This window comes from Polynucleobacter asymbioticus (assembly GCF_018687575.1).
Classification (GTDB): Bacteria; Pseudomonadota; Gammaproteobacteria; order Burkholderiales; family Burkholderiaceae; genus Polynucleobacter; species Polynucleobacter asymbioticus_C.
Map to the genome: position 1 here is coordinate 1,085,543 of NZ_CP061297.1, position 55,595 is coordinate 1,141,137.

At 46.7% G+C, this 55,595-nt stretch carries 62 protein-coding genes and 1 other RNA gene (2 of these 63 running past the window's edge); 25 read left to right on the top strand and 38 right to left on the bottom strand.

The window, feature by feature from the left end; translation table 11 throughout:
• The 7 genes from AOC19_RS05345 to dnaX form a co-directional block, all read right to left on the bottom strand.
• A protein-coding gene (locus tag AOC19_RS05345) for an efflux RND transporter periplasmic adaptor subunit (RefSeq protein ID WP_251367988.1) crosses the window boundary here: on the bottom strand, nt 1-1,036 show its 5' portion. It extends 236 nt beyond the left edge of the window; the window shows 1,036 of its 1,272 coding nt (coding positions 1-1,036); it begins with the start codon at nt 1,034-1,036; its stop codon lies off the left edge, out of view.
• A 9-nt stretch (nt 1,037-1,045) separates the two neighbouring features.
• The gene (locus AOC19_RS05350; RefSeq protein WP_251367989.1) at nt 1,046-2,650 is read right to left on the bottom strand and encodes a TolC family protein; all 1,605 of its coding nucleotides are present in this window, start codon (nt 2,648-2,650) and stop codon (nt 1,046-1,048) included.
• Between the two features lie 105 nt (nt 2,651-2,755).
• Nucleotides 2,756-4,174 (bottom strand): carbohydrate porin, encoded by a 1,419-nt coding sequence (locus AOC19_RS05355; protein ID WP_215374474.1) that lies wholly within the window; start codon nt 4,172-4,174, stop codon nt 2,756-2,758.
• 204 nt (nt 4,175-4,378) lie between these two features.
• Nucleotides 4,379-4,612, bottom strand: coding sequence for a hypothetical protein (locus AOC19_RS05360; protein ID WP_215374477.1), 234 nt, complete (start codon nt 4,610-4,612; stop codon nt 4,379-4,381).
• A gap of 105 nt (nt 4,613-4,717) precedes the next feature.
• A complete protein-coding gene (gene recR / locus AOC19_RS05365; RefSeq protein WP_215374480.1) occupies nt 4,718-5,341 on the bottom strand; it encodes a recombination mediator RecR in 624 nt (207 codons plus the stop codon).
• Complete coding sequence (locus AOC19_RS05370; RefSeq protein ID WP_215374483.1) at nt 5,341-5,664, bottom strand: YbaB/EbfC family nucleoid-associated protein; 324 nt, start codon at nt 5,662-5,664, stop codon at nt 5,341-5,343. Before AOC19_RS05370 ends, recR begins: the two co-directional genes overlap by 1 nt.
• Before the next feature lie 40 nt (nt 5,665-5,704).
• Nucleotides 5,705-7,363 (bottom strand): DNA polymerase III subunit gamma/tau, encoded by a 1,659-nt coding sequence (dnaX, locus tag AOC19_RS05375; RefSeq protein WP_215374486.1) that lies wholly within the window; start codon nt 7,361-7,363, stop codon nt 5,705-5,707.
• 32 nt (nt 7,364-7,395) lie between these two features.
• On the opposite strand from dnaX, the gene ffs reads away from it, so the two are divergent.
• An RNA gene (gene ffs, locus AOC19_RS05380) (signal recognition particle sRNA small type) lies at nt 7,396-7,493 on the top strand.
• 315 nt (nt 7,494-7,808) lie between these two features.
• Entirely contained in the window at nt 7,809-8,465 is a 657-nt protein-coding gene (locus tag AOC19_RS05385) for a putative quorum-sensing-regulated virulence factor (RefSeq protein WP_215374489.1), read from the top strand.
• Nucleotides 8,466-8,469: 4 nt separating this feature from the next.
• Here the strand turns inward: AOC19_RS05385 and AOC19_RS05390 are convergent, their stop codons facing one another.
• The 11 genes from AOC19_RS05390 to AOC19_RS05435 all read right to left on the bottom strand — a co-directional run bounded on the left by AOC19_RS05390 (nt 8,470) and on the right by AOC19_RS05435 (nt 21,672).
• Nucleotides 8,470-9,012: a TIGR00645 family protein gene (locus tag AOC19_RS05390; RefSeq protein WP_215374492.1), complete on the bottom strand. Its 543-nt coding sequence runs from the start codon at nt 9,010-9,012 to the stop codon at nt 8,470-8,472.
• Between the two features lie 150 nt (nt 9,013-9,162).
• Nucleotides 9,163-9,294 carry a hypothetical protein gene (locus tag AOC19_RS09360; RefSeq protein ID WP_285896589.1) on the bottom strand — a complete coding sequence of 44 codons (132 nt, stop codon included), beginning with the start codon at nt 9,292-9,294 and terminating at the stop codon, nt 9,163-9,165.
• Nucleotides 9,295-9,348: 54 nt separating this feature from the next.
• The gene (locus AOC19_RS05395) at nt 9,349-10,650 is read right to left on the bottom strand and encodes a Y-family DNA polymerase (RefSeq protein ID WP_215374496.1); all 1,302 of its coding nucleotides are present in this window, start codon (nt 10,648-10,650) and stop codon (nt 9,349-9,351) included.
• The gene (locus AOC19_RS05400; protein WP_215374499.1) at nt 10,647-11,144 is read right to left on the bottom strand and encodes a LexA family protein; all 498 of its coding nucleotides are present in this window, start codon (nt 11,142-11,144) and stop codon (nt 10,647-10,649) included. Before AOC19_RS05400 ends, AOC19_RS05395 begins: the two co-directional genes overlap by 4 nt.
• A 189-nt stretch (nt 11,145-11,333) precedes the next feature.
• Nucleotides 11,334-11,909, bottom strand: a complete 576-nt coding sequence (locus tag AOC19_RS05405; RefSeq protein ID WP_215374501.1) for an SHOCT domain-containing protein — start codon at nt 11,907-11,909, stop codon at nt 11,334-11,336.
• A 411-nt stretch (nt 11,910-12,320) separates the two neighbouring features.
• Entirely contained in the window at nt 12,321-12,905 is a 585-nt protein-coding gene (locus AOC19_RS05410; protein WP_215374504.1) for a hypothetical protein, read from the bottom strand.
• Between the two features lie 10 nt (nt 12,906-12,915).
• On the bottom strand, nt 12,916-13,338 hold the full coding sequence (locus AOC19_RS05415) for a hypothetical protein (RefSeq protein ID WP_215374507.1): 423 nt from the start codon (nt 13,336-13,338) through the stop codon (nt 12,916-12,918).
• 337 nt (nt 13,339-13,675) lie between these two features.
• Nucleotides 13,676-14,176 carry a DUF1993 domain-containing protein gene (locus AOC19_RS05420; RefSeq protein ID WP_215374510.1) on the bottom strand — a complete coding sequence of 167 codons (501 nt, stop codon included), beginning with the start codon at nt 14,174-14,176 and terminating at the stop codon, nt 13,676-13,678.
• 37 nt (nt 14,177-14,213) lie between these two features.
• On the bottom strand, nt 14,214-15,059 hold the full coding sequence (locus tag AOC19_RS05425) for a tetratricopeptide repeat protein (protein WP_215374513.1): 846 nt from the start codon (nt 15,057-15,059) through the stop codon (nt 14,214-14,216).
• A 110-nt stretch (nt 15,060-15,169) separates the two neighbouring features.
• Complete coding sequence (locus AOC19_RS05430) at nt 15,170-18,676, bottom strand: UvrD-helicase domain-containing protein (RefSeq protein WP_251367990.1); 3,507 nt, start codon at nt 18,674-18,676, stop codon at nt 15,170-15,172.
• Complete coding sequence (locus AOC19_RS05435) at nt 18,673-21,672, bottom strand: PD-(D/E)XK nuclease family protein (RefSeq protein WP_215374516.1); 3,000 nt, start codon at nt 21,670-21,672, stop codon at nt 18,673-18,675. Before AOC19_RS05435 ends, AOC19_RS05430 begins: the two co-directional genes overlap by 4 nt.
• 141 nt (nt 21,673-21,813) lie before the next feature.
• Here AOC19_RS05435 and trxA point away from each other — a divergent pair, with 141 nt between their 5' ends.
• The 5 genes from trxA (at nt 21,814) to AOC19_RS05460 (ending at nt 27,330) form a co-directional block, all read left to right on the top strand.
• Nucleotides 21,814-22,140 carry a thioredoxin TrxA gene (gene trxA, locus AOC19_RS05440; protein WP_062309025.1) on the top strand — a complete coding sequence of 109 codons (327 nt, stop codon included), beginning with the start codon at nt 21,814-21,816 and terminating at the stop codon, nt 22,138-22,140.
• A 210-nt stretch (nt 22,141-22,350) separates the two neighbouring features.
• A complete protein-coding gene (gene rho, locus AOC19_RS05445) occupies nt 22,351-23,613 on the top strand; it encodes a transcription termination factor Rho (protein ID WP_046330324.1) in 1,263 nt (420 codons plus the stop codon).
• A gap of 145 nt (nt 23,614-23,758) precedes the next feature.
• Nucleotides 23,759-24,103, top strand: coding sequence for a type B 50S ribosomal protein L31 (locus AOC19_RS05450; RefSeq protein ID WP_015421284.1), 345 nt, complete (start codon nt 23,759-23,761; stop codon nt 24,101-24,103).
• A gap of 104 nt (nt 24,104-24,207) precedes the next feature.
• Nucleotides 24,208-25,935, top strand: a complete 1,728-nt coding sequence (locus AOC19_RS05455; protein ID WP_215374520.1) for an ArnT family glycosyltransferase — start codon at nt 24,208-24,210, stop codon at nt 25,933-25,935.
• Between the two features lie 3 nt (nt 25,936-25,938).
• Nucleotides 25,939-27,330, top strand: coding sequence for an MATE family efflux transporter (locus AOC19_RS05460; RefSeq protein ID WP_215374523.1), 1,392 nt, complete (start codon nt 25,939-25,941; stop codon nt 27,328-27,330).
• A 25-nt stretch (nt 27,331-27,355) separates the two neighbouring features.
• Here the strand turns inward: AOC19_RS05460 and AOC19_RS05465 are convergent, their stop codons facing one another.
• The 9 genes from AOC19_RS05465 to AOC19_RS05505 all read right to left on the bottom strand — a co-directional run bounded on the left by AOC19_RS05465 (nt 27,356) and on the right by AOC19_RS05505 (nt 32,969).
• Complete coding sequence (locus AOC19_RS05465) at nt 27,356-27,874, bottom strand: hypothetical protein (protein WP_215374526.1); 519 nt, start codon at nt 27,872-27,874, stop codon at nt 27,356-27,358.
• 36 nt (nt 27,875-27,910) lie between these two features.
• Entirely contained in the window at nt 27,911-28,399 is a 489-nt protein-coding gene (locus AOC19_RS05470) for a hypothetical protein (protein ID WP_251367991.1), read from the bottom strand.
• Nucleotides 28,400-28,510: 111 nt separating this feature from the next.
• Nucleotides 28,511-29,509 carry a Bug family tripartite tricarboxylate transporter substrate binding protein gene (locus AOC19_RS05475; RefSeq protein WP_251367992.1) on the bottom strand — a complete coding sequence of 333 codons (999 nt, stop codon included), beginning with the start codon at nt 29,507-29,509 and terminating at the stop codon, nt 28,511-28,513.
• A gap of 18 nt (nt 29,510-29,527) precedes the next feature.
• Nucleotides 29,528-30,100 (bottom strand): disulfide bond formation protein B, encoded by a 573-nt coding sequence (locus AOC19_RS05480; RefSeq protein ID WP_215374532.1) that lies wholly within the window; start codon nt 30,098-30,100, stop codon nt 29,528-29,530.
• A gap of 5 nt (nt 30,101-30,105) precedes the next feature.
• Nucleotides 30,106-30,264, bottom strand: coding sequence for a DUF5993 family protein (locus tag AOC19_RS05485; protein ID WP_215374535.1), 159 nt, complete (start codon nt 30,262-30,264; stop codon nt 30,106-30,108).
• A 163-nt stretch (nt 30,265-30,427) separates the two neighbouring features.
• Nucleotides 30,428-31,120 carry a fumarylacetoacetate hydrolase family protein gene (locus tag AOC19_RS05490; protein WP_215374538.1) on the bottom strand — a complete coding sequence of 231 codons (693 nt, stop codon included), beginning with the start codon at nt 31,118-31,120 and terminating at the stop codon, nt 30,428-30,430.
• A 70-nt stretch (nt 31,121-31,190) separates the two neighbouring features.
• Entirely contained in the window at nt 31,191-31,466 is a 276-nt protein-coding gene (locus tag AOC19_RS05495) for a SemiSWEET transporter (protein ID WP_215374541.1), read from the bottom strand.
• Between the two features lie 7 nt (nt 31,467-31,473).
• Entirely contained in the window at nt 31,474-31,863 is a 390-nt protein-coding gene (locus tag AOC19_RS05500; protein WP_215374544.1) for a c-type cytochrome, read from the bottom strand.
• 80 nt (nt 31,864-31,943) lie between these two features.
• Entirely contained in the window at nt 31,944-32,969 is a 1,026-nt protein-coding gene (locus AOC19_RS05505) for a substrate-binding domain-containing protein (protein ID WP_215374547.1), read from the bottom strand.
• 75 nt (nt 32,970-33,044) lie between these two features.
• Here AOC19_RS05505 and AOC19_RS05510 point away from each other — a divergent pair, with 75 nt between their 5' ends.
• From AOC19_RS05510 to AOC19_RS05520, 3 genes are read left to right on the top strand one after another with little or no spacing between them, the layout of a single operon-like run.
• Nucleotides 33,045-33,866: a substrate-binding domain-containing protein gene (locus tag AOC19_RS05510; protein WP_215374549.1), complete on the top strand. Its 822-nt coding sequence runs from the start codon at nt 33,045-33,047 to the stop codon at nt 33,864-33,866.
• 5 nt (nt 33,867-33,871) lie between these two features.
• Nucleotides 33,872-34,747, top strand: a complete 876-nt coding sequence (locus tag AOC19_RS05515) for a substrate-binding domain-containing protein (RefSeq protein ID WP_215374551.1) — start codon at nt 33,872-33,874, stop codon at nt 34,745-34,747.
• Between the two features lie 8 nt (nt 34,748-34,755).
• Nucleotides 34,756-34,980: a TOBE domain-containing protein gene (locus AOC19_RS05520; protein WP_215374556.1), complete on the top strand. Its 225-nt coding sequence runs from the start codon at nt 34,756-34,758 to the stop codon at nt 34,978-34,980.
• A 91-nt stretch (nt 34,981-35,071) separates the two neighbouring features.
• Here the strand turns inward: AOC19_RS05520 and AOC19_RS05525 are convergent, their stop codons facing one another.
• Entirely contained in the window at nt 35,072-35,653 is a 582-nt protein-coding gene (locus AOC19_RS05525) for a hypothetical protein (protein WP_251367993.1), read from the bottom strand.
• A gap of 131 nt (nt 35,654-35,784) precedes the next feature.
• Here AOC19_RS05525 and AOC19_RS05530 point away from each other — a divergent pair, with 131 nt between their 5' ends.
• The 5 genes from AOC19_RS05530 (at nt 35,785) to selD (ending at nt 39,805) form a co-directional block, all read left to right on the top strand.
• On the top strand, nt 35,785-36,255 hold the full coding sequence (locus AOC19_RS05530; RefSeq protein ID WP_215374559.1) for a GNAT family N-acetyltransferase: 471 nt from the start codon (nt 35,785-35,787) through the stop codon (nt 36,253-36,255).
• A 15-nt stretch (nt 36,256-36,270) separates the two neighbouring features.
• Complete coding sequence (locus AOC19_RS05535) at nt 36,271-36,690, top strand: YbgC/FadM family acyl-CoA thioesterase (protein WP_215374562.1); 420 nt, start codon at nt 36,271-36,273, stop codon at nt 36,688-36,690.
• Between the two features lie 21 nt (nt 36,691-36,711).
• Nucleotides 36,712-37,302: a hypothetical protein gene (locus AOC19_RS05540; protein ID WP_215374565.1), complete on the top strand. Its 591-nt coding sequence runs from the start codon at nt 36,712-36,714 to the stop codon at nt 37,300-37,302.
• A 107-nt stretch (nt 37,303-37,409) separates the two neighbouring features.
• Nucleotides 37,410-38,693, top strand: coding sequence for a DEAD/DEAH box helicase (locus AOC19_RS05545; RefSeq protein WP_215374569.1), 1,284 nt, complete (start codon nt 37,410-37,412; stop codon nt 38,691-38,693).
• Nucleotides 38,694-38,743: 50 nt separating this feature from the next.
• A complete protein-coding gene (gene selD / locus AOC19_RS05550) occupies nt 38,744-39,805 on the top strand; it encodes a selenide, water dikinase SelD (RefSeq protein ID WP_215374571.1) in 1,062 nt (353 codons plus the stop codon).
• On the opposite strand, the gene mmsB is transcribed toward selD, so the two are convergent.
• Nucleotides 39,802-40,683 carry a 3-hydroxyisobutyrate dehydrogenase gene (mmsB, locus tag AOC19_RS05555; protein WP_215374574.1) on the bottom strand — a complete coding sequence of 294 codons (882 nt, stop codon included), beginning with the start codon at nt 40,681-40,683 and terminating at the stop codon, nt 39,802-39,804. The genes selD and mmsB overlap by 4 nt on opposite strands.
• Nucleotides 40,684-40,767: 84 nt before the next feature.
• Here mmsB and AOC19_RS05560 point away from each other — a divergent pair, with 84 nt between their 5' ends.
• The gene (locus AOC19_RS05560; RefSeq protein WP_215374577.1) at nt 40,768-41,061 is read left to right on the top strand and encodes a DUF1330 domain-containing protein; all 294 of its coding nucleotides are present in this window, start codon (nt 40,768-40,770) and stop codon (nt 41,059-41,061) included.
• A gap of 56 nt (nt 41,062-41,117) precedes the next feature.
• Here the strand turns inward: AOC19_RS05560 and AOC19_RS05565 are convergent, their stop codons facing one another.
• Nucleotides 41,118-41,306: a hypothetical protein gene (locus AOC19_RS05565; protein WP_173942993.1), complete on the bottom strand. Its 189-nt coding sequence runs from the start codon at nt 41,304-41,306 to the stop codon at nt 41,118-41,120.
• Nucleotides 41,307-41,659: 353 nt separating this feature from the next.
• Here AOC19_RS05565 and AOC19_RS05570 point away from each other — a divergent pair, with 353 nt between their 5' ends.
• The 3 genes from AOC19_RS05570 to AOC19_RS05580 are packed head-to-tail and all read left to right on the top strand — an operon-like array spanning nt 41,660 to nt 43,814.
• Nucleotides 41,660-43,243, top strand: coding sequence for a rhodanese homology domain-containing protein (locus AOC19_RS05570; RefSeq protein ID WP_215378161.1), 1,584 nt, complete (start codon nt 41,660-41,662; stop codon nt 43,241-43,243).
• Between the two features lie 39 nt (nt 43,244-43,282).
• Entirely contained in the window at nt 43,283-43,588 is a 306-nt protein-coding gene (locus AOC19_RS05575; protein ID WP_215374580.1) for a hypothetical protein, read from the top strand.
• Complete coding sequence (locus AOC19_RS05580) at nt 43,578-43,814, top strand: TIGR02450 family Trp-rich protein (protein ID WP_215374583.1); 237 nt, start codon at nt 43,578-43,580, stop codon at nt 43,812-43,814. Before AOC19_RS05575 ends, AOC19_RS05580 begins: the two co-directional genes overlap by 11 nt.
• Before the next feature lie 53 nt (nt 43,815-43,867).
• Here AOC19_RS05580 and AOC19_RS05585 read toward each other — a convergent pair whose 3' ends face one another.
• On the bottom strand, nt 43,868-44,392 hold the full coding sequence (locus AOC19_RS05585; RefSeq protein WP_215374586.1) for a phasin family protein: 525 nt from the start codon (nt 44,390-44,392) through the stop codon (nt 43,868-43,870).
• Nucleotides 44,393-44,507: 115 nt separating this feature from the next.
• On the opposite strand from AOC19_RS05585, the gene AOC19_RS05590 reads away from it, so the two are divergent.
• Nucleotides 44,508-44,897, top strand: a complete 390-nt coding sequence (locus AOC19_RS05590; protein ID WP_215374589.1) for a group II truncated hemoglobin — start codon at nt 44,508-44,510, stop codon at nt 44,895-44,897.
• Between the two features lie 23 nt (nt 44,898-44,920).
• Here the strand turns inward: AOC19_RS05590 and AOC19_RS05595 are convergent, their stop codons facing one another.
• The 3 genes from AOC19_RS05595 to AOC19_RS05605 are packed head-to-tail and all read right to left on the bottom strand — an operon-like array spanning nt 44,921 to nt 47,541.
• On the bottom strand, nt 44,921-46,138 hold the full coding sequence (locus AOC19_RS05595) for an NAD(P)/FAD-dependent oxidoreductase (protein WP_215374592.1): 1,218 nt from the start codon (nt 46,136-46,138) through the stop codon (nt 44,921-44,923).
• Between the two features lie 3 nt (nt 46,139-46,141).
• Complete coding sequence (locus AOC19_RS05600; protein WP_215374594.1) at nt 46,142-46,657, bottom strand: hypothetical protein; 516 nt, start codon at nt 46,655-46,657, stop codon at nt 46,142-46,144.
• 26 nt (nt 46,658-46,683) lie between these two features.
• Nucleotides 46,684-47,541 carry an LOG family protein gene (locus AOC19_RS05605; protein ID WP_215374597.1) on the bottom strand — a complete coding sequence of 286 codons (858 nt, stop codon included), beginning with the start codon at nt 47,539-47,541 and terminating at the stop codon, nt 46,684-46,686.
• Between the two features lie 194 nt (nt 47,542-47,735).
• On the opposite strand from AOC19_RS05605, the gene AOC19_RS05610 reads away from it, so the two are divergent.
• Nucleotides 47,736-47,948: a hypothetical protein gene (locus AOC19_RS05610; protein WP_215374599.1), complete on the top strand. Its 213-nt coding sequence runs from the start codon at nt 47,736-47,738 to the stop codon at nt 47,946-47,948.
• A 62-nt stretch (nt 47,949-48,010) separates the two neighbouring features.
• On the opposite strand, the gene AOC19_RS05615 is transcribed toward AOC19_RS05610, so the two are convergent.
• Entirely contained in the window at nt 48,011-49,426 is a 1,416-nt protein-coding gene (locus AOC19_RS05615) for an MBL fold metallo-hydrolase RNA specificity domain-containing protein (protein ID WP_215374602.1), read from the bottom strand.
• Nucleotides 49,427-49,488: 62 nt separating this feature from the next.
• Between AOC19_RS05615 and AOC19_RS05620 the strand changes: the two genes are divergently transcribed.
• Together AOC19_RS05620 and AOC19_RS05625 are read left to right on the top strand one after the other, a co-directional pair.
• Nucleotides 49,489-50,370: an NAD(P)H-hydrate dehydratase gene (locus tag AOC19_RS05620; RefSeq protein ID WP_215374604.1), complete on the top strand. Its 882-nt coding sequence runs from the start codon at nt 49,489-49,491 to the stop codon at nt 50,368-50,370.
• Nucleotides 50,371-50,376: 6 nt separating this feature from the next.
• The gene (locus tag AOC19_RS05625) at nt 50,377-51,357 is read left to right on the top strand and encodes a DMT family transporter (RefSeq protein ID WP_215374606.1); all 981 of its coding nucleotides are present in this window, start codon (nt 50,377-50,379) and stop codon (nt 51,355-51,357) included.
• A gap of 23 nt (nt 51,358-51,380) precedes the next feature.
• Here the strand turns inward: AOC19_RS05625 and AOC19_RS05630 are convergent, their stop codons facing one another.
• Complete coding sequence (locus AOC19_RS05630) at nt 51,381-51,665, bottom strand: protein tyrosine phosphatase (RefSeq protein WP_215374608.1); 285 nt, start codon at nt 51,663-51,665, stop codon at nt 51,381-51,383.
• 81 nt (nt 51,666-51,746) lie between these two features.
• Here AOC19_RS05630 and AOC19_RS05635 point away from each other — a divergent pair, with 81 nt between their 5' ends.
• A complete protein-coding gene (locus tag AOC19_RS05635; protein ID WP_215374621.1) occupies nt 51,747-52,397 on the top strand; it encodes an FABP family protein in 651 nt (216 codons plus the stop codon).
• Between the two features lie 31 nt (nt 52,398-52,428).
• Here AOC19_RS05635 and AOC19_RS05640 read toward each other — a convergent pair whose 3' ends face one another.
• Together AOC19_RS05640 and AOC19_RS05645 are read right to left on the bottom strand one after the other, a co-directional pair.
• On the bottom strand, nt 52,429-53,577 hold the full coding sequence (locus AOC19_RS05640; RefSeq protein ID WP_215374624.1) for an aminotransferase class V-fold PLP-dependent enzyme: 1,149 nt from the start codon (nt 53,575-53,577) through the stop codon (nt 52,429-52,431).
• Between the two features lie 105 nt (nt 53,578-53,682).
• Nucleotides 53,683-54,591: a DMT family transporter gene (locus tag AOC19_RS05645; protein WP_215374627.1), complete on the bottom strand. Its 909-nt coding sequence runs from the start codon at nt 54,589-54,591 to the stop codon at nt 53,683-53,685.
• 145 nt (nt 54,592-54,736) lie between these two features.
• On the opposite strand from AOC19_RS05645, the gene AOC19_RS05650 reads away from it, so the two are divergent.
• A protein-coding gene (locus AOC19_RS05650; protein ID WP_215374630.1) for an alpha-hydroxy acid oxidase crosses the window boundary here: on the top strand, nt 54,737-55,595 show its 5' portion. Its footprint extends 287 nt past the window's final position; only the first 859 of its 1,146 coding nucleotides appear in the window; its start codon is at nt 54,737-54,739; its stop codon lies off the right edge, out of view.

Here is a 55,595-nt window from a genome sequence, read left to right on the forward strand (position 1 = left end):
ACTTGGCTGAGGCATACATATCAGGGCGTAAGAGATCATCGCTATTTTCAATCTCAGCACGAACCAATAAGGCGCGGGTTTGTGGATCAATTGTGGGGGCGATATAGTTTGCATAAGCCACAAACTCTTTATCTGGATAAGCCTCTACGTATAAAGATAATTTTTGTCCAGGCTTAATCAAGCGCAAGTCCTGCTCAAATACATTACCTAAAAACCAGAGTTGCTTTGGATCAGCTAAGGTGGCAATCACATCACCGGAGTTCACGGCAGATCCTGGCTCTACATTCCGCTTCACCACTACCCCCTTCAATGGGGAGCGCATCACTAGATTATTTTGGGTTTTACCCGTTGTCTCAATTGCCTTGATATCACCATCACCAGCACCGAGATTACGCATGCGGTTTGCGGCAGCTTGCTGGGTAATACGCGCATCACCCAGTAAGTCACTCATGGTCTTACTGGATTCCAATACCTTGGCAGTTTTTGCGGAAAGTAAATACTCTTGCTGAGCGGATAAAAATTCTGGGCTATACAGCTCGACTATCGGGGAGCCGATATTAACCTCGGCACCATCAAATGCATAAATGCGCTCTACCCGTCCTGGTGCGCGTGCTGATAGCACTTTAGACTTCTCCGCATTAAACGCTAAGCGGCCCGGCACTTTGATATCGATAGGTACTTGTATTTTTTCTGCAGTTTGAAAAATATAAATTTCTGGATTGAGCTTGATACCGGGTAGCTTTAATTCCAGGATGCCGCTCTTCTCTACCTTGAGAGCCTTGTCTGATTCTTCAATTTTGACGTTACGGTTCACATTGGTGATACGACCAAGAACAATACCGACTGAAAGAATAGCGAATGCAACAGCAGCCAAACGAACTCGATGACGATTTTGGGGGCTGAGATTCCAATAGAGGCCAGCAATACTAGCGAGTGCTACCTGAAGTCTGTGGCCACCAAAGTGAAGGACCTTATCCAAGATAGGTCTTGCTTTATCGCCAAGCTGTTTTAGAAAAGAAAGAATTTGGTCTTTCAACACTGCTCCTTAGAATGGTTCTTTGCCAGAGGTGACTAGCAATACCGCTTGCGCTTGTAGCAGATTGCTCTCTGCTAGCGCTAATTGAACTTCGAGGCTACGCAATTGGGTTTGCGCTGTCAGTAAATCGTTAAATCCCTGACCATTATTGGAGTACTGAGTTAAGCCAACTTTATATGCAGTATCTGCTTGAGGCACTTGGCGTTCCTTTAAAAATTGCGCCTGGCTCTTCGCTTGCTCATAGGTGGCATATGCACCATTGACCGCCAAGACAATTTGTTGACGGTTGGAGATATTGCCAGCTTCAGCTGCCGCCTGATTACGCTGCGCCTGCTCTACCCCATACTTCTCTTTAGTAAAGAAATATAGTGGGATGATGAGGTCTAACTCAAGCTGGTAAAACATCGCTCCGTTATTGGCTGAGAATGGGCCGCGTGGTGTAAATGAGGACCCAACCACCTGAAAGTCTGGCAGGTAGGCTTTCTTGGCTAGATCGACACCTTTGCGTGCTGCCTCTAGTTGCAAAGCTGAACTCTTTAATGAGGGATGACTGGTTTCGGCGTAGTCTTCCAACTCCAGCAAAGTGGGTACGCTGTTCATGGCACGGCGCACATCCCCTCGCAGTACGAGTTTTTCTCTGGAGTGGCGACCTACTAAAGTATTGATGTTGTTTAAAGCAACCGATAGTTGACGCTCAACAATAAATTGATCGGCTTGCGCTGCACTTTGTGCAACCTGTGCGTTGAGGTATTCGACATAAGCAGCAGCATTGTTGGAATAACGCGCTTTAGCGACATTCTTAATCATTTCTAATCGCATTACAGATTCTTTTAGAACCTGCAACTGCTTCTGGGATGCTAATGCGCTGTAATACAAAGTGGATAACTGAGCGCCCAACTGCAAGTAGGTTGATTCGCTTTGCGCCAAGAGAGCCTCGGCATTGGTATTGGCAATATCGGATGCCAAGCTCTTCTTGCCCGGAAACTGAAACGGCTGCGCAATAGAAATCGAGTTATTACTACTGATGCCATTAGGGTACTGCGGAGACGGTGCATTGGCGCCGCCCAATCCTAATGGTGAATTCGCTGGCATACCCGACCATACCAAGCCTACTTGTGGATTAGCGGGTGCATTGATCTGGGGCACAGTGGCTTTTGCGGATAAATACGATTCACGCAATGAAGACAATTGCGGGTTATTGAGTTTGAGCTCATTCCAAAGCTGACGCAAATCCATCTCTGCAGGTCCCGATGGCGCACCCTTGGTGTAGATCTTAGGGGTATCGCTCTTGGTGACTGGCGCAAATAAAGATGCAGCGTTGGCGGGATTTGCAGATTCGTTTCGAACTACTGGCGGTGCTGATAAGGAATCCTTAGATTCATTTGTCTGCACAGTCACACTGGCTGGGATTGCTGAATTAGTGGGTGCTGTTTGTGCAGAAATCGATGCCACAAAAAACAGAGGAGCAAAGGCACAAGCCACCCACATCAAGGGGTTTGCTCTTGCAACAATCAGTTCGCTAGTTTTAATCTGGCCGTGAATCAAATCGGCTGCCTCTAAATCCGTACTAATGCTGTTTTTATAGCCTTGGCCGTAGATTTCCCTACATTTCAAGGGGTTTTAGTGATTATAGGGGGCTGGACGTAAATGTCTATGAAAACCAAATTCTTATCTTATTGATTCTAAAGACAATAATGAATTTAGCCCTGCCTGTAATACCTAAAATTCGGCATGAACCCTGAAAGACAGGATGTTTACTGGTCCGCGGGCAGAGTTATAGGCTGGATTGATGATGTGCTGGAAGTTCAAACCGGCCAAAACGTTCTTGATGACGTTGGCGTTGTAATAGATCTCGCCAATCCGCTCTGGTGAATAGGAAATCGTCTGGCTGGGGCTAGCGTAGTCACCAATGAAATACGACACGCCTCCTGCTTGCAAATAGGAACGGCGATAACTTGATAAACCATTTTGCATTGCCGAGATACCAATACTGTCCTTGGGGCGCTTCCAGCTACTGCCGTTCATACCTATACCAATCGAGATGGAATTATCTGCCTCAGTGAATGACATCGTCTCTGTATGGCCATCCGACGTGAAGGCACGGCCGTAGATACCAAGATCTTTTGTAAGAGCTTGTTCACCATGGATACCAATACCAGTTTTAATCTGCATATTGTTGCGGACATTGTTAATTGCTTGCGTACCTTGGCGAGCGCTGGGGTCTTGATCAATGTAATTAGTAGCGTCCGAGAAACGCGCCAACATCATTTTGTTGCGATAAGCCAAGACACTGACCTTACCGGGTAGATCGGCGATATTGTGTTGACGCTCCACCTCTATTTGGTCGCCATAGGTATTGAAGATTTGCCAATTGAGATCACGGCCATTGGGAGACTTAGGGGCAAGCATTCTGGAGGCGCGCAGCACCCAGTTATCGACATACCACTCACCCGCCAAGCCCCAGCTGTAGCCTCTGGCATCGGCTGCGTAGTCATAAGCAAGATAGGTCATATTGCCCCAGTTCATAAACTGGATGCGGGGATCTTTGGCGTAACGACTGTCATCAAAAATATCGAGTGTGGAGAACTGACCACCAGTGAGTACTACGCGATTACTGCTAACAGTTTGCGTAATTTGATTGGCCTCATTCTCAAGAACAACTTTGTCGCCTTCTTGATTAATCGTGTGGCGAGCAAAAGCACGGGCAGAGTAAAACTTGGCCTGAGCTCCGGTAGCCTTACTACCTTCGCCGTTGGTAAATCCACCCAATCCCACTAAACCAGAAAATGGCACACCAGAAATGACTTCAGGATTGAAATAGACATCGGTGTTCGGTGCAAGACGTGCACCAAGAAATAAAGTACCTGACCAGGTGTAGCTCATGGATTTCTGCGCATTCAAACTATTCTGACCAGAGTAGTTTGAATTGAAATTGTTGTAGCGCTGATTAACATACGTCGTTTGCCCGTGGATATTGACTGGCAATCCAAAGAGCTCCCCTTCAGTGGGAAAGCTCTCAATAGGAGATGCAAATGTAGCAATCTGATCCGAACCAGATCCTGCCTTCTGGGCGTGCGCAGTCGTGCTGCAAAAGGCAGCAAGCAAGCTCAACAGAAGAAGATAGGGTTTGTGGGTCATGCACAATTTCACAATACTTAGCATCAATGACCAATGAATGACTAGAAGAAACTAAAGGTCAGATCTACCGGGGTAACAAACAAGACAACTCGGTTAGGCACGGCGTGAGATTGAAGCTCAACAGGGGTGCAGGCCAAATTATCCTCAAAAAGGAGTAATTTACCTAGAATTTATGTCGATATAGTGACGATTGGGCATGAGAGCTTATAAGTTAAGTCTCTTAATCACCAAATCTATGGGAGTGGCTTTAACTTTTCCACTTCGCAGCTCTTTCATGGATTTATCAGCCATCTTTAGATCCTGTTGATCCTCAAGCTCTTTGCAATGCAGATCGGCCATTAATTCTTCGACGGTATTAAATTTTTGACCTTTACCAGATTCAAGTTCTGCAATTGCAGCCAAAGTTTGCAAAAGGTTTTTATTAGGCTTTGAGGGCATCTTTTAATAGGTCAGAAGAATGTCTGACAGCACTGTAGTTAAAAGATGAATGTAGCTGTTTAGCTCGCTGATATCAACGTCAAGAGCAAAAGGGTTTTTAGAAAACTACCCTACTGTTCGACGATCCATCAGCGCTCTGGCTAAGGTGCCTGCATCCACATACTCAAGCTCACCGCCTACCGGAATGCCTCTAGCGATTCTGGTGACTTTGATACCTTTGGATTTGAGTACTTCACCTATGTAGTGGGCTGTGGCCTCACCTTCACTGGTGAAATTCGTTGCTAGAACCACTTCTCTGACTGGTACTCCAGTATCTGGAGCTTCAATGCGATTGAGTAATCGATCGAAATGGATTTCATTGGGGCCCATGCCATCCAGAGGTGAGATGCGGCCCATTAATACAAAGTAATTACCTTTAAAACTCAATGTCTGCTCGACCATCACTTGGTCAGCAGGCGTTTCCACAATGCACAGTAAAGATGGATCACGACGATCATCATTACAAGTTGCGCAGATTTGGGTTTCGGAGAAGGTATTGCAACGGGCGCAGTGCCCCACTGTCTCTACAGCCTCACCCAATGATTGGGCAAGTACAGCTGCACCATTGCGATCATGCTGCAGTAGATAGAAAGCCATGCGTTGCGCTGACTTTGGTCCCACTCCAGGCAATACGCGCAATGCCTCGATCAATCGACCGAGAGCATCTTGTGGAGCTTCTTGACGTGCCATTAAAACGGCAACTTAAATCCAGGAGGCATTGGCATACCAGCAGTTGCACCAGACATCACTTGTGCATTAGCAGCCTCTACTTGTTTGAATGCTTCTGTATAGGCAGTCACCAATAAGTCTTCAAGCATTTCGCGATCATCCATTGCGCCTGGATCGATCTGCACGCGTTTCATTTCGTGTTTGCCAGAGATGGTGACTTTAACCAAACCACCAGCTGCTTGGCCAGTGACTTCTAGCGCAGCCAATTGCTCTTGCGCTACTTTCATCTTCTCTTGCATCTGCTGGGCTTGTTTCATCAAACCAGCAAGGCCACCTTTCATCATCGCTTTATTTCCTTGTATCTAATATTGTTAAATCTGACAATTAAAGAGGCTTAACAGAACCACCAACTACCTTGGCTCCAAACTCTTTTTCTAATTGCTGAATAAATGGATCTTGAGCAATCATCTGCTCTGCGTTTTGTCTTTTCTCTTGATGAATCTGCGCATCGACTTTAGCAACTGTCTTGCCTTCCACTTCACCCTTCTCGATGACTACTTTGATGGGTTTACCAAAGTGGGCAGTTAATGCATCAGCAAGACGACCTACAGAAGCCTCTAAAGCCAATTGCGGCATTGGTGTCACAACCGTAGCACGCACGCCTGCTGGTGAATCTTCCCAATCTTGTAATTCTGTCTGAAATGCTAACTGTTGCACTAAACCTTTAACCGGCAACTGACGCATCAAGGCATGCCAGTCTGGGCGATCTGAGCTGGAGGCTACTGCAGCAGGCTTAGTTGCTGGTGCTGCAACTGGAGGTGCTGATGCTGCAGGGGCAGACCTCACTGGAGCAGCAGTTTGATTTGCTGGTGCGGAAGGTCTTGGTGCCGATGTTGCCGAAGCTACTGGCGGTGTGGAGTTGCCTGCTCTGCCTGGAGTTTCATTTCCGGGACGAAAGGCCAGCATGCGCAAGAGCGTCATGGCAAAGCCAGTTTGCTCATCTGGAGCTAGTGATAAATCTGGACGACTTGTAATGCTAATTTGGTAGAAGAGTTGTGCTTCTTCTTTTGTAAGCGCGCTAGCTAAGCGGCGAATCTCTGCCGCTTCTGGCCAATCCTCTAAAACTGATTCTGGAACGATTTGTGCGGCGGCAATTTTCTGAATGAGGCTTGATAGATCTGCCAGCGCTAATGAGAAAGACATGCTGCGCTCACCCATCTCATTTGAGATCGCTAGCAATGTCGCGCCATCTTTTGCAATCAAGGCATCCAGAATGCGAATGAGATAAGCATCATCTAATGTACCAAGCATGCCGCGTACTGCTTCTTCAGAAACTTTGCCAGCGGCATATGCGATGGCTTGATCAGTCAACGATAAGGCATCACGCATCGAACCCTGTGCTGCTTTAGCTAAAACACGCAGTGCATTGGTTTCAGATTCGACTTTTTCTGCAGCGAGCACTTTTTCTAAATGCTCAACAATGAGTGGTACTGGCATTTGCTTGAGATTGAACTGCAAGCAACGGGACAGAATAGTTACTGGAATCTTTTGGGGATCAGTTGTCGCAAGTATGAACTTCACATGTTCAGGCGGCTCTTCGAGAGTCTTGAGCATGGCATTAAAGGCATGATTGGTGAGCATGTGCACCTCGTCAATCATGTAGACCTTGTAACGCGCATTACTTGGAGCGTAGGCTGCCTTCTCTAATAGAGCGGCAATATCGTCTACCCCGCGATTACTCGCAGCATCCATCTCGATATAGTCAACAAAGCGTCCGGCATCGATTTCTAGGCAAGCTGGGCATTTTCCGCAGGGTTCTGAGGTCATGCGACCTTGGCCATCTTCCCCGGTGCAATTGAGGGCTTTGGCCATAATTCGGGCAATTGTGGTCTTTCCGACCCCGCGAGTGCCTGTAAAGAGCCAAGCGTGGTGTAGTCGACCTTGGTCTAAGGCATGGGTTAATGCCTTAACCACATGGTCTTGTCCTACCAATTGGGAGAAAGTTTTAGGGCGCCACGAACGGGCTAAAGCCAATGCTGTCATGTATTACATTCTAACAAGCTAAAATGGAATTGGACGGGCCTCCCCGCATGGCGGTTTGGATAACCTGGTCAGGTCGGGAACGAAGCAGCCAAACCCAATTCTGTCAGTGCCGGGGGTCGGGCTCGTCCACCTTCCCCAAGCTAGATTTAGCCCTTTTACAGGATCTTTAAGACCCTGAAGATTCCCCAAATCATCCAAATAATCAATAAAACCAGCATGACCCTTGAATCCAAAGAGATTCGAAATAGCTTTAAATGCTTGTGAGAGCACTCGATAGAAAGTCGCATCCAAATCCCCGCTGTAGTCAGAAAGATTTAGCGTAGAGGTTTGGGGGCACAAATGAAATAGATTGGGGATGATTCAAGCGTAGGAAAAATTAATCAATTGCCTCGCTCTAAACCTTCAAGGCACAATAACCATTCAATTACCTTTAGATTAAGAAGCCATGCCCCAAGCCATTATTTTCGATGTAGAAGCAACCGATAAGAACAATGCCGTCATTATTGAGGCCGCTTCTTTGGATGTGACCTCGATTAATCCACTTGCGGTCGGCAATCCTTGGGTTCAACGTTACAACCCTGGTAAGCCCATTAGCTTAGGTGCTTTAGCTACCCACCACATCATGGATGAAGAGTTGGTGAATTGCCCTGCTAGCACTTCATTTAGGTTACCTGCTGGCACTAAATACATCATTGGTCATAGCGTGGATTTTGACTGGGAAGCTATTGGTAAGCCTGAAGTAAAGCGCATTTGCACTCTTGCTCTCGCTCGCAGCCTCTGGCCTGAGTTGGATAGCCATACTCAAAGCGCACTGCTCTATTACTTTGAAAGAGCTACTGCTCGTGAACAACTGCGCGATGCGCATAGCGCATTAGCAGATGTGTGGATCTGCTCCAAGATATTGGGTCAAATCATTGAGAAGCTGAATCCATCCTCTTTGGATGCTTTATGGGAAATGTCTGAGAAAGCCCGCATTCCGACGATCATGCCCTTTGGCAAGCACAAGGGTGAACTGATTAGCCAAGTGCCCTCTGACTACAAGCAATGGATGCTCCGCCAAGATAACGTCTCTGAATATCTGCGCAAAGCCTTACAAGGCTAATTTTTTAGTGTTGCTTATGTGCTGAGGTGACTAGCTTTTCCGTGTAAGCAATCGCTACCGCTGACAGCACAAAGGTAATGTGGATTAAGGTTTGCCACATCAAGGTTTTTTCATCATAGGATGCTGCGTTGATGAAAGTCTTGAGCAAGTGGATTGATGAAATACCAATGATGGCGGTGGCTAGCTTTACCTTCAGTACGCCCGCATTTACATGAGATAGCCATTCTGGTTGATCTGGATGGTTCTGTAACTCCAAACGAGAAACAAAGGTTTCCCATCCACCCACGATGACCATGACCAACAGGTTGGAGATCATGACTACATCGATTAATCCCAGCACCACCAACATGAGAGCAGTTTCAGTCATAGACTTATCTGCCATCATGCTAATGAGATGTACCAGCTCTAACCAGAACTGCCAAACATAAACGCCTTGAGCAACAATCAGACCAATGTAGAGTGGCGCCTGTAACCAGCGGGACATAAATATCCAGCGTGGTAGTGGACGTAATTTTTTATCTATGTAGGTTTGCTTGTCATCGATCATGCTTGGATTTTATCCACATTTATGACATTTTTATAATCTCATTACACCTATCTTATGTAGGGTAATTCCGATGACTGCTGCCTTTACTAGGGAATAAGGAATCCGTGATTTCCTTATTCCCCTTCCAGGCAGCTGCTTATTCTCTTTTTCTTACTGGTACTTACGGCTAAATACCTGGGTATTGCTACGCTCACTGCGCTTGGTATTTTTCAATACTGCGCAATAAGACAAAACTACGATTACTGCGAATGAGATGCCGTTGAAGTTGTTTAATAGTTCCATTTGATTTCTCCTTGTTTACTTTTTATTTGCTTAGTTAATTACTTAGTTAATTACTTATCGTGCTACCGGTAATTCATCCCACTGCGTGGTGTAGTTTGGTGATCTATTGCCTGATCGCATTTGCCAGTCTTGCTTCGTGCCGGATGCTGCAGTTTTGATGACGGCATTACCAAAGCGACTATTGATTGAGTCCATCGCCTTCATCAATCCGGCAGACTTACCCTTAACTTCCATGTCATCAAATAATGATTGCTGCATGGTGGGCTTGTCGGCCAAGAGATTGAGAATGACGCCTGCTTTCTTGTACTTAAAGCCGGTCTTGTAGATTTGCTTTAGCCCTTTTAATGCGGCGCTGGTGAGTGTTAAGGTGTTATCGCTTGGATCACTCAGAACCACTGTGATGCTTTGATGGTGCTGTGGCTCAAATGGCTTATGTGGATTGGTTTGCACAAAAATAGTGAGTGCGCCCGTGACTGACTTTTGGCTCCTGAGTTTCTCGGCACCTCTTGCAGCGTGCGTAGCTACAGACTCAGCCAACTCCTCCATGGAAGTCACTGGCTTACCAAAGCTTCTTGAAGAAATAATCTGTTGTTTAGCTGGCGCCACTTCTTCAAGCTGCAAGCAAGATACGCCACGCAACTCATAACAAATGCGCTCAATCACCACACCAAATTGTTGGCGCATGGCTTGTGGTGAGACTTGTACTAGATCAAAGACGCTATTGATCTTGAGTTCTTTGAGCTTCTTAGCCGTCTTGCCGCCAATACCCCACACTTCACCTACCGCTGTCTCTGCCATCCATTGATAGAGTGCTTCTTTTGACATAGAGCTGATGTCACATACACCTGCAAACTGAGGATTCTTTTTAGCTAAGTGATTAGCTAACTTAGCAAGCGTCTTGCTAGCACCGATGCCTACGCATACAGGTAAGCCTGTAGTGTCCTTAACATCTTGCTTGATGATTTGGCCCAAGCTAGTCGGGTCAGCATATTGCTTGAGTACTGTCTCAATCCGGAGAAAGCTCTCATCAATACTGTAAACCTCTAAATTGGGTGTGAACTTTCTTAAGACTTCGACTACCCTGCCGCTCATATCGCCATACAAGGTGTAGTTGGATGAATAAGCTTGGATGCCATGCTGCTTAGCCAGATCTTTCATCTGAAACCAGGGTGTACCCATCTTCACGCCCAAGGCTTTCACTTCAGCACTACGCGCCACTGCGCAACCATCGTTATTAGATAGCACTACCATTGGTACATCTTCCAACTTGGGAGCAAATACGCGCTCGCAAGAGACGTAGAAGTTGTTCACATCTACGAGCGCAAAGAGTTGATTGGTTTGGCCAGCTTGGTTCATGCGGACCTGCCGTTTCTACTGCTGGCATGGCTGTACTTGCGTACTACCCCCACGACTACACCCCAAATTTGGAGTTCGCTGTTCTCATTAAAGGTAATGGGCTCGTAATTGGGGTTCTCTGGCTGGAGTTCAGTTTTTCCACGTAATTGATAGAGTCGCTTGATGGTGTACTCGTCATCCACTACGGCAACCACGATATCTTTATGTTTTGGCTTGAGGGCTTTATCGACAACCACCTTATCGCCGTCACAAATACCCGCGCCCATCATCGAATCACCCTTGACGGTGAACATGAAGGTGGCTGGCTTGTTTTGGACTAAATAGTGGTTTAAATCGAGACCTTCCTCCGCATAATCCGCGGCTGGGCTCGGAAATCCCGCTGAAATGCGGTGGCTCAGGAGCTTGAACTCATAGGCACCATTGACTGCCAGGGCTTGTGGGGCCTGGGTCAGAGTGCTTTCTGAGGAGCTTTGTGGAAGTGCGATAAGTGCCATGGGTTCTAATATACTGTATATCTATACAGTATTTCAATACCCAGGCCTTATTTTTTCAAAAACGTGGTTTTTGACCCCTTTTTAGAGGGGGCTGGCAAAACAAGCGCTGCAATTGACCCAAAAGTAGGCGCCTCAAAAAAATCCGCTGAAAAGTACTGAGACCCAATTACAAAGGGGTATGAGTCCCCATTACATATTTTTTAAGATTTCTGCTTTCTTCTTGGCATATTCTTGATTCGTAATTAAGCCTTTTTGCAGCATCACATTTAACTCTTCCAATGTTTTTAACGCAGTCGAATTCTTTGTATTTACTTCGGAAGATACACCTGCAGTATTACTAGATTTAACAGGACTTACTTGGGGCGTTGCAGTGGATTGCTCACCATCTTGATTGGGGGTATTGGGCTGATAAGGAGCCGCAGGACAATTACGATCCACTCCCATTTGCTGCAGACGATCATATCTTGCCTTAGCTGCACGCTCTTCTATGGTTGGTGTATCACCTATATTCATAAAGAACCAAGGGATTCCAAGAGTAAATAGTCCAGCCACCCCCAGTGCAGCATTGGTTCCCGTCTGCCTATTCTTATCACCGTTCGCCTGTAGTTGGGCGGTAATCATCTGTTGCATCTCATTCGCAATAGCATCACAGCTCAAAGTACTGTCTCCAGCTTGAGCGACTGGAACGGTAATGGGAACGGTAGTAGTGCAACCTAGAGAAATTAGCGAAACTGCTGCCATACTCACTGTAATCTTTTTAATCATTCCCTACTTTCGTGATATTTAAAGCGCATGAAATTAGCAGCAACTATTGCGCAACATTATTTAACTTTTGGAATATTTAATAAATATTTGGCATTTATTATACAAATTCACCACCCTGATTCATATGCTTTTTATAGTGAATTAGCTTTAATGTGATGAGCCCAAAATTGAGAGCGGGCAAAAATCACCAGAAAGTGTCTTGAAGTGGTCAAAAGCGGACTATTGGCGCCAAAAGAAAACCACCCGGAGGTGGTTAAGGCAATCAACAAAAAGCAAACGCCAGGATGGCGGGATCATCCAAGAAGACGTTCGAGGTGTAAATACTTGCCCGATATAGCCAGGCATGCCCTACTTCGATCATCTCGATTACTCGCTCCATTAGCCGAGGTAATCCGCTTAAGATACTTAACTCTATTTTGCTGGCTTTTGTGTGGGTGAAGGCTCAGCTTGCGCCCGACGTATAAAGATTGCATTACCAATCTTGCTGAAGGCGTCTTCATATACCTTTGAATTTACTATAGGCATATCTTGATTTTCGCGCTGACCCAAAGAGCCCGACATATTCTTCCTATGAACAAAATTTAACCTTACACGGGTTCTCTTTGGACCAAGCTCTTCAACAGTAGCTGTCACCACTTTTTTTTCTTCAACACTAACCGCAGCCGTTCTTTTATCAGCATTAAAAATACCGTTAAGAATCTGGGTCATCATAGGGGTGGTTAAGTCAACCTGCGGCCCTGATTCAATATGGCGCGTAGGTGATTCTGCTGTAATAAATCCCGTATCCAAACTGGCAGAGCCAATAATGTAGCCCTGATCTTGCAAGACAGACATTACGGAGTTGAATGTAACCCTCTTATCAGCCTCAAATGTTTGGGATTGAATAGCCTGAATCTCGAGCGACGTCATTTGAAGTTTATTTTGAGGCTGATTCGCTGGCATTACACAACCAGCCAATGCACCCAGAATAGCTAAAGCGGAGATGGCAATTTTCATTTTGCGAGACTTAGAACTTGGTCTGATTGTATGCAAAATCTCTGACCCTACCCTTTTCATCGAGCTTAATAACAATGGTTAATGTCTTTTGGGTTCTGCTAGCTATTGCATTTCTATTTGAGGGGTACCACAAAAAACCTTGACCCTGAGATGTTGTTGCCATTCCTTCTGTGGATACTTTCTCGTACACCCAAACCTCTCTTCGCTTATCGTCAGTAGTAATCATATTTGGAGACCCAAGTACGCTGACTACATCCGCAGAGCTCATTCCAACCTTAATTTCTTTTTGCACCGTTCCGACTGAGAGATTGCTCGCCTCGCCTTGAGCGGCATTAATATCCTTTTGCTGATCCGCCAAAGAGGTGGGATAACAGCCAGATAAAAGCTGTAAAGCAAAGATTAAGAAGCCAACTTTAATAGCGCGTATCAACATAATAATTTCCAAATAAAGATAGTTTCATAAATCGTTAAATTGCCATTAGATAGCAGACGAGGTAGCGTAACAATAAATTAATGCCAATATGGTTAGGAATTGTATAAGCTTTTAGCGGAAGTTAATGCATCAAAACCCTAAAGGCCTGCCATACCCCCTAGAAGTCAGACCCAAGCAATTGAGACCTGCAAAAGAAAACCACCCGGAGGTGGTTAAGGCAATCAACAAAAAGCAAACGCCAGGATGGCGGGATCATCCAAGAATGCATTGGAGGTATAGATACTTGCCCGATACAGCCAGGCATGCCCTACTTCGATAATCTCGATTACTCGCTCCATTAGCCGAGGTAATCTGTTTTACCCAAATCAACACCATCATGACGCAGGATGTTGTAGGTGGTCGTGACATGGAAATAAAAGTTTGGAATGATCCAAGTCAGTACATATTGCTCACCCACAAACTCAAAGCTCCACTCTTTAATGGAGAACTTAATCTCTTTTGCTTCTGTGCCGTCAATCTGCTCTGGCTTGATGCTATCCATAAAGGCAATCGTTTTGGCAATACGCTCTTTTAATTGAGCCAGCGTACTTTCGGTATCGTCAAATTTAGGCGCCTCAACACTAGCCAAACGCGCTAAACCAAACTTCACTTGATCACAAGCAATTTGCACCTGCTTAGCCAGAGGAAACATATCCGGAAATAAGCGCGCCTCTACCAAGACCTTGCCATCGATGCCTTTTGTGGCTGCATGCTCTTCAGCCTTCGTCAAAATAGTGGTCAGGTTGACCAGCATTTTCTTTAACTGAGGAACCGAGGCTTGGTACATAGAAATTGCCATAAATACTTTCTTATATGAATGCTAGATGCGGAGTGAATTAGACATCACTCATAAAGTCGCCACCACCACTGTCATCCCAAGAGCTTGCACCACCATCATCCCAACAGCTGGCATCACGCACGCCAAAGTTGGGGTCTAAGGATGCTGGGCCGCCTACTTGGTTCATACTGGAGTTGGCATTGTGATCTCCATTGGAATGGCCACCATCGCGACCACCCATGAGGCTGCCTGCTAATGCTTGGCCAGCATACATACCAGCACCTAATGCAGCGCCAGTTGCCAGGCTACCCATCAAACCACTACCCATACCACCTGCAGCTGGGGCTCCAGGGTATCCGGGAGTACCAGGGCCACCGGGACCGCCAGGATATGCAGTAGGACCACCTGGAGTACCAGGGTAACCAGCGCTTGGTGCGTTATAGACCTGCACCGCTTCAGCCTTACGACGCTTCATCACAATCGCGACACCAATAACTAAGATGGCAATCAAACCCCAAAAGAGTGGGTTGCTAAAAATGGATGTCTGACTAGCAGCAGGAATGCCTGCACCGCTTGCTAATTGCACTTGGAGTTTCTGTACAGACTCAGGTTGTGCAAACGGCAAACCAGGCGCCAAGTTTTGCGCCTTGATGAAATGATTACGCGCTGCCTCTAACTTACCTTCTTTAAGGTAAAGCTCAGCAGCGACATAGTTTGCTTTGGCGCTATTAGGATGGTTTTGCAGCACTTCTTTCATCATGGCGTCGGCTTTAGCCAACTGCCCAGATTGCACGGCTTGATATACCTCAGGCAAAGTTGCCTCGGCAAACGCTACGTTGCTAGTGAACAGTACCGCTGCCGCAAATACGCCGGCGAATAAATTGATTACTTTACGAATTGTCATTAAGACTCCTTGTAGGATGTTTCGTGTGAATTTCATTATCCCTAGTTTGGGAGTTTTTACTATTCCTTACTTATATAGGGTCTTTTGGGAGAATTTCAAGGGCCAGATGCTTAGACCACTTCAGCAATCTCACCCTTGACCGAGATTAAATAGGCTTTGGCAGGCTTATCCGGACGTATTCTGGCCAGCTCTTGTTTGTAGTTATTGAGTTGTGCACGGTATTTATTGTGAGCTTCGCTGCCCAGCTCTGGGATTGTGAGCTTGTAATCAAGGATGGCTAAGTGATCGTCAAACTCTACTAAACGATCTAAGCGGAAGCTCTTGCCATCTAGGCTCACAACATCAATTTCATTCCAAGCCTGCACCCACTGATTTGCTGTGAGGTATGGCTGGAGCTCTTGCGTGTTGAGAACAGTAGTTGCCTGGTCTAGGGCTTTACTTGCTGATTCACCGCTAATCCCAAGCCAGCGGGCTATTTGATCTGCGCTCATGACTTCTGGTTTTGCTGCCCCAGTCTGTAGAGTGAGATGCTCTAGCAGTTGATGAAAGTGCACGCCCTCTTCCAAGATTTTGGAGTTATTCGGTTCCACGCCAGTATCTTGGAAGACCTCCAGGGTTAAGCCACTTTCGATATCTTTAAGCTGCTGCTCGTGACTTGTCTTAGCCGCATCCCAGGAAACCTCAAAGTCATCGATCATGAAATCCGTCAGATTATTTGGTTTTTGGCTTGTGGGCACTGGGGTCTTGTTTTCTAGTGGCGTCAGTTGATCTTCGAGAGTAGCTAACTGACCTAGCGTCGATCTGCCATACCAAGACTTCTCATCTAAACCTGTAGGATTTTTTGCGGTGGGTGCCTTTGCTACACCGCTAATCCACAGCCCCTGCTTTGCTCTGGTCATGGCAACGTAAAGTAGATTCCAGTTCTCGTTCTTAGCTATGAGTAGCTCCCGTTCACGCACTTCGCTACGAGGATTGGTTAAGGTAGCCGAGGTATACATTGATAAATGACTAGGACTCTCGCTATCCGGCGGCCAATCCAATAAGACACCACGATGATCTGCCTTGCCTTCAGTATGGTTCGCATCGAGCATGATCACAAATGGTGACTCCAAGCCTTTGGCCCCATGAATGGTCATCATGCGCACGCGCTTGTTTTTATCTTCTTCAGATAACTCGCTCTCTTCGTCGAGCTCAACTAGATCAGCATCCGCATTAACGTCACCCTCATCTGGGGTTTCATCATCGTCGCCGCGACGAATGATGTTGATCTCTTCAATAAAGCGACCCAGACTTGGATAACGACCACCATCTTGATTGAGTGCTAACTCCAGGAAGGCATCCAGGTTTGCCAAGACTTGCGCGCGGGCAATCTCTTGAGAAATACTGGCGTATTTAATACGTAAATCACTTTCTTGATAAATACGATCAAGCAAGTCATGTACTGGCAAGCGCTGACCCAGCATGCGCCAATGCTCTAAATACCGCGCTGCCTGCATCAACCCAGCATCTGGGCTATCTTGCAAAGCATCCCACCAAGAGCGATATTGATTGGATGCAAGAGCCTTAGCAAGGGTTTGCATTTGGCTTTCAGTAAATGCAAAGATCGGGCTTCTCAATACCTGTGCCAGCGGTAAATCATGGCGTGGCGTCACCAAGACCGTTAAGAGCGCAATCAGGTCATCAATCTCTAAGGTGTTGAGCAAACCACCGAGTCTTGAACTCTCGAACGCTAATCCTGCCTCACGGAGAGCGCGCTCAAATTGTGGAAGGTACTTACGGCGCTTCACCAATAATAAGAAATCACTCTCTCTGGCTTTACGCCAGACTTCTTTGCCGTTCACGCGATCCACTACAGGTCGCGTCTGAATTAGATGCTGTATCAATGCGCTAACTTGCTGTCCCTCAACATAGCGCTGAGTGACATCGGCAGTTTGTCTCGCATCCACAATCGCCTCTTCAAAGGCATTGCCCGCTCTTTGCTCCAACTCTTCGGCTTCGTATTTCACGAGAGGTAATAAGTAGGCTTCGCCCTCGCTTGAGTGTTGTGGGATATCAGAATTTCCTGCCGGGGCTTTCCATAAGGTGTTTTGCTGGACAAATGGATATGACTCAGGCAATTGCTCAGTACAAAAGATCTGATTTACTGCTTCGTTAATTTTTGGTGCATTACGGCGGGTAGTGTTTTGATTTAAAGATGCTGCGTTCATTTCTTTTACCAAGAAAGCCTGCGCATCATTAAATAATCTTGGGTCAGCACGACGAAATCGGTAAATGGATTGCTTGGGATCCCCTACGATAAAGACTGTGGGCTTGGATTTATCCTGGCCATAGCCTTCTAACCAAGCCCTCAGAATCTGCCACTGCAAAGGATTGGTGTCCTGGAACTCATCCACCAGAATGTGTTTGTACTTCGCATCCAGTCTCGACTGTAAGTAGGCTGCATTGGCAGAATCCGCCATTAACTGACTGACACCAATCTCCAGATCATCAAAGTCACGCACACGCATGGACTCTTTGCTCGCGCTCACGTGATCCATCATGGCAGCACTCATTGCAAACCAAGCTTCATTGAGTGCGCAGGCTTCTTGCTCCTTTTGCCAGGCGACAAATTCCAAGAAAGCGCTTGCCCATGCCTGCTTGTAAGTTACATGCTCTAGCTCACGATCTAGTTCACCTTCTTTTTTGAGGTATTTCTTGAGATCGCCTGCAGCTTTATCGTTCGACGTGCGATTGGTGTCGTCCTGAGTCAAAAATACTGACTGCAATGCTGAAGTTATCTCCATCACATCGCCACCGCTAGATTTGAGCTCAATTGCCATCTGAATGGTCGGCGCATAGGCCATTTCAGTAGTACTGCTATTACTAAAGCAGCGATGTAGAAACTCTAAATCTGCTTTGCTGTTGATGGCGTTCCAAACTCCATTAAGCGGATTGTCAATTCTCAGTCTTGCTAAATCGGTTTTGAGTTTGTCGATGGGAGTAGTGCCATGGGCCTTGCAGGCTTGCGAGAAGAAGGTCCAGGCGCCTCTTTGTTTAAAGAGACTGTAATTACTCATCAGGAACTTCTGGGTTTCACTTGCACCCAGCGCCTTTAACAAGGTGTCGTAATGCACTGCAATACCGTCTGGCAAATTACCCCACCAGTCATCCAGACACTCTTCCTGCAATCGCTTCGCATCTTCTCGCAAGCTAAAGCCTGGCTGTATACCAGTGGAGATTGGTGCTGCACCCAAGAGCCTGCCAAACCAGCCATGGAAGGTATCAATCACAATGCCTTGTGGGCTTGCCAGTACTTTGGCGTAGAGGGATTTGGCAGTAGGTAGCAATTCCTTTGCCTCATCTGCACTCAAACCACGCTCAGTTAGGTGTCCGATGAGTTGCTCATCACTGGATTGTGAAAACTCCTCTAATAGACGATAGAGACGATCACGCATCTCTTGCGCTGCTTTTCTGGTGAAAGTGAGTGCAAGGATTTCTTGGGGCTTGGCACCGGCCAAAAGGAGGCGAGCCATGCGGGTGACCAATAGCCATGTCTTACCGCTACCTGCGCAAGCAGACACGATCACCGAACGATTGGGATCGCAAGCAATATCGACTGGGAAGGTAGTGTTACTCACCACATCCCCTTTCTGCAAATACCCCGAGCTTCGCAATACTGACAAACGCTATCGGGTGCAAATGCCTTGAGAGGTTTACCTGACCAGAGTGATTGCACATCCTCAGTGATTTGCTCAGAGAATTCTTGTAGGAGTTCTGGCATCTCTTCGATGATGACTGAGCGCTCGGCTTCATCACCACTTTTTTTAACATCCGCTTTTAAAGCAACCCACTCGGCTGCATTGACTGCGCGCCCGGGTATCTTGTTGCTCTCATTAGAGGCTCTGGCATAGATTAATAACTGTGGATCGTCCAATACCACTTCAGAGCGCCACTCAACTTTAGTGAGGCTCTGATTTTTATAGTCGATTACCGATGCAGTTTTGGGATCATGCATGCTGACATCGAAACGATCTGCATACCCCTCAATCCGAATATGGCGCTCGTTACCATCCAGATCAGTAAACGGCAGATCAAAGCCGACCTTCACTTCAGCATCATAAAACTGCCAACCTTGAGCCTCACGATCTAGCTGCCACTGAATAAAACTCGGTATTTGTTTTTGCCAATCTCGTAAGACACCTAAGACTCTTGCATCGCCCTCAATTAAACGCTTAAAGACTTGTTCAGAGATGAGGGTTAACTTATCTTGCATCCAAACGCGGCGCAGTTCTGTATCGGTGATGATGGGTGAGGCAGATTTTTGCGGCTCGCTTTTCAGCGCCTGATAGAAATTACGCAAGATCTTGTGCAGAGTTTGCCCTGCTAGTGAAGCATCGAAACCTTCTTCAAAGCCTTTGAGTTTGCGTAAGCCCAGTAGGCTTCGTACATAGTATCGATAAGGACAATCACGCAATGTTTTGTAAGCACTCGGACTCATCGATACTGGCATTGGCAAATCTGAGTCTAGTTTTGCAATCGCCATTTGCGATGGGCTTGCTACACCTCTGCGAGGTGCAAATAAGGTGCTGGCATTTTGTACCTGCCAATGAGGTAAATCCATTTGGAGGCGCTGAATCCAAGCAGACGGTCTAAGTGGCTCTCCAGTCTTGCTCTTACTTTGCCAAAGGAGATCAACGCTAGAGAAAGAGATCAGTAATTGAGATAAATCTCGCGCCTGCTGAATAAACTGAGCCTCAATACTCGATCCACCTAAAAGTCTATTTAAGGTGTCCGAGAAAAACAGTGGTGGCTCTGAAAACGCAGGAAGTTGCTGTTCATCACAACCCACCATGACAACAGATTCAAATTCCCTAAAACGGGTGGAGCTGAGTGGCAGGATGCTTAGAGTAGCTGCTGCATTGATGCCCTTCTCTTCATAGGAGGATTCTTCAATGACGGTCTTTAATAAGCTTAACCACTCATTAAGGCGCATGGCAATTTGCTGATGCTCAACGTCAAAATCAAATGTTTCTAATAGTTCGAGCAATTGCTTACCAGCGGAATCTATTTCCAATCCCTGAGTCATTCCCATTTGAATCAGATCATCCATAAGATATTGATGAGCAAGAGCGCAATTGATTTTGATGCCACGCCAGCGATTCAGACGACCCCGAATGGATTGCAGCAGCTCTAGTAACAGCGGATTAGGTGCAGCGGAACTGTGCGTGACCGATGCCTCAATCGCCATATGAAAAGTTTCCCAGCCAGATTTAGCTTGGCTAGCAATCAAAATGTCTTCGAGCTGTGCCACTAATCCGCTTAAGGATTCTGCCTCACGTCTACTGTTGGGATTAAGGCAGCTTCCAATATCCAAGAATGGGTTTTGCAAAAATTCCAATAGGTCAGCTGCACTTGGGCCTTCAGGTGGTGCACGCAATAACTCGAGCCAACTATTGAGTGCTGCTGCCGCCCTCGTTGTCGATAGCTTCCAACCCGTTTCATCCTGAATTTTGAGAGATGGTCCAAGACGAGCCAATAATGCGCGCGCCCTTCTAGCAACGAGACGATCTTGCGCTACCAGGGCAATTTTTGTTTTGCCATCAATTAACTGTTGCTCAATAGTTTTGGCTGTTGCCCACGCCAACTCTTCAAAGCGCTTTGCAGCAATCAGATGCCAATGCTCTGGATGTGCATTACTGAGGTTAGCTTGAATTGCTTGTAACTTTTGGTCTTCAGGCATCTGAGGGCTTAATGCTTCAGTCCAGAGCGCAACAGATTCCCAATTCATTATTACTTCAACCGCAGGGGCGTACTGCGCATAGTCAGCTAAATATCCTTGGATGAGCTGCTTATCAATCGGAGTGGGGTCTGCTGTCTCTACCCAAATTAACGGTCTCGTATTGAAAGGCTTTGTACTTGCTTGTGAAGTTTTCTTGGCAGCCTCAAGATGGGCAGCCATAGCGAATTGCTTTCTGAATGCAGGATCACTTGGACTGGTGATGTATCTCCAAAATGTCAGAAGTACTTGCGCTTCTTGATCCACTACTTTTCTGGCAAGGGCTGGGTATGCCTGCCCAATAGTGCGATCCAATAATGGTTCAAGGATCTCGATCCAAGATTCCGTATTTTGCTTAAGTACTTCTTCTTGGTCGGCTATGAGCTTGTGCAGTTCTTGCTGAAGACTGGGTGCTATGGAGTTCGATAAGGTGTCACAGGCCGCGATGATGGCTTGTGCCAACCCCCAGGATCCTGCCTCAGTTTCGGCCTTAAACCAGGCTTGCAATTGTTGATGTTTACGCAGAGTGACATATACAGACAGCCAACGCTCTAAATCAGTTTGTTTCTTAGGAAACTTCCATGCACCCGGTGCTGCTTCTAGCCAGTCGTTAAAACTCATGACTTGAGGAAGGAAGGCAATCTGGCTTGGCAGATCTTGCGGTCGGTACTTTTCTAGGGCAGCTCTCACCCCCATCAATGGACCTGCAGTACTAAGCACCACTAAGGGGCGCTGATTGGTTTGCTTTGCACAATCCCAAATACCCTCAGCGAGCGATTGCAGAGCGCTAGCATTGGGCGCAATTGCCGAAGCATGTGGCTGCTTTTGCTCATTTAGGGTTGGAAATGGGTGCAACATGGATATGGGGTCTAGGTCTGGCCTTGGGGCTAGTTTGTGAGCGATTTTTAGAATTTAGGCAGAAAGTATGGCTTATTGCTAATATAAGCGTTGTAGCGCAATAACTATATAAAACTAAATAAGACAAATTAAGGAATTTTCATGAGTGCCGGCATCAAATATGTAACTGACGCTTCTTTCGAGCAAGACGTTCTCAAGTCCGATAAACCTGTTCTCCTCGACTTCTGGGCTGAGTGGTGTGGTCCTTGCAAGATGATTGGCCCTATCCTTGAAGAGCTGGCTGGTGAGTACGGCGACAAGATCCAAATCGCTAAGATGAATGTGGATGAGAACCAAGGTGTTCCTGCCCAGTTCAATATCCGTGGCATCCCAACGCTGATCCTGTTTAAGAACGGCACTGTTGCTGCTCAAAAAGTAGGCGCTTTGGCCAAATCTCAGTTGACCGCATTTATCGATAGTCATCTGTAAATAGTCTTCGATCACAGGTTCACTGGCTGAGCCTGTGGTTTTGAGCTGTTTTTAGTGTAGTATCTAGTTCATCAGTATTTCAACGCACTTCAAGTGCCCCTCTTTTTTTAGCAAACTCCCCAAAATTCTGTTTTTCCAATCTGTCTGATGTCCATCTAGACAGCAATACCCCAAAACACATCTACATCCTTATCTACACCCGAGAACCACATGCAATTATCTGAACTCAAAGTCCTCCACGTATCCGCCCTGCTTGAAATGGCAGCTAGCCTGGAGATTGAAAATACGCAACGTATGCGCAAACAAGAGTTGATGTTTGCCATCCTCAAGAAGCGTGCCAAAGAAGGTGAATCTGTTTTCGGTGACGGTACTTTGGAAGTATTGCCTGATGGCTTTGGTTTCTTACGCTCCCCAGACGCCTCTTATATGGCTTCCCCGGACGATATTTATATCTCCCCTGCGCAGATCCGCCGCTTTAACCTGCACACTGGTGACAGCGTTGAAGGCGAAGTTCGTACCCCTAAAGATGGCGAGCGTTACTTTGCCCTAGTAAAAGTAGACAAGATCAACGGTTTGGCTCCTGAGGCCTTGAAGAACCGCATCATGTTCGAAAACTTAACGCCATTGCACCCAAATCGCGTTATTCAGTTAGAGCGTGACATCAAAGCCGAAGAGAATTTAACTGGCCGCATCATCGACATGATCTCCCCGATTGGCTATGGCCAGCGTGGCTTGATCGTATCTTCACCTAAATCCGGTAAGACCGTGATGATGCAGCACATCGCGCATGCGATCTCTGCAAACAATCCTGATGCGATCTTGATCGTGTTGTTAGTAGATGAGCGTCCTGAAGAAGTTACTGAAATGCAGCGCTCTGTTCGTGGCGAAGTGGTTGCCTCAACCTTTGACGAGCCAGCTGTACGTCACGTTCAAGTTGCCGAGATGGTGATTGAAAAAGCTAAACGTTTGGTAGAGATGAAAAAAGACGTCATCATCTTGCTGGACTCGATTACCCGTTTGGCTCGCGCTTACAACACCGTCATCCCTTCATCTGGAAAAGTACTCTCTGGTGGTGTGGATGCGAACGCATTGCAACGTCCAAAACGCTTCTTCGGTGCAGCGCGTAACGTTGAGGAAGGTGGCTCACTCACCATCATCGCTACCGCTTTGATTGAAACAGGCAGCCGTATGGATGACCTCATCTACGAAGAGTTCAAAGGTACTGGCAATATGGAAGTTCACCTTGAGCGTCGTTTGGCTGAGCGTCGTGTTTACCCATCAATTAACCTCAATAAATCTGGCACCCGCCGTGAAGAGTTGCTGGTTAAAGCTGAAAACCTCCAGAAAATCTGGGTATTGCGTAAATTATTGGCCGATATGGACGATATCGAGGCAATGAACTTTATCGTTGATAAGCTCAAATCCACTAAAAATAACGGTGAATTCTTCGATTTAATGCGTAAGGGTGGCTAATTTAGGCTCTCAGAGTCGGTAAAAGCGCGCTTTGTTGTTGATTTCATGGCATAATTTCGCTTTTACCGCTTTAATAATTTGCATTTAACTGGGTAAGTATTTGGGTCTTTGGACTTAAACGGCTGCCTGCTAATAGGACTTAATAATGAAACCTGGCATTCACCCCGAATATCGTGAAATCGTCTTTGTAGACGTTTCTAATAACTTCAGCTTCAAGACTCGCTCCACTATGTCTACTAAAGAGACAATCAAGTGGGAAGATGGCAATGAATATCCATTAGCCAAGATCGAGACTTCATCTGAGTCACACCCTTTCTACACTGGTACCCAGAAGATTATGGATACTGCCGGTCGTGTTGAGAAATTCCGTCAGAAGTTCGGCACTAAAGCTGTTGCTAAGGCAACTGGTGATGGCGCTGCTAAAACAGCTGAGAAAAAAGCTGCTGCTGCAGAAGCTAAAGCCGCTGAAAAGCCAGCTAAGAAGAAGTAATAGACTCACTCTACATAGGGGCTGGGGTTTGGATATTCACTATTCACCCTCCCCTGCGAGATAATCAAGGCAGCGTTTGCTGCCTTTTTTATTACTAGTTTTATATGGTTAAACTCACCGCCGCCGCCACCACCTCCATTCCACGCATCATTATTTTTGCGTTGACCTTGGTCTATGGTTTTGCAGGCCTCTTCGCGCGTGACCCCTGGAAAAATGAAGATGCCATCGGATTTGGTGGCATGTGGACTTTGCACAATGGCAAAGCACTGGATTGGATTGTTCCGCATCTTGCCGGGCGTGATGCATCCCTTGGCGCACCCTTTCCCTACTGGCTAGGTGCCACTCTGATGGATCTTTTTGGTCCATTGATTGGTATTGCCAATGCGGCGCGCCTCTATGCAGCCGTTTGTTTTTTTGCTGCTGCGCTAGCCATTTGGTATGCGACCTATCTCTTGGGTCGTCGCCCAGAGGTGCAACCAATGGTTCTAGCGGTTGGTGGTCAACCTGGCCGCAAAAATTACGGCATGACTCTGGCTGATGGTGCGCTACTGATTTTCTTAGCCTGCGTCGGTCTTGCGCAACGCGCACATGAGACTACTCCGATGATGGCGCAACTCATGGGCATCAGCATTGTCTTGTACGGTACCGTGCGTGGTTTAGATAAGCCATGGCAAGGTGGTCTCTGGACTGGTTTGGGTATTGCAATCATTGCGCTTTCGAGCAATCTCACCCTCAGCTTAATTGTTGTCAGCTCCACCATCATTGCGGTCATTGCAAGCAATGCGAAGTTACGTTTTCGTTGGACTTTAACTAGTACAGTTTTAGGCTTGATTGGTTTTGCGATTTGGCCTGCGCTTTGGTATTTAAGCAACCTCACTCCTGAGTGGCGTCATATCGCTGAAGAAGGCTGGCGCAATATGCCAGAGATGCGCGCAACGCCTTCCATTGAATCACTCGGATTTTTGAGTGTGAACTTCTGGGCCTATGCCTGGCCTGTTTGGCCATTAGCCATCATCTCCCTCGCGCACTGGGGTCGAGTCAAAGAGGCAGGTCAATGGCGCGCTCCTCACCTTTGCATTCCACTGAGTTTATTTATTGGTTGCTTAATCTATGTTCTGTTCCGTTTAGAAGCTAACGAACATGACCTGATCATTTTGATTCCAAGCTTGTCGATTATTGCTGCATTTAGTCTGCCAATACTCAAGCGCAGCCTCATTAGCTTCATCGATTGGTTTGCGATGTTTAGCTTCACGATCATTGCTTTAGCCATTTGGATTATTTGGCTTGCAAAAGTGACTGGCTTCCCAGAATCAACCGCTAGTAATTTGGCAAGACTGCTACCCGGCTTTCAGGCGCAGTTTGATTACATTGGCTTTGTGATTGCCCTCATAATTACTGGCGTTTGGTTAGCGATTGTGCGCTGGAGAACTTCTCGCGCTCCCAAAGAAATCTGGCGTTGCCTCATCATCTCTGCTTCTGGAACTACCTTGATGTGGGTTCTCTTGATGACTTTATGGCTGCCCACCATCAATTACGCCAAGACCTATCGCTATGTTTCAGATCGCCTGGAAACGATCATCGCCAATACGCCAGGCTGCATTGACACCACTAACCTCGGACCAGCTCAGTTAGCTTCATTCGACTACTTCACCAAGCTTCCACTAAGAGATGATCCCAGCTGCAATCTCATGCTGACACACAGCTCTTCAGAGGCCAAGGCATACGCTAGCCTCAATAAAAAGAAAATAGAGTTGCTCTGGGAAGATCGCCGCGCATCTGACCGTGATGAGCGTCTCCGCCTCTATCAAATTACCCCAGCCGGTAAAGAATAAAACGTGTTGCACTTTAAGTTATCGCGTTTGCGCGAGGATATTCCCTCTCTACTAAAACTGGCTGGCCCATTACTCATTGGTCAGCTGGCGGTGATTACATTTGGCGTTTTAGATACCGCCATGACAGCACGGTATTCTGCGGATGACCTTGCCGCTCTTGCAATGGCATCCGCTATCTTTATCAGTATCTATGTTGGCCTCACAGGCGTAATCTCAGCACTCGCTCCAATCGCTGGACAACTCTTTGGTGCAAAACGCTTTGGTGAGATTGGTGAAGAGGTGCGTCAAGCCACTTGGCTAGCTATGGGCCTGACCATCTTGGGTGGTGCCATTCTGCTTAATGCCGATTACCTTCTTCAAATCTCTCAAGTCACACCGGATATTGAAGGCAAGGCTAAGCTGTATCTCAACATCCTCGCAATTGGTTTACCAGCGAGCATGGCAATGCGCGTCTTAATGGCCCTGCATAATGCCGTCTCCAGACCAGCAGTCATCACGGTGGTGCAGCTGATTGGATTGGGCTTAAAACTCCCACTCAATCTCCTCTTTATTTATGGTGGCCTAGGTATCGAAGGTATGGGTGGCCCCGGTTGCGCAGTAGCGACCGTCATCATTAATTGGTTCTGGCTCATCATCACGCTGGGCTTTGTAATGTTCGATAGCTTCTACAAGTCATTCAAGATCTTTACACGCTTTAGCTGGCCTGACTGGCATCGCATCTGGACTCTGTTGAAATTAGGTGCGCCCATCGGATTCAGTTACTTGATTGAAGTAACCTCCTTTACCTTTATGTCACTCTTCATTGCACGCTTGGGCACTACCGCTTTAGCTGGTCATCAAATTGTGGCCAATATGGGGACGGTGATTTATATGGTGCCCCTATCCCTCTCGATTGCAACCATGACGCTAGTCTCTCAATCGATTGGTGCGAATCAGCAAGAGCGCGCCGAGGAGATTGGATGGTCGTCAGTTTTCTTCACAACTACTTTGTGTGTTTTGATAGGTCTTGCGGTCTGGATTTTTAGAATCCAGCTACTCGATTTATACGACCCACCAGAGGAAGTGAAACTATTTTCGATTCCACTCTTTTTGTTTATCGCTTTTTATCAAGTCTTTGATGCACTGCAGATTACGGCGGCATTTATTCTGAGAGCCTATCGCATTGCCTTCTGGCCGATGCTGATTTACGCAGGATCACTATGGGGTGTAGGCCTTGGTGGTGGCTACCTGATGGGCTTTAATGTCTTTGGCAATACCCCAGAATTTTTACAAGGCGCTAATGGCTTTTGGGCTGGTAACAGCATGAGCCTGGGATTGGCTGCACTGCTACTGCTCTACCTCTTTAGAAAAACAGCGGCACGTTTCGAGAAAACGCATCCGCCGGTTGAGGTTTAGTCGAGATTAAATCCAATACTCTAATTTACTGAATCGGTCTAAACCCATTTGGAGGCATTGAAGGTTTGCCTTGCGGAATGTTGTAGCCATTGTTGTTAGCGCCACTGCCGCCAAAGTTTTGAGTTGGATAACTCGGCACTTGATTGCCTTTAGAATACATACATTGTTGATAAGCAATGTTGTATTGGACTTGCGCTTGATTTTGCTTGCCAGAAGAATTCATAGCACCCATAGCGGCGCCACCGAGTAAGCCAATGCCTGCGCCAGTTCCAATATTCTGACTACTACCACCCTGAATGACTGCACCAGCTGCTGCACCCAAGGCAGCGCCAATAGCGGCACTCGTCGCACCTTCTTTTAAGGCTGCATTGCTAGTATCTTTAATGGCATTTGCAGCAAACTCGCGGCATTGCTGATCTTCCTGCTGAAATACCTCAAAAGGCTTGCCTTCACGCGGCATGATGGCAACCGTTGGGCCAGTTGGCGCAGAGACACAAGCAGCTAAAGAGCTCATCATGGCCAAAGTGAGTACGGCACGTTTCATATTTATTCCTTAAATCGGGTTATGCACTAAATTGGTTTAATTCTGAATGCGCTGTCTTGTACTCGTACTGCCAGACGGCGGCATTGCTGGGCGAGTTTGCCAACCCGATGGGCAACTTTGCACATACGGAAAGTATTGCTCACTTGCCTCGCAGTAATACCAAATGGGAGCTTGAGGCTGTGAGGCTAGAACCATGGGTTGTTGTGGCGCTGCATAGGTGACCACTGGCGGGGCTGCGTACACCACTGGTGGCGCATAGTAGCCAGCGGCATAAGGATAGCCATAGCCAGGACCGTAATACCCACCACGCCAGCCTGGGCCCCAGCCACCGCCCCAACCAGGGCCATATGCTGCTGGGCGCCAACCGCCGCCATATCCGCCATAGCCACCCCCAACAGAGACTGCCCAACCGACATTACCCGCCTGTGCTGCTAAAGGCGCCAGCGTAAGCAAGCCTCCGGCTGCCAGGAGCGCCAGAACAGCTTTGGATATAAGGAATTTCGATTGCATTTGGCTTGTTTTCATAGTGGACCCCATTAATTGGTCGCCTCCTACTACCATTAACGCTTCATTTAAATTCAGGCTGACAGGAATTTAGCTTTTCACGGAATATTTATCACTTATCCGTGAGGGCTGTTAGTCTAATTTTGCGCCGGATTTGTAAATTACTCTACCCCATTTATTAGTCTCAGACTGAATCAATTTAGAGAGCTCTTGAGGGCTTCCTGGGGCTGGATCTAATCCGCTTGCAAGCAACTTCTTTTTAACTTCCGCTTGATTGAGGGTTTGGCGGGTCAGCGTATTTAATTGCTTTTGTATTGCGGGCGGTAAATTCGCTGGCGCCATGAGCGAGAACCACGATATAGCCTCAAATCCAGGCAAACCTTGCTCTGCCATCGTTGGAATTTCTGGAGCCGCTGGAGAGCGTTTTAGTGTGGTTACTCCTAAGGCCTGAACCTCACCCGCCTTAATCAACGATAGGGATGAAGATAGGTTATCAAAGAGCATCGTAATCCGACCGCTAATCAGGTCAGGCAAAGACTGCGCCCTACCCTTATAAGGAATATGACGAATTTGCACCCCGGTCATTTCTTTAAAGAGCTCACCTGACATGTGCAAGGAAGTCCCAACACCTGAAGAGCCAAAAGTAAGTTCATTGGGTTTAGCTTTGGCTAGCTCAATGAGTTCGTGCAGATTACTTACGCCTAGCTTCTTGTTCACCACCAGTACATTGGGGGTACTGGCTAAAAAACTAATGGGCGTGAAATCATTGATTGGATGAAAAGACATCTTTTCATAAAGAGCGCCATTGATTGCATGTATACCTACTGTACCAATGAGTAGCGTGTATCCATCTGGCTCACTTTTTGCAACAAGATCAGCACCAATATTGCCGCCATAGCCAGGACGGTTCTCAACCAGAACTGGCACACCCAAACTTTGCTGCCAACTCTCGGCAAGCACGCGCGCCAAAATATCGGGCGCCCCGCCCGGTGTAAAGGTCACCACAATCCGGATAGTTTGTTTAGGCCAGGCAGTATTCGATTTGGTTGTTTGAGATTGCGCGATTGTAGCGAAACCTAGGCAAGCAAAAAAAATTACCAGATTTCTCACCAACTTTAAAGTGATTGCCATCAAATCACCCGCACTAAATTAAAGACCAAAACGCGAGCGCAACCAAATTAATCCATCGTATTTAACGGGATCATCGGCGCAAGGGCCAACACCACACTCCAGTAGCGTCGATGCCAAATTGGCAAACACCAAAACAATAAATGCGATCACCAATAGATTGGCAAATACAGATCGTGAGCGCACATCACGATTAGGCAGCATTAATAAAATAGCAAGGCCAGCTAACAAGCCAACGTAGCCAACATAAGCCCAAGTATAGAAATGCAACTCAAGAAAAGTTTTTCCAAATCCTTTATCGCCAGGCAAGATATGTAAGAGCACTTGGCGTAAGGAAACCATCATCCCAACCAAGCCGCCAATAATGCCCCAGCCATAGTGAGCGGAATGCGCACCACAACGAATATTCAGCACCAGTGCAAAACCAATAATGATGAATCCCATGCGCTGCATTAAGCAAAGCGGGCAAGGCAATTCACCGAAATAGAATTGGTCGATAAAGGCATAGGACAGCATGCCAATAATTCCAGCCAAAGCCAATTGATTACCGAGTGCTGCCAGGGATGGGAGAGAAGAAAAAGAGTGCTTACTCATTTTTCTTACAGACTGATATTCAGGTGATTGGTAGCATGGACTCTGAACCAGAACATCAGAATGCCAACGGTAATGGCAAGCATAACTAAGCCCGCCAGACGTTTCTCAAACCAAACAAGGACAAGACCGATAAAGGCCGTCAGGAAAGGTAGAAACATGTACATGAATGAATTCTATCGCAGGTCGATCTAGAAGCAAAAACAAGCGATTTGAAGGGTCTTTGCCATGTATTGAAAGCACGACCCTGCTGCACGATGCGTCAACTTTAAGGGAGTTTTAATGCCCCCTCAAAGGATGATGGCCAAGGCAACTTGGCCAATAGCCGAATTAAGTAATCTTGATTTTAAGTGGGGTCAAACCTTCGACGCTACCCTCAAGCACATCACCTTTTTTCACAGGACCAACACCTGCAGGGGTACCGGACATAATTAAATCACCCGGCTCAAGCGTGAATAAAGTCGAAAGATAAGCGATAGTGTCAGGAACATTCCAAATCAATTGGTTTAAGTCGCCCTCTTGGCGTACTTCACCATTGACTAGCAACTTAACTACACCCTTGTTAGGGTGACCAAATTGAGCTGCTGGAGTAATCGCTGCACATGGTGCGGATTGATCAAAAGCTTTACCGGTATCCCAAGGACGGCCCATTTTTTTTGCTTCACCCTGTAAATCACGACGGGTCATGTCTAAACCAACACCGTAACCATACACATGCTCTAGCGCTTTATCGGCGGGAATATTTGCGCCACCTTTACCAATGGCAACGACCATTTCAATTTCGTGATGAACATCATTTGAAAGATTTGGATATTGCATATCTTTGCCATCAGTCACTATCGAGTTGGCCGGCTTCATAAAAAAGAACGGCGGCTCACGATCAGGATCATGACCCATCTCACGAGCATGATCAGCATAGTTACGACCAACGCAATAAATACGGTTGACGGCAAAACGACGGGTATCACCCACAACCGGGAGGGATGGAACGACTGGCGGATCAATAACGTATGCGGTGCTCATGAATGGCCTTTCTAAGGAGCGTCTAGTTTTCTAAATGATTGAATTAATTATGACATTACTTGAATGAACGTCACTTTTGACTCCGGGTACGCAGTTTAAGTACCAAGATGCTGAGGGCCAAAGCGAAGGTCAAGGCATTCGCCAGAATCAAGGGCCACTTCTCAATGATGAGGCCATAGATCAGCCAGAGGCCAACACCAGCAGTAAATAAGCTATACATGCCTACCGAGATTCCAGAAAGATCTCGGGTGCGCCAGGATTGAATAGCTTGAGGCAAAAAAGCAATCGTCGTCAAGAACGCAGCGCAGTAACCAATGATCTCAATCTGATGCGGCTGTAAGTCCATTCAATGACTACTTTTTATTTAAGCCAGCTTTGCGTGCTTCGATTTCTTTATTGATTGCAGTGAGAGTTTTTGCATCTGGAGTCTTCCAGTTACCGCCAGCCTTATTGGCCATATAGGCTACCGCATCAGAGAATGTTTCAATTGTCATATTGGGATTTCCGCCCTTTGCAGGCATCCCCCTTACGCCAACATAAGCATGGGCGGTGAGAGTCACCTGACCTTCAGCAATTAGAGGAGCCCACTGCGTTTTGTTTCCCAATTTGGGGGCATTCAACACACCAGAGGCATGGCAGGCTGCGCAGACTTGCTTATAGGCATTCTCGCCAGGCTCTGCAAATGCTGCAAAGCTAGCGCTAGACATGGTAATCAGGATCAAGGATCGAAGGGATAAATTCATATCAGTAGCAATTGAGGTTGTATTAACTTAACAATGTATCTCAATTTGCAAGCAAGGGTCTAATTAGCTGATTTAACGGCCTAAAGCCAGCCAGCGATCTGCTTCTTGAGGCCGATCGATTTATAACCCGGACCGGCACTAGAGAGTACGCGGATTTTGCGGATGATTTTTGCCAGGTCAGCATTCTTGCTAAGGTCTTCATTCATAGCCAGAAAGAAGATTTCATCCTTCAACTGAATGAAATCTAGGCCATTTTCAAGCGCAACACTCTTAACACCCATGCCAACATCGGCTTTTTTGGCCAATATGGCTGTAGCAATTGCGGAGTGGGTGAACTCCTCGTTCTCATATCCCTTAATACGATGTGGATCGATACCCTCTTTAGCCAAAATGGTATCAAGCAGCAGGCGAGTACCCGATCCCTTTTGGCGATTAATAAATCGAATCTTGGGTCTTAATAAATCCTTAGGTGAAATGATATTGAGGGGATTGCCCTTAGTCACCAATAAACCCTGCACACGTTTCATTACCGGGAATATTTCCATACCCTCTTTTTGTAATCGTTTTGAAATAATCTTGGAGCTCTGTTGATCCGAGACGTGAAAGCCTGCAATATCGACTTCGTAATTGAGTAGACGCTCCAAAGCCTCACCCGATCCAGCAGTAATAAGCTCAAAGCCGCCAATCTCGAAAACTGCCTTTTGAATGATCGGATCACTACTGCTAGCAAAGCGCCACTGCTTTTTAGCTTTCACCCTAAATTGAGCAAAGCCTTCCTCCAAGTGAGAAAGGCTAGATTGACCCAAGCGCATTGTCTTTTGATCAAAGTCTTCGGTAAATTGAATCAAGTAGCGAGCGTACTCAGATAGCTGGGATCCATGCCCCCTCACCCTATCTATCAGCTTGAAACCGAGCGCTTGCTCAACATCATTTAACTTTTGCCACACATTTCTATAAGAGAGGCCCATTTTCTTGCAGGCAGACATGAGCGTTTTGCCGTGCTCTATGTCTTTCAATAAGGTCGTTAACCACACCAAATCGACTACAGCCGGGTCTTTTGCGTTTTTACTTCCAAAAACTAGGGTTGGCCGAATCTGAATTCTCATATGTAATTTTTTGCATATTGATGTTTTGTAATATGACAAATCTTAACCGAACCTACCTAAGGGAAGTGAACTCAAATGAAATTCTCATTCAATCGATTGCTAGCTACCGCCATTACTGCTCTAGCGCTATTGGGCAACTCAGCTTATGCGCAAGAGAAAAGCATTGTGCTGTCCTCAACTACCTCAACAGAGCAATCTGGCCTTTTTGGTTTTATATTGCCAATCTTCAAAATGAAGACCGGCATTGATGTCAAGGTAGTTGCCGTTGGAACTGGCCAAGCATTAGACATTGGTCGTCGTGGTGATGCTGATGTGGTGTTTGTGCATGACAAACCTGCAGAAGAAAAGTTTGTTGCTGAAGGTTTTGCTACCAAGCGTGTTGAGGTTATGTACAACGACTTCGTATTGATTGGGCCTAAATCTGATCCAGCAAAAACTGCTGGTGGCAAAGACATCAAAGTAGCGTTTCAGAAAATTGCTGCGGCACAAGCTCCATTTGTATCACGCGGTGACAAGAGTGGTACGCATGCAGCTGAGTTACGTTACTGGAAAGATGCTGCCATTACAGCAGCTCCAAGTGCTTGGTACAAAGAAACGGGTTCAGGCATGGGCCCCGCTCTCAATACCGCATCTGCAATGAATGCTTATATTTTGGCTGATCGCGCCACTTGGTTATCTTTTAAGAACCGCGGAGATTTGACAATTCTGGTTCAGGGCGATCCAAAGCTATTCAATCAATATGGTGTGATGTTAGTAAACCCAGCTAAATTCCCGCATGTGAAAAAAGTGGAAGGCCAAGCATTCATCGATTGGATTACTTCTAAGAATGGTCAAGATGTGATTGCCAGCTATCAAATTGGCGGTGAGCAACTCTTCTTCCCAAACGCTAAGAAGTAATTCAGATGAAAAATCCACGCCTATTAATCAGCGCACTTCTCACCTCTTTATTAATAGGGCTTGGAATGCAAACATCACTAGCGCAATCCAATCCTCCAAAAGTTGAGGCTACCTATGGTCAAGGCTCCAAGAGCTTTAAATTGGCTACTGGTAGCCCCGGTGAACTGGGTCTACTACAGGCACTTGGCGAAGCCTTTGATAAAAAGGAAGGCGCACGTCTGGTGTGGATTAAGGCGGGAAGTGGGGCCTCTCTGAATTTGCTGAAAACTCAACAGGTTGACATGATCATGGTGCATGCACCAGATGCTGTTAATAAAGCCATTGCTGAGGGATGGGCGACCGGCAGAACACTGATTGGCTCGAATGAGTTTTATATCGTCGGACCCAAAGCCGATGCAGCAAAAATTAAATCTTCAAGTAGTGGTGCAGATGCTTATGCAAAGATCGCCAAGGCGAAGGCCAACTTCATCTCTCGAGGTGATAAATCCGGCACACACCAAAAGGAAATGGATATTTGGAAAAAGGCTGGGATTACACCTGAAGGTAACTGGTACATCGTGACCAATGACTTTATGACGGCATCTCTCAAAAGAGCAAATGCGGATAAAGCCTACTTCATGACTGATAGCAGCACCTGGGTTGCAGAAAAAAGCATCGCGCCTGAGTTACAAATTCTGTATCGTGGTGACCCTTACCTCGTCAATACCTATGATGCTTTAGTAGCCCCAGTGGGCGCTACTGAGAATCGCGATATTGCTGCTAAGTTCATTCAATTTGTAGCCTCAGATGAAGGCCAGGCAATTATTCGCAATTATGGAAAGGTACAGTACAAAGAAGCCCTCTACAATGATGCCGTCTACGCTAAACAATACGTCCAATAGGAGAAATCATGGAACTCAAAGTCAAACTCAGCGCACGCAATACGCTCAGCGGTAAAGTAGTTGAACTTAAAAAGGGTCAAACCACTTCGCACGTTAAGCTTGATATTGGTGCTGGCCATATTGTCACAGCCTCTATTACTAATGAGGCTGTCGATGAGCTTAATCTCAAAGTTGGTGATCAGGCCTGGGCCGTCATTAAAGCCTCTGATGTGATGATTGCTAAAGACGCTTAAGCTGCTAGCTGTTATGCAAAAGGCCCGCAATTGCGGGCCTTTTTTTCTTTAATACATCAGCATTGAGTCATGCTGAGGAAGTCTTACATACTTATTTCTTTGGTGTTGCGAAGCCAATGGCTGTGTCGTCAACAAACTCTACCATCACATCATCACCAGCCTTGAATTTCTCAAGACCTAAAACGCTTTGATCTACCTTCACTTTTTGCTTCTCGCCTGATGGCAATGTGAATGTCACGATACGAGTTTTTGCATCAATTGTGCTGATTTTGACTGTTGCATAAACAGTATCCGTTGTCTCTTCAAATGGCTTTGCAGAACCTTTGCCTGCCACTACCACTGAACGCACACCCGAAACACCAGGTTTAGCGCCTTTAGGAGCGGCTACCAAACCCACTGCAATCGCTTGAGCGTGCTCAACAACAAACACATCGCCCTTTTTCACTTTATCCAAATCATTTACTTGTTTAGATACGTTCATTTGAGCCAAGTTACCGTTAGCATCCTTAAGAACAACGATACGATTCTTGACATCCACTGAATCAACAGTAGCAGTCAATACGACTGCTTCAGCCGCCAAAGGCAACATTTTTGCTGGGGCTTGAGCAAGAGCTGAGCCTGCAATAGCCAATCCGAGTGAGGCAATTAATGTAGCTAGTAATGATTTCTTCAAAGTAACTCCTAGATAAAGGTTTGTGAGGGGCGCCAATCTGTGGCACCACCGACCCATTTTAAGCTTACTTATAAGCCTTAGAGCTAATATTTGAAGCCTCAATGCGCTCAATTTGCTACATTGGAGGTTAAATGACCAGCCCCAACTTCAATAGACAACAGAGTAACAGTGCGATCTTGATTAAATCCTGGCAAGATGGCAAAGAAGAGGCCTACCCCATTCGAAAAAGCGTGTTTGTCGATGAACAGGGTGTTCCAGAGGAGATGGAGCTCGATGAATATGACACATCTGCACAGCACGCCCTGGCCTATTTGAACTCGGAATGTATTGGAACAGCTCGCCTGGCTACCCTACCTGGGAGCAATGGAAAAGTTGGGAAAATTGGGCGCATGGCGGTCTTGCCGATATATCGAAGGCAAGGCATTGGAGGCAAATTACTCTGCGCCTTACTTGAACTAAGTAAATCCCAAGGCATTACTCAACTTGAATTACATGCCCAGCTATCGGCCATTCCGTTTTATGAACAATTTGGCTTTATTGCGCAAGGTGATATCTACGATGAAGCGGGCATTGCACATCGCGATATGATTCTATATATCTAAAAGCACCTTACCCTTATGACTCAATTCAGCAATGCCCCCTTTCTCTTTCGCGTTTGTTACTCAGATACCGATGCGGCTGGCTTTGTGTATCACGCTCGTTATCTGGAGATCTTTGAGCGCAGCCGCTCAGAGTGGCTTCAACAACGAGGCTTGAGCCCGACAAAACTGGTTAATGAGTTTGGTATCGTTCTTCCCGTTCGAGAAATCACGATGAACTTTCATAGACCGGGTCGATTAGATGATTTGCTGAGCATCGACCAAGTGATTGAACATCGCGGTCGCACTCAAATTGCTGTCAAACAAACTGCGAAACGCATTGTCGAAGGGGTTGAGCCAGAACTCATTGCTAGCGCCTTACTGCATATTGTTTGTGTAGATACCACCACCCTCAAGCCCAAGGGCCTGCCAGATTGGCTCTTTGCAGCTGATCAGTAAGACCTCAATTTTGGAGCGTTTATGCAAGAAGGAAAATTACTCGGCTTTGTGAAGGGCCTCGCTACACTGCTTGAAACTCAGCCGAGCGAAGAAATTGTTTTCTCAAAAGGAAAAAAACTGCTGGAAGACTTAATCAGAGAAGACGACTGGTTACCAGAGGAATTTTGTAAACCGCATCCGCAGTATTACCAGCAATACTTACTGTACGCAGACCCGCTCGATCGTTTTTCAGTAGTCAGCTTTGTTTGGGGGCCCGGTCAAAAAACGCCATTACATAACCACACCGTCTGGGGTATGGTTGGGCAACTTCGAGGACAAGAGCGCAGCGCTGACTACTACCGTCAAGCTGATGGCAGTTATCAAGCCAATGAATCTTTTGTTTGCAAACCCGGTCAAGTGGCTACCGTATCCCCCAACACACATGACATCCACGTAGTCGAGAATGCTTTAAGCGACCAAACCTCTATTAGCATTCATGTTTATGGTGGCAACATTGGTCGTATTCAGCGGGCAGTGTTTGACCCCATCACAGGTGCAGAAAAATTATTTATTTCTGGATACGCCAATTCAGTAACACCCAATCTCTGGAATACAGCTAGCAAGACTGCTTGATAGCTTAAAATGGGGGCTCTTTCTGCAAACACTCCAAGTGTGGCAGCTCACCCCATTGGCCGGGATAGTCGTTTAATTGAATACGGGTCAATATTTATTTGGCCCCTATGTTATTTACAGATCTCGGTTTATCAGAATCCATTCTTCGTGCTATTAGCGAGGAAGGCTATACCAGCCCCACCCCCATTCAAGAAAAATCCATCCCTGCCGTATTAAAGGGCGGAGATTTACTAGCCGCTGCTCAAACTGGCACCGGTAAAACTGCAGGCTTTACCCTGCCGATTCTGCAACGCTTAAGTAGTACAGCTAAGGCTGGTGGCAAACGTCAGTTACGTGTGTTGATCTTGACCCCCACCCGTGAATTAGCAGCTCAAGTTCAAGAGTCGGTTGTGACCTACGGCAAATACACGGGCCTGAAGTCCACCGTCATTTTTGGCGGTGTCGGCGCCAACCCGCAAATTAAAGCGATTGCTGCCGGTCTTGATATCTTGGTGGCAACGCCAGGCCGCTTACTAGATTTAATGTCGCAGAACTGTGTCTCACTCGCCAATATTGAAATTCTGGTGCTGGATGAAGCTGATCGCATGTTGGACATGGGCTTCTTACGTGACATTAAAAAGATTTTGGCAGCACTGCCTAAGCAACGTCAAAACCTACTCTTTTCGGCAACCTTCTCGACCGAGATCAAAGCTTTAGCAGATGGATTATTGAATTCACCCGCGTTAATTGAAGTTGCACGAAGCAATAGTACTAATGAAGCGATTGCTCAGCTGATCCACCCGGTTGACAGAAACCAAAAGCATCCATTATTGGCGCATCTGATTAAATCTAATCAGTGGCAGCAGGTTCTCGTATTTACACGTACCAAACATGGTGCCAATAAATTGGTTACGCAGCTTGAGAAAGACGGCATTACCGCTATGGCCATTCATGGTAACAAGAGTCAAAGCGCTCGCACAAAAGCCTTAGCCGAATTTAAGGATGGAAAAATCACCGTCTTGGTTGCTACTGATATTGCAGCTCGTGGCATCGATATTGATCAACTCCCCCACGTTGTGAACTATGACTTACCAAACGTTTCCGAAGACTATGTGCACCGCATCGGCAGAACTGGTAGAGCGGGTTCGAATGGTGTCGCAGTGTCCCTAGTCTGTGTTGATGAGCATCAGATGCTTCGCGATATCGAAAAACTCATTAAGCAAAAACTCCCTCAGGAAGTGATCGCTGGATTTGAGCCGGATCCGAATGCCGTAGCGCAACCAATTCAGTTACGTAGCCAGCAACATCAACAATCGAGAAAACCACGACCAGGCAATGCGGGTGGCGGCAATGGCGGCAGCAAACCAGCGGCTAAGCGTGGCAACCCACCTAAACGCAGCTTTAATCGTTAAATCTCCACTAATATTGCATCCATAGCATTTGATACATTAAGTTTATTGATATGAATACCCTGTCTACCCAAGAACCCCGCTTAACCTCCTTGTCTCATGGTGGTGGTTGCGGCTGCAAGATTGCTCCTGGCGTTCTTTCAGAAATTCTGAAAAGTGTTCCACAGCTGCCTTTTCCAAAAGAGCTTCTGATTGGGATTGAGACCTCGGATGATGCTGCCGTTTATCAAATTAACGAGTCACAAGCGATTGTTGCAACTACAGATTTTTTCATGCCTATCGTTGATGATCCATTTGACTTTGGCAAGATTGCTGCCACGAATGCTATTAGCGACATTTACGCCATGGGTGGCACACCACTATTTGCCTTAGCGCTGGTTGGCATGCCTATCAAGGTGCTTTCTAACGCAACGATTGCACGCATTTTGGAAGGCGGTGCTGAAGCTTGTAGATCAGCAGGCATTCCAATTGCAGGTGGTCATACGATTGATTCCGTTGAGCCTATCTATGGCTTGGTTGCGATTGGCATTGTTGATCCTAAACGTGTCAAGAGCAATGCGGCCGCCCAGGCTGGAGATGTCTTAATTTTAGGTAAACCACTGGGCGTCGGCATCTTATCTGCTGCCCTTAAAAAGGATCTTCTGGATGATGCGGGTTATCAAGAAATGATTGCCAACACCACGAAGTTAAATTCTGCAGGTCCAGATCTTGCAAAATTACCTGGCGTTCATGCATTAACTGATGTAACCGGTTTTGGTCTTGCTGGTCACACCCTAGAATTAGCTCGAGGCTCTAAGCTCACCGCTCAAATTCAATGGAGTCAGGTTCCCCTGCTATCTAATGTTCAGAGCCTAGCTGATCAAGGGATTATTACCGGCGCATCCGATCGTAACTGGCAAAGCTATGGAGCGGAGGTTCGTTTACCGGAGCAATTTAGCCCTGCACAACAAGCCCTTCTCACTGATCCGCAAACGAGTGGCGGCCTACTCGTGTCCTGTAGCGCAGATTCTGTAGATGCTGTTTTAGAAATCTTTCAACAACATCACTTCGGCAGTGCCTGTGTCATTGGCAACATGACTAGCAAACAAGATCAGCATCTAGAGGTATTGCTTTAATCCGCCTTTAGATTAAAGACGCTTGAGAAATCGAGCTGGCCATTACCTGCCTTGCTATGTGCTTCGTATAGTTTGCGAGATAACTCTCCCAGCGGAATACTCGCCTCTAGATCGCCTGCATTTTCAGTTGCTAAACCCAAGTCCTTCAGCATGAGATCTACACCAAAGCCACCCGCATAGCCTTTTGAGGATGGTACATTTTCCATGACGCCAGGGCATGGGTTGTAGAGCTCCAAAGCCCAGTTGCGCCCAGAGCTCTTAGACATGATGTCAGAGAGTACTTTGGGATCCATGCCATTCGCAATACCCAGACGCAATGCCTCGCTAGTCCCCAGCATCTGAATACCTAGCAACATGTTGTTGCAGACTTTGACGGTTTGACCGCTTCCGCTTGGGCCCGCATGAAAGATATTCTTGCCCATCTGCTCTAACAATGGACGGGCTCGATCTACATCCGCTGCATCTCCGCCCACCATAAAGGTTAAGGTTCCAGCCTGTGCCCCTGCAGTGCCACCAGAAACAGGCGCATCGATCATGGCAAAGCCCTTGGCTTTGGCAGCGGTAGCGACAGACTGAGAAACCTTGGGAGAAATCGTAGAGCAGTCAATCAGTAAGGCTTTTGGATTGGCCGTGGCAAGCAAGCCAACTTCACCCAAATACAAAGCCTCAACATGGCGCGAAGCTGGGAGCATGCTAATAATGACATCTGCATCCAGGGCGGCTTCTGAAGCGCTTCTCATCGGAATCCCACCAGCCAGCTTGAAAGCATCCAGTTGAGCCTGAACCAAATCAAAACCTTGGACCTGATGACCCGCTTTAATTAAATTGAGAGCCATAGGGAGCCCCATATTGCCCAAACCTAAAAATGCGACTTTCATATGCGCCTCGTATGAGATAGTAAAGATCTAATATCTCACTATAGCTTGCTTATAAACTAGCTGGACAAATATCCGGGAGTCGGGATGACCATTAAAGTGATTGGCCTTATTCAGTTAAATAATCTTGAGGCATTTGAAGAGTACCGGTCTCAGGTCGGTGGTACCGTGGCTCTCTATCAAGGAAAGATTACATCCCGAGGCTCTTTCAATACCTTCCTTTGGAATGAATTAGAGTGCGGCTCTTTTAGTGCATTTGTGGAATTGGAGTTTCCAGATCTAGAGCACTCTCAGTCTTGGGCCAATAGCCCAGAGTATCAAAGCCTATTACCAATCCGCAACCAAGCCATGAAGCTCACTTTATTTTCCGTCAGCGTATAAAAATAAAGCCCGGCTCCTTTTGGGGGCCAGGCTGAATTGAATTCGGAGAAAGTTAATTACTTCTTAGCTTCCATTGCTTCTTTAGCTGCTGTAATTTCTTTACGACGCTCCTTACAGGCTCCAGCAATTTCTTGCAAAGCTTTACGAGCACGTGCAGCAGATGCCTTAACGCCTTTTTCAATAAACTTTTCGTTTTCCGCTTTATAAGTTTCAAAAGCAGCCAACAATGTATCGTGTTGTGACATCTCGTCTCCTATGTTTCTGATGAAAGTATGAGTACTAAGCTCAGAATTAGTATATCCCCATAAAAAGCAGAGGATTTCGAGGGTGCTATCAGGGATAACTCTTAGATCCAATAAATCCCCCAAAATAACAAAAACTACTAAAAACTAACGGAGACACCCATGAAAAATAGCAATTCCCCGCATTTAGAGCCCAATCAGCATTAGGCACGCCTCCAAAAAGGAGCTGCCGAGTATTCATAAGCCCTATTGGATGCCTTGTTTTACAGTCATTCGATGTCGCAATGCAGCGAGAGACCTGATTACTGCAGTGCAATGACATCCCTCATAACCACCCAAATCAATACAGAAAAATGATGCCTATTAAAAATCAAGATTACGCTTTTGTTCGCAATAAGCTTCTCAATAAAGAAGAAGTTGCGCTCTTGGATGTACGCGAAGAAGATCCTCATGCTCAAGAGCATCCTTTGTTTGCGGCCAACTTCCCACTATCCCGTATTGAAGTCGATGCATTTAGCAAGCTCCCCAGAAAAGATGTACCGATTGTGACTCTGGATGATGGCGAAGGTTATGCACAACTGGCAGCGCAGAGACTCTCTGAACTTGGCTACCTCGACGTTTCTGTTTTCGATGGTGGAGTGAAGGCATGGAAAGCTGCAGGCGGTGAAGTATTTAAAGATGTGAATGTACCTAGCAAATCTTTTGGTGAGTTTGTGGAATCCAAGAAACATACGCCCTCGCTATCCGCGCAAGAAGTAAAGAAGTTACTGGATGACAAAGAAGATGTTGTTGTAGTTGACGTGCGTCGTTTTGATGAATATCAAACCATGAGCATCCCTACCGGCATTAGCGTCCCTGGCGCTGAATTAGTCTTGCGTGTTCCCGAACTGGCACCCAATCCAAAAACCAAGATCATCGTCAACTGCGCAGGCAGAACACGCAGCATCCTGGGTACGCAGTCCTTAATCAATGCAGGGATTCCCAATGAGGTGAATGCATTGCGCAATGGCACCATTGGCTGGACCTTAGCTGGTCAAGAGCTTGATAAGGGCCAAAGTCGTAAATTTACAGAGGTGAGTGATAGCACTGCAAGTGAAGCTGCGCAACGCGCACGTAGCGTTGCCGATAAAGCAGGAGTAAAGCGGGTCACACTTGCAGAGATCGCACAGTGGAAACCCCAATCCGATCGAACTACTTATTTCTTTGATACAAGAACGCCCGAAGAATATGAGGCAGGTCACCTTCCTGGATTTCGCTCAACTCCAGGCGGTCAATTAGTTCAAGAAACAGAAATGGTTGCACCCGTTCGAGGAGCCCGCATTGTGTTAGCGGATCCAGGTGGTGTTAGAGCCAATATGCCTGCCTCATGGCTTGCGCAGATGGCATGGGATGTTTATGTGATTGATGGCATTAAAGCATCTGATCTGACAGAAAAAGGTCCATGGAAGCAAGGTCTACCTGCATCACCACAAATTCAAACAGTGGATGCCACTACGGCTTCAGTATGGTTGAAAGATGATAGCGACACGATTGCGATTGATCTGAGTACCCATGCAAATTATGTGAAAGGTCATATCCCCGGTAGCTGGTTTGCACTGCGTTCACAGTTCTCCGCTGCCATACAGAATCTGCCAACAGCAAGTCGTTATGTGCTGACGAGCACCACTGGTGAGCTAGCGGTATATGCTGCCAATGACATTCAAACGCTAACAAAGGCTAATGTATTTGTTTTATCTGGCGGCAATCAAGCGTGGATGGATGCAGGCCTCGAAATGGAAAAAGGACCCACCCATTTAGCCTCCCCTGCGATGGATCGCTATAAGCGTCCATATGAAGGCACCAGTGTCGATCCAGCTGCTATGCAAGCCTATCTAGACTGGGAGTTTGGACTAGTGGAGCAGCTTGGTAAGGATGGCACCCATCACTTCTGGGTACTGTAAATCTGAGTGGTGGTGCCCTGTTGGTGCCACCCTCTCTTTTTGATGGCATTGATGCTCAGAAAAATTACCCTGCTTGTTTTTGCCCTAGGACTTTCTGCCTGCGGGAGAGAAACCTATACCACTTGGTCATGCATTGACGGTGCTGGATCTAAATCAACGATGATTCTCAAAAAGGCGCAGATGCAATTTCAGGATCTGCAATATGCCTACTGTGGAAGCCTTGGTCCTCTGAGCTATTTTGATCTGAAGTGTTCCGGCCAGATTCAGGAGTCCAGCCAAATCTTTACACCCGGTTCAGGAAAACTGGTCAGCAACGGGAAAGAGTTGAAGTGCAATGCCCTCTAAAGAATATAACCCTCTAAACCCCAAAAAACTACTGCTGAGTAAGTGGACTGCGGTAAAGCCGACGCATAAGCGAAAGCATTTCTTGGTGAGTAAAGTCATTCTGCCAGAATTGCCAGAGACAGCAATTGAGTTCATTGAGCTAGAAGCAGTATTTGATCAGAGCACTCAGGTGATTCCCTGGCGTGAATTAAAAAATACTGAGATCTGGCTTCAGGGCTGGGTATAAAAAAGCCACCTATATTAGGTGGCTTCTTGGAGCTTATTTACAGTATTACGTGATTACTTAGACTTCGTCTTTGACTCCGACGATTTTCTGAGTTCTTCAATATTTTTCTCAGCGGCGTCTGCAACCTGGTTCACAATTTTTCGACCCTCTTTAAACATTTTTTGACCCGTTGTCGACATCTCATGAACCACTTTAGATAACTTATCAGCATGTCCTGGAATTTTGTCCTCGACATCTTCAAGCCAGCTTACTAAAGAGCTGCGGACTTTTTCTAAATGCTTTTCCGTTCCGTCAGCTGCATCATCTCCAATATCCTTGAGTACAGACTTCACCTTCTTCTGATAAACAGTCGCACGTTTTGCTGCTTCTTTGGCGGCAGACTCTTGAAGTTCTTTAAGTTTTGCAAGGTCATTTTTCGCGGCAGACTTTGCACTTTCCATAGCATTTTTCATCCCCCATTGAATCTCTTCAAGGTGGTGCGCGCTCAAATCTTTGGCAGCATCTAGTAATTTATGGGAATAAGCAAATAACTCCTTAGCCTTCTCTTGTTGCCATGCTTGAATATCTTTCTTATCCATTACATCCCTCCCTGGGTTAAATAAATGCACTGTTTAATGTAAAGCCTACCTTTCAACTCTATACCCAAATAAGAGACTTGCCAATTCCCTGCTGTATTGGCATTAAAATCAAGCCATGAGCGAAAGAAAAAACGCATACGAAATCATTGGTGGCGCAGCAAAAGTTGAGGAATTGGTTGACCGATTTTATGATTTGATGGTCCTAGAAGAGCCCTTTACAGAGTTGCGGGCAATGCATTCCCAGGACTTATCAGGGTCTCGCGAGAAGTTAAAGCTCTTTTTATCGGGGTGGCTTGGTGGTCCGGATATCTACTCTCCAAAGTATGGTCATCCCATGCTCCGTGCGCGACACCTACCCTTCAAAATTGGCCTAAAGGAGCGCAATCAATGGCTTGCCTGCATGTATCGCGCCATGGAAGACTGCGGCATTGATGGGGAGATTGGCGCGCAGCTAGAGGAGTCTTTTTTCAACACTGCTGACTGGATGAGAAACCAGCCAAACTAAAGTATTTAAGGGATTTTCAAGCTCTAGATGGATCGAGCGCAAGCAAAACCACTTGCCCAAGCCCACTGGAAATTATGTCCACCAAGATGTCCGGTCACATCGACGCATTCACCAATGAAATACAAACCAGGATGGTTTCGTGCCATCATGGTTTGACCATCAAGCTCTTTGGTGTCAACACCACCTAACATGACTTCAGCCTTCTTCCATCCCAAGGTGCCTGCTGGCTTTACCGACCAATTGGTAATCAGCTCTTTGAGGGCTTGACGGTCTTTTTTAGAAACCTCAGCCCATTTTTTACCCAAAAGATTTTTCTGTTCTGCAAATGCTTTGGCTAAGCGCAATGGCATGACCGAGGCCAAAATATTTTCCGTCAATTTAAGACGGTTATCTTCATGATTAAATAGCTCATCACAACTAAATTGACCATTGGCCTCAACCGCTCCCAACCAATCAATATGAATTGCCTCACCTTCAGCCCAGTAACTACTGGCCTGCAAGACCGCTGGACCGGAAAGGCCTTTATGGGTCAACAATAAATCTTCATTAAAACGGCAGGCGCCATAGCGATTGCCTTTTGCGCCAGATGCAATACGAACTGGCAAACTCAAGCCAGACAACTCAATCAAATTATCAAACTCACCAGAAGTAAATGACAGCGGCACTAATGCGGGGCGAGGATCGACCACCTTCAAGCCAAATTGCTTGGCGATATCCAATGAATAGGCTGTTGCGCCAATTGCGGGAACGGGTAAGCCGCCGGTTGCCATAACCAAAGAGCTTGAACGCTCAATACCAGCATTGGTTTTAATACTCCAGATACCTGACTCATGGGCGATCGACTCTACCCTCACCGGATGGCGAATATCAACATGACCCTTAGCGCACTCCGCGAGCAACATCTCAATAATTTGTTTGGCGGAATCATCGCAAAACAATTGCCCTTGATGTTTCTCATGATAGGCAATGCGATAAGACTGCACTAGCTTGACAAACTCTTTTGCGGGATAACGAGCCAAGGCACTTTTTACAAAGTGAGGATTCAGGGAAAGGAAGTTTGCTGGACTGCTATGTACATTAGTGAAGTTGCAGCGACCGCCACCACTAATCCGAATCTTTTCACACAAGATATCAGCGTGATCCAGCACTAAGACTTTTTTGCCCAATTGACCAGCAACGCCAGCACAAAAAAGCCCAGCCGCCCCGCCGCCAATAATGACGGCATCCCAGACTTTACTCATGATTTACTTAAAACGCTCAATTACTTCAACTGGAAGATTCAGTTTTTTCATATGTTGGCGGGTATAGGCTTGGCGGAAATTCTTGGTCATCGAGATCATGACGGAGGCCGTCCAAGCAAAAGCAAACATACCCGAGAAAGCAATGATGATGGCTAGCATTTTCCAGCCACCTGGAAGTAGATCGTCCATAAAACCCATAGCGGTATAGGTGCTGCCACTAAATAAAATACTCTCACCCAAATTTGGCAGAAGATTAAATGCTCGCAGCGCAATACCCCAAAGAATGATCTCAAAAATATGCGTTAGAAATAAACACAATACGCTGGCATAAAAGACGAAAGCCACTGAAGAATACTTATGCTCAGAGAGATAAAGAAATGACTTCACCTCATAGCGCTTTGCAATTTGCAGTAAAGCCAGCCCATGCACCAGCATCACAACAAGCAACATCGCAATACCAAATAAATAGGCTGGTAAATCCAGTTCGGAGCTCAGGGTTACTGTATTGGCGATAGTCATGGCGTTTGTGGCTTATTTTACCGTTCTCAGCCTAGCTGGTACCAGTCGCGAATGATTCCCCAAGCTTCCTCGGCAGTTTCGACAAAGTGAATTAATTCCATATCAGCCTGATCTATCACCCCATGTTCAAGCATCTGCTTGAAATTGATCACTTCCTGCCAAAATGACTTGCCGACCAAGATGATTGGAAAACGCTCCACCTTTTTGGTTTGCATTAAGGTCAACACCTCAAAGAGCTCATCAAAGGAGCCAAAGCCTCCTGGGTAGGCCACAATTGACCTTGCCCTGAGCATGAAGTGCATTTTGCGAATAGCAAAATAGTGAAAGCGGAAACTCAAACCCGGGGTCAGATAAGGATTGGGGTGCTGCTCTCTAGGAAGGCTGATATTAAAACCAATTGTTCTATCCCCCGCCTCAAAGGCGCCTCGATTAGCAGCCTCCATAATTCCCGGACCGCCGCCCGTAGCAATATGCAACTTATTGCGATCCTCAGATTGGGTGGCGTTATAAGCCGCAACAATTGCCCCAAATTCTCTGGCGGAATCGTAGTACTTGCAATGAAGTAATGCTTGTTTAGCCTCGGCTATCGCTTCCGGTGTTTTGGCATTCTTCTCCAGCTCATGAGCTGCCTCACAACTCACAAACCGAGTCGACCCAAATACGGTAATCGTGTGCTCAATGCCGTGCTCATGCAATAAGATTTCAGGCTTTAATAGCTCGAGCTGAAAGCGCAAACCTAAAGTTTCTCGGCGAGCTAAAAAAGCTTGATCATCAAATGCAAACCGATAGGAATCCTCAGAACTCTCTTCAGCCAACTGACTCTTTTGAAGGCTTAGAAAATCAGTGATAGTTTGGGAATTATTTACAGGGAGCTTACAACTCATATCACAACCTTTAAGAGAATCAACCTTCATTTTGAGTCAACTTAGCCAAGCGTTAGGGCCAGTCTAAGCCATATCAGAATCAGTATTACCCCCTAGAATATTGCATTAATTTGATATCTAGGGCTAATTCGGATTTACCATCAGCCATTCAGGCGTTAATATTGGGGAATATTAACCAAACCGAAGGAAAAGCAATGAGCAACCGTTCAATCATCATCATGGTACTAGTATTAATTTCTGCCACAGCCTATTTACTCATTAAAGGCGACGGTGACATTGATATGGGCGGCGAAAAGCATGGTGCTGAAGCACACCACATCGAAGAAGCTAAGAAAGATGCTGCTGCCGCTGCTCCTGCTGCACCAGCCGCTCCTGCTGCAGCTCCTGCAGCTGACGCTAAGAAATAATCTCTTATCGAGAATAAGAAGCCGCGGTTCGCCGCGGTTTTTTTACGTCCATTGATTAAGCCCTAGCAAGAATAGCTATGTAAACGCTCTGGAATAATGACATTTTTCCAGTCCAGCTCTTCGCGAATTGCTTGTGCCAATACGGCTGATGCCTCTGGCTCTCCATGAACCACAAATACCGACTGAGGGGCTGATTTAAAGCCTCGCAACCAATCCAATAGACCTGCCTGATCTGCATGAGCCGATAAGCCGCCAATAGTATGGATAGATGCACGCACCATAAGCTCTTCGCCGAAGAGGCGTACTTTGGATGCCTTATCTACTAGGCGACGACCTAAGCTGCCATAGGCCTGAAAGCCTGTAATGACAATGGCATTTTGTGCTCGAGGCAAATTATTCTGCAGATGATGAACGATACGACCGGCATCACACATGCCACTTGCAGAAATGATAATTGCCCCACCCTTAATCTTATTGAGTGCCTTCGACTCTTCTACGTCTGCAATAAATCGCAGGTCGACTGCACCTGGATTTTTCTTAAACCACTCAAAAGTAGACTGCGACTCTTGATCTAAATCAGCAAAGAAACGCTGGGTTAAATGGGTTGCTGCAGTGGCCATTGGGGAGTCCACCCAAATACTCAAATGGGGTAATAACTTTCGCCTCACCAAATCGATTAATAAAAACAGGATTTCTTGTGTACGGCCTACCGCGAATGCCGGGATGACAATATTTCCATGGGCATTGAGGGTACTGGTCACCACTTCAATTAATTCAGTCTCGGTATCAGCTAAGGTCTTATGCAGACGATCGCCATAGGTTGACTCAACTACGACGACATCGGCTTGAGAGATCGTGGTGGGATCAGGCATTAATAACTTACCCTTCATGCCAATATCACCCGAGAAAACGCAGCGCTTTTTCTTGGAGTGGTCTTCAGTGATATCCATCACTGCAATCGCAGATCCTAAAATATGTCCTGCATTTTGAAACTCGAGATCAATACCAGGATGCAACTCCAAACGTTCTCCATAAGGAAGTATTTCGCATTGCCCAAGAGCAAGTTCTGCCTCTTCCATCGAGTACAAGGCCACTGGCAGATCTCCGCGCCACTTACCTGCTTTTTGTCTACGCACTGCACGCTCTACATCGGATCGCTGGAGATGGGCACTATCGGGCAACATGATTTTCAGCAATTCAAATGTTGCATCTGTGCAATAGATCGGACCAGTAAATCCTTGAGCACACAGTCTGGGCAAAAGGCCGCTATGGTCAATATGGGCATGCGTGAGCACGACAAAATCAATGTCCTTTGCTGCAAACGGTAGCAACTCTACATTCTTTACCGTCGCCTCGCGCCCACCCTGGAACATACCAAAGTCGACCATAAACCTCACATCACGTCCGCCAATGCTAGCCACTACGGAATGCCTGGATCCAGTCACTTCCCCCGCTGCGCCAAGAAATTGTATTTTCATTGCTTAAGCATACTCCCGATAAAATCGATTGTTAAGCCACTCATTAGAGCGATACTACTCAAATGAATCCCCCAAACGAACTGAGATCACTCGAGCTCATTCCTCGTCTCAAGCGCGAGCCCTCAGAACACAAAGGTAATGCCGGTAAGGTTTTGCTTATTGGTGGTGCGCCTGGCATGGCTGGCGCCCTCATGCTCTCAGGCAGTGCAGCCCTTCACTTAGGGGCTGGCTGGACTATCTTAGAAATGCTGGATCCCACTTCCGCCCATGCAATACCAGAGCAAGCTGAACTCATGGTGCGCTTGGCCAGCTTTAATGCCCAAGAACAACTAGCAGATAGCGCACCCGATGTGATTGCAATTGGACCAGGCTTGGGTTTTTCTGCGCTAGCGAGAGATTGGCTCGTTGCAGCACTGAGATACCCTAAAATTCCACTAGTAATTGATGCGGATGCACTCAATTTAATCGCTGATACCTCTGCATTTTTAGATCTACTCAAGCAGCGCAATACAGCATCTCCAGGTATGACTGTGCTCACACCACATCCCGGAGAGGCAGCTAATCTTCTCAATACTTCTGCAGCGGCCATACAAGACAATCGCATGACTGCACTGTCCGACTTAGTTACGCTGACTGATTCCATTGTGATTCTGAAGGGTCAACATACCTTGATTGCTTCACCCCTTCACCAGGTAGTGCAATGCATGCAAGGCAACCCAGGCATGGCTGTCGGCGGAATGGGTGATGTCCTCACAGGTACTATCGCGGCAATCGCTGCCCAAGGCGTTCGCCATCAGATCAATCTATGGGAAGCCAGCTGCATTGGGGTTCAGCTCCATGCATCGGCAGCCGATAGCTTAGTGGCAAGGCAAATTGGCCCCATTGGGCTTACTCCAACTGAGGTCATCTTCGAGATGCGGAGTCTGCTCAATAAGCTGTTATAAAACAGCATGCAATCAGCTAGCGGAATTCTTCATCATCGTCGTTACATCTACGGCCTGTTAATGGCTGGCTTTGGCTCAGTACTCTTTTCCGGAAAAGCCATTCTGATCAAACTTGCTTTTGGCTACGGTGCAAATGCTGAGACCTTAATTGCCTTGAGAATGTTGATGGCCCTCCCCCTCTTCTGGGGAATTTATTGGTGGCAGTCGCGCAGACAGGCAATGAGCCGCCTTACTTGGCAAGATCAAATCAAGATATTTGTCTTAGGCTTTATGGGCTACTTCCTCTCCAGTTATCTCGACTTTCTGGGACTGCAATATATCTCCGTTGGGCTAGAGCGCATTGTGCTGTATCTCACACCAACGATCGTGCTGTTAATTTCCTATTTTGTATTGAATAAGTCGATTAGCCGGTTGCAATGGTATGCACTCATAGTGGGTTACCTGGGCGTCGTTGTCGTGTTCATTCAAGATGCCGGCTCAACTGGGTCAATGGCCATTGTGGGGATGCTGTTGATCTTTGCCAGCGCATGCTCCTATGCAATCTATATGATTGGATCCGGTGAAATGGTGAAGCGTGTAGGAAGCGTACGCTTAGTGGTTTATGCCAGCTCTGCATCAGCACTATTGAGTGTCATTCAAATTCTGATTTACGATCCTCTAGCGGTATTCACGCAAGTGGAGCAAATCTACTGGCTCAGCCTCCTCAATGCCAGTCTGTGCACAGTCATTCCGATGTTATTGATTGTGATTGCAATTAATCGGATTGGATCGCCACTCGTTGCTCAAGCCGGAATACTAGGCCCCGTCTCCACACTGTTTATGGGTTGGATCGTATTATCCGAACCGATTACTTGGATCCAGATTGGTGGGATGAGTTTAGTCATAGGGGCGATGTGGTTGCTAGTACGAAACGATGCACCTAGCAAGCAAAAGGGGCCGAACACCACAAAGCCCTTAGACCTTGAGGGATCTGGCCCCGTAAATTAACGGCGCAGTAAAGCGCTACGAATTTATTGTTGCGCAGCTGCAGGCTCTTGAGCTGCTTTAGCCTTCTTTTTAGATTTTTTCTTAGACTTCTTCTCGGCTTTTTTATCTTTCTTTGACTTTTTAGCAGTCTTCTTTGCCGCCTTTTCTGCTTGCGCAGCAGGTGTGGCCGGAGTCGCAGGGGCTGCCGCAGTAGCAGCTGCAGGCGCACCTACTGGAGCAGGATCAGCTGCCATCACGGTAAGAGGTGACAAACCGATTGAAGCAGAAATGAGCGTGGCTAAAGCCAGTTTTGCAAAGTGAGTTTTCATTTAAGACTCCAAAGGTTTCGTAGATGTTTTAATAATACTCAATAAACTGTCTGCAATACTCTATTTCACCAAGGCGTCCATATGAACTCTTTTCCTGCTGATATCTATACAGAGCCTCAGGGATACTCCGTTAACACTCTAGAAAACTTGGGTCCCCTCGCCCGCCTTGCCGGCATTTGGGAAGGTCAACGGGGTTTGGATATCAAACCCAAAGCAGAAGGTCCAAAAAAGCAGGTGTATACGGAGCGCATTGAGATGCAGCCAATTGATCCGCAAACCAATGGACCACAACTGTTTTATGGCTTGCGTTATCACCTGCATATCACCAAGCCAGATCAAGTCAAAACCTATCATGATCAGGTTGGTTACTGGCTTTGGGAGCCTGCAACTGGAGCAATTGTTCACACTCTCACTATTCCGCGAGGCATGATTACGATGGCAACAGGAAAGGCGTCTGCCAATGCAACCCAGTTTGAATGCGTTGCGAAGATTGATGATCCAACCGCCGGAATTTCTTCTAGCCCTTTTTTAGACTATGCCTTTAAGACAATTGAATACCGAATCATGGTGACGATCCTAGAGGACGGCACTTGGTCTTACGAGCAAGATACGGTCATGATGATCAAAGGTCAGACCGAACCTTTCCATCACCTTGATACCAATGTATTAACAAAGGTGAGTGACGCAACACCTAACCCACTTGCACTGGAGGCAATAAAAAAGCCGTCTTGAGACGGCCTTTTTAGTTGAGTGGCGCTGCTACTTAAGCTGGCTGCGCTTCAGTCTCAGTAATCTTTTCTAGCGCTGCTGCAAGATGACCAACTGTGCGGTCAACGTGAGCCAACTTCTCTAGACCAAATAAGCCGATACGGAAAGTACGGAAGTCTGGGCGCTCATCACACTGTAGCGGTACGCCAGCAGCAGTTTGCAAACCTAGAGCAATAAACTTCTTACCCGTCTGAATATCCGGATCCTTGGTATAGCTCACCACTACGCCAGGAGACTGAAAGCCTTTTGCTGAAACGGAGTGATAGCCGTTCGATACCAATAAGGCACGAACCTTGTCACCCAACTCTTGTTGCTTCGCCTTGAGTGCAGCAAAGCCGAGTGCCTGGGTTTCTTTCATCACATTGCGCAAAATTTTGAGTGCGTCGGTTGGCATGGTGGTGTGATACACATGACCACCCTTTTCATAAGCCTCCATAATTTGAAGCCACTTTTTGAGATCCATTGAGAAGCTGCTGCTCTGAGTAGATTCAATGCGCTCGCGCGCTCTATCACCCATGGCGATCAATGCGCAGCAAGGTGAACTACTCCAACCTTTTTGAGGCGCAGTGATCAATACATCCACATTGCAAGCCTTCATGTCCACCCACATTGCACCAGAAGCGATGCAGTCGAGCACAAATAAACCATTGACAGAGCGAACCGCCTCACCAACTGCCTTGAGGTAGTCGTCCGGCAAAATGATGCCGGCAGAAGTTTCTACGTGAGGTGCGAAAACAACTGCAGGCTTTTCTTTCTTAATAAAAGCCACCACCTCTTCAATTGGCGCTGGGGCAAAAACACCCTGTGTTGCATTCTCTAGCTGCTTACCCTTGATAACCGTAATGTCCTGAGTAATGTTGGCTAGATCAAAAATCTGGGTCCAGCGATAACTAAACCAGCCGTTACGCAAGACGAGGCACTTTTCATTATTTGCAAATTGGCGGGCAACTGCTTCCATACCAAAAGTTCCACTACCGGGAACAATGACTGCAGAGCTCGCGTTATAAGCATCCTTGAGAACGCCGGAAATATCCACCATGACTTTTTTAAACTCTTCAGACATGTGATTGAGCGAGCGATCGGTGTAAACAACCGAGAACTCTAATAGACCGTCTGGATCAACATTCGGGAGTAAGCCTGGCATAGTAATTTCCTAGTAAATCGTGTGATTAGCCCTAAATGATACTGATTTGGAGCTGTTTGGGTACTTAGCCTTAAAAAACAGGCTTTTTAGTCAAATAAAGGGGGATTAAGTGCTTTTCTGCGTTGCAGAAGAAACCAGAATGCCAAACACAATGAGGGCAAAAGCAAGACCATGAAATAGCTGGGGTGGATCCCCCAAGATGGCGGCCGAGAGTAGCGCCGTGAATAAGGGAATCAGGTTGGCAAAGAATCCCGCTACTGTCGGTCCCGCACCATTGACCCCTAAACCCCAGCAACGATAGGCAATCAAAGATGGACCAATTGCGACGAAGACAATCAATGACCCAGTCCAGTAGTTCAAGTCAATAAAAGCATGTCCCGCTGCAATCTCCGCACCTTCGAACAACATCGTCCACATGAAACCGATAAACACTTGTGCCATTAAGAACTCAGCCCAGGGCCACTGCCGCTCGTTACTCTTGCCAGGACGACTAATCATCCAGCTATAAAAAGCCCACAGAATTGTGGCCAACATGATGAGCAAGTCACCCATTACCACTTCCATGCTTAAGAGGCTTGCAGGATCACCACGGGTTAAGACCACAGTGACACCCACCAGAGAGACTACTGCCCCCAGGAGTTGCAATAGTGTTGGCCTAACCTGATAAAAGACGGCGCCGATAAAGAGCATCCAAATGGGCATACTGGCACCAATTAGAGTCACGTTAATCGCTGTCGAGGTTTGCAAGGCAAGGTAGAGAAGCGCGTTATAGCTACCAACTCCCAACAGCCCCAAAACCAAGAAACGGCCCTTGTTTTGCCAAAGCGCACTGCTCGGTTTAAAAATTTGCCAGCCAAAAGGAAGCAATAAGAAGGCCGCCAAACCCCAGCGAACTGCACTTAAGGTGATGGGTGAAATACTGCCGACCAGCGCCCTTCCAGCTATTGCATTACCTGCCCACAAGGCAGTCGCAAGCAACAAATAAAACACGGTAGACAAAGGGATTTGAGGCATTCAGGAAAATTCAGGCTAGAAATGGGTGTTTTAAGCCCTAAGAAGGACTTTGCCTAGGCATTGTAGAAACAAATGCTGGGTATTGCTAAGATAGAGCTTAAATTAGCGTCAGATACTGACATTGGCAATATGCAAAGGGGTTTTAGTGGCAATCATCACCAATATTGAAGATTTACGAGTTCTGCATCAAAAACGCACCCCGAAGATGTTCTATGACTATGCCGACTCTGGCTCATGGACTGAATCTACTTACCGAGCTAATGAATCCGATTTTCAGAAGATCAAATTACGCCAACGTGTTGCGGTAGATATGACCAATCGCACCACCAAAACAACCATGGTGGGTCAAGAGGTCGCAATGCCAGTAGCGCTTGCACCTACTGGATTAACCGGCATGCAACATGCTGACGGTGAAATTCTGGCTGCCCGTGCCGCAGAAAAATTTGGCGTTCCTTTCTGCCTATCCACGATGAGTATTTGCTCGATTGAAGATGTGGCGGAGCACACTACTAAACCGTTTTGGTTTCAACTCTATGTCATGAAAGATCGTGGCTTTATTGAGCGTCTGATTGAGCGCGCCAAAGCAGCGAAGTGTTCCGCCCTAGTATTAACTTTGGATTTACAAATCCTAGGTCAACGTCATAAAGATTTAAAGAATGGCTTGTCTGCCCCTCCAAAGCTGACGATCGCCAACATGATCAATATGATGACTAAGCCACGCTGGTGCATGGGCATGGCGATGACTCCGCGCAGAACCTTTCGCAATATTGTTGGCCATGCCACTGGTGTTGGCAATATGTCTTCCCTCTCCTCTTGGACTGCTGAGCAGTTTGATCCAGGCCTTAGCTGGGATGATGTGGAGTGGATTAAAAAACTGTGGGGCGGCAAGCTCATCATCAAAGGCATCTTAGATGAAGAGGATGCACGCCATGCCGCTAACACTGGTGCAGATGCTTTGATTGTTTCAAACCATGGCGGTCGTCAATTAGATGGCGCTATTTCCA

Bases quoted from the DNA above. Each gene is read 5' to 3' on its own strand.
- AOC19_RS05505 (WP_215374547.1), bottom strand. From the start codon at position 32,969: ATGAGAATTCAGATTCGGCCAACCCTAGTTTTTGGAAGTAAAAACGCA.
- AOC19_RS05590 (WP_215374589.1), top strand. From the start codon at position 44,508: ATGAGCGAAAGAAAAAACGCATACGAAATCATTGGTGGCGCAGCAAAA.
- AOC19_RS05640 (WP_215374624.1), bottom strand. From the start codon at position 53,577: ATGCCAGGCTTACTCCCGAATGTTGATCCAGACGGTCTATTAGAGTTC.
- AOC19_RS05545 (WP_215374569.1), top strand. From the start codon at position 37,410: ATGTTATTTACAGATCTCGGTTTATCAGAATCCATTCTTCGTGCTATT.
- AOC19_RS05395 (WP_215374496.1), bottom strand. From the start codon at position 10,650: ATGAACCAAGCTGGCCAAACCAATCAACTCTTTGCGCTCGTAGATGTG.
- recR (WP_215374480.1), bottom strand. From the start codon at position 5,341: ATGGCACGTCAAGAAGCTCCACAAGATGCTCTCGGTCGATTGATCGAG.
- mmsB (WP_215374574.1), bottom strand. From the start codon at position 40,683: ATGAAAGTCGCATTTTTAGGTTTGGGCAATATGGGGCTCCCTATGGCT.
- AOC19_RS05435 (WP_215374516.1), bottom strand. From the start codon at position 21,672: ATGTTGCACCCATTTCCAACCCTAAATGAGCAAAAGCAGCCACATGCT.
- AOC19_RS05390 (WP_215374492.1), bottom strand. From the start codon at position 9,012: ATGATCGATGACAAGCAAACCTACATAGATAAAAAATTACGTCCACTA.
- AOC19_RS05470 (WP_251367991.1), bottom strand. From the start codon at position 28,399: ATGAAAACAAGCCAAATGCAATCGAAATTCCTTATATCCAAAGCTGTT.
- AOC19_RS05585 (WP_215374586.1), bottom strand. From the start codon at position 44,392: ATGGATAAGAAAGATATTCAAGCATGGCAACAAGAGAAGGCTAAGGAG.
- AOC19_RS05415 (WP_215374507.1), bottom strand. From the start codon at position 13,338: ATGTTGATACGCGCTATTAAAGTTGGCTTCTTAATCTTTGCTTTACAG.
- AOC19_RS05600 (WP_215374594.1), bottom strand. From the start codon at position 46,657: ATGACTATCGCCAATACAGTAACCCTGAGCTCCGAACTGGATTTACCA.
- AOC19_RS05520 (WP_215374556.1), top strand. From the start codon at position 34,756: ATGGAACTCAAAGTCAAACTCAGCGCACGCAATACGCTCAGCGGTAAA.
- AOC19_RS05540 (WP_215374565.1), top strand. From the start codon at position 36,712: ATGCAAGAAGGAAAATTACTCGGCTTTGTGAAGGGCCTCGCTACACTG.
- AOC19_RS05400 (WP_215374499.1), bottom strand. From the start codon at position 11,144: ATGGCACTTATCGCACTTCCACAAAGCTCCTCAGAAAGCACTCTGACC.
- rho (WP_046330324.1), top strand. From the start codon at position 22,351: ATGCAATTATCTGAACTCAAAGTCCTCCACGTATCCGCCCTGCTTGAA.
- AOC19_RS05425 (WP_215374513.1), bottom strand. From the start codon at position 15,059: ATGACAATTCGTAAAGTAATCAATTTATTCGCCGGCGTATTTGCGGCA.
- trxA (WP_062309025.1), top strand. From the start codon at position 21,814: ATGAGTGCCGGCATCAAATATGTAACTGACGCTTCTTTCGAGCAAGAC.
- AOC19_RS05620 (WP_215374604.1), top strand. From the start codon at position 49,489: ATGAATCCCCCAAACGAACTGAGATCACTCGAGCTCATTCCTCGTCTC.
- AOC19_RS05500 (WP_215374544.1), bottom strand. From the start codon at position 31,863: ATGAATTTATCCCTTCGATCCTTGATCCTGATTACCATGTCTAGCGCT.
- dnaX (WP_215374486.1), bottom strand. From the start codon at position 7,363: ATGACAGCATTGGCTTTAGCCCGTTCGTGGCGCCCTAAAACTTTCTCC.
- AOC19_RS05490 (WP_215374538.1), bottom strand. From the start codon at position 31,120: ATGAGCACCGCATACGTTATTGATCCGCCAGTCGTTCCATCCCTCCCG.
- AOC19_RS05630 (WP_215374608.1), bottom strand. From the start codon at position 51,665: ATGAAAACTCACTTTGCAAAACTGGCTTTAGCCACGCTCATTTCTGCT.
- AOC19_RS05495 (WP_215374541.1), bottom strand. From the start codon at position 31,466: ATGGACTTACAGCCGCATCAGATTGAGATCATTGGTTACTGCGCTGCG.
- AOC19_RS05410 (WP_215374504.1), bottom strand. From the start codon at position 12,905: ATGAAAATTGCCATCTCCGCTTTAGCTATTCTGGGTGCATTGGCTGGT.
- AOC19_RS05465 (WP_215374526.1), bottom strand. From the start codon at position 27,874: ATGAAACGTGCCGTACTCACTTTGGCCATGATGAGCTCTTTAGCTGCT.
- AOC19_RS05420 (WP_215374510.1), bottom strand. From the start codon at position 14,176: ATGGCAATTTCTATGTACCAAGCCTCGGTTCCTCAGTTAAAGAAAATG.
- AOC19_RS05580 (WP_215374583.1), top strand. From the start codon at position 43,578: ATGCCCTCTAAAGAATATAACCCTCTAAACCCCAAAAAACTACTGCTG.
- AOC19_RS05615 (WP_215374602.1), bottom strand. From the start codon at position 49,426: ATGAAAATACAATTTCTTGGCGCAGCGGGGGAAGTGACTGGATCCAGG.
- AOC19_RS05530 (WP_215374559.1), top strand. From the start codon at position 35,785: ATGACCAGCCCCAACTTCAATAGACAACAGAGTAACAGTGCGATCTTG.
- AOC19_RS05455 (WP_215374520.1), top strand. From the start codon at position 24,208: ATGGTTAAACTCACCGCCGCCGCCACCACCTCCATTCCACGCATCATT.
- AOC19_RS05475 (WP_251367992.1), bottom strand. From the start codon at position 29,509: ATGGCAATCACTTTAAAGTTGGTGAGAAATCTGGTAATTTTTTTTGCT.
- AOC19_RS05370 (WP_215374483.1), bottom strand. From the start codon at position 5,664: ATGATGAAAGGTGGCCTTGCTGGTTTGATGAAACAAGCCCAGCAGATG.
- AOC19_RS05385 (WP_215374489.1), top strand. From the start codon at position 7,809: ATGCCCCAAGCCATTATTTTCGATGTAGAAGCAACCGATAAGAACAAT.
- AOC19_RS05360 (WP_215374477.1), bottom strand. From the start codon at position 4,612: ATGCCCTCAAAGCCTAATAAAAACCTTTTGCAAACTTTGGCTGCAATT.
- AOC19_RS09360 (WP_285896589.1), bottom strand. From the start codon at position 9,294: ATGGAACTATTAAACAACTTCAACGGCATCTCATTCGCAGTAATCGTA.
- AOC19_RS05510 (WP_215374549.1), top strand. From the start codon at position 33,045: ATGAAATTCTCATTCAATCGATTGCTAGCTACCGCCATTACTGCTCTA.
- AOC19_RS05480 (WP_215374532.1), bottom strand. From the start codon at position 30,100: ATGAGTAAGCACTCTTTTTCTTCTCTCCCATCCCTGGCAGCACTCGGT.
- AOC19_RS05485 (WP_215374535.1), bottom strand. From the start codon at position 30,264: ATGTACATGTTTCTACCTTTCCTGACGGCCTTTATCGGTCTTGTCCTT.
- AOC19_RS05515 (WP_215374551.1), top strand. From the start codon at position 33,872: ATGAAAAATCCACGCCTATTAATCAGCGCACTTCTCACCTCTTTATTA.
- AOC19_RS05535 (WP_215374562.1), top strand. From the start codon at position 36,271: ATGACTCAATTCAGCAATGCCCCCTTTCTCTTTCGCGTTTGTTACTCA.
- AOC19_RS05565 (WP_173942993.1), bottom strand. From the start codon at position 41,306: ATGTCACAACACGATACATTGTTGGCTGCTTTTGAAACTTATAAAGCG.
- AOC19_RS05560 (WP_215374577.1), top strand. From the start codon at position 40,768: ATGACCATTAAAGTGATTGGCCTTATTCAGTTAAATAATCTTGAGGCA.
- selD (WP_215374571.1), top strand. From the start codon at position 38,744: ATGAATACCCTGTCTACCCAAGAACCCCGCTTAACCTCCTTGTCTCAT.
- AOC19_RS05570 (WP_215378161.1), top strand. From the start codon at position 41,660: ATGCCTATTAAAAATCAAGATTACGCTTTTGTTCGCAATAAGCTTCTC.
- AOC19_RS05635 (WP_215374621.1), top strand. From the start codon at position 51,747: ATGAACTCTTTTCCTGCTGATATCTATACAGAGCCTCAGGGATACTCC.
- AOC19_RS05450 (WP_015421284.1), top strand. From the start codon at position 23,759: ATGAAACCTGGCATTCACCCCGAATATCGTGAAATCGTCTTTGTAGAC.
- AOC19_RS05595 (WP_215374592.1), bottom strand. From the start codon at position 46,138: ATGAGTAAAGTCTGGGATGCCGTCATTATTGGCGGCGGGGCGGCTGGG.
- AOC19_RS05355 (WP_215374474.1), bottom strand. From the start codon at position 4,174: ATGACCCACAAACCCTATCTTCTTCTGTTGAGCTTGCTTGCTGCCTTT.
- AOC19_RS05645 (WP_215374627.1), bottom strand. From the start codon at position 54,591: ATGCCTCAAATCCCTTTGTCTACCGTGTTTTATTTGTTGCTTGCGACT.
- AOC19_RS05610 (WP_215374599.1), top strand. From the start codon at position 47,736: ATGAGCAACCGTTCAATCATCATCATGGTACTAGTATTAATTTCTGCC.
- AOC19_RS05605 (WP_215374597.1), bottom strand. From the start codon at position 47,541: ATGAGTTGTAAGCTCCCTGTAAATAATTCCCAAACTATCACTGATTTT.
- AOC19_RS05405 (WP_215374501.1), bottom strand. From the start codon at position 11,909: ATGATTAAAAAGATTACAGTGAGTATGGCAGCAGTTTCGCTAATTTCT.
- AOC19_RS05625 (WP_215374606.1), top strand. From the start codon at position 50,377: ATGCAATCAGCTAGCGGAATTCTTCATCATCGTCGTTACATCTACGGC.